Origin of the sequence: Corallincola holothuriorum, from assembly GCF_003336225.1 — a bacterium.
In the GTDB taxonomy this organism is placed as follows: Bacteria; Pseudomonadota; Gammaproteobacteria; order Enterobacterales; family Neiellaceae; genus Corallincola; species Corallincola holothuriorum.
In genome coordinates, this window is the sequence record NZ_QPID01000010.1 from 57,672 (window position 1) to 115,342 (window position 57,671).

52 protein-coding genes (2 of these 52 cut by a window edge) are annotated in these 57,671 nt (G+C 50.0%); 30 read left to right on the top strand and 22 right to left on the bottom strand.

All coding sequences use genetic code 11. The features are described from left to right. The 6 genes from atpA to DU002_RS15325 all read left to right on the top strand — a co-directional run. A protein-coding gene (atpA, locus tag DU002_RS15300) for a F0F1 ATP synthase subunit alpha (protein ID WP_114339280.1) crosses the window boundary here: on the top strand, positions 1–396 show its 3' end. Its footprint begins 1,146 nt before the window's first position; 396 of the gene's 1,542 nt are visible here — the last part of the coding sequence; the start codon falls outside the window, past its left edge; it ends in the stop codon at positions 394–396. Between the two features lie 41 nt (positions 397–437). Continuing rightward, positions 438–1,301, top strand: coding sequence for a F0F1 ATP synthase subunit gamma (gene atpG / locus DU002_RS15305; protein ID WP_114339281.1), 864 nt, complete (start codon positions 438–440; stop codon positions 1,299–1,301). Between the two features lie 31 nt (positions 1,302–1,332). Continuing rightward, a complete protein-coding gene (atpD, locus tag DU002_RS15310) occupies positions 1,333–2,721 on the top strand; it encodes a F0F1 ATP synthase subunit beta (RefSeq protein WP_114339282.1) in 1,389 nt (462 codons plus the stop codon). A gap of 32 nt (positions 2,722–2,753) precedes the next feature. After that, positions 2,754–3,176, top strand: a complete 423-nt coding sequence (locus DU002_RS15315) for a F0F1 ATP synthase subunit epsilon (protein WP_114339283.1) — start codon at positions 2,754–2,756, stop codon at positions 3,174–3,176. Between the two features lie 236 nt (positions 3,177–3,412). Next, positions 3,413–4,783: a bifunctional UDP-N-acetylglucosamine diphosphorylase/glucosamine-1-phosphate N-acetyltransferase GlmU gene (glmU, locus tag DU002_RS15320; RefSeq protein WP_114339284.1), complete on the top strand. Its 1,371-nt coding sequence runs from the start codon at positions 3,413–3,415 to the stop codon at positions 4,781–4,783. A gap of 477 nt (positions 4,784–5,260) precedes the next feature. Beyond that, a complete protein-coding gene (locus tag DU002_RS15325; protein ID WP_114339285.1) occupies positions 5,261–7,177 on the top strand; it encodes a hypothetical protein in 1,917 nt (638 codons plus the stop codon). Positions 7,178–7,269: 92 nt separating this feature from the next. Here DU002_RS15325 and DU002_RS15330 read toward each other — a convergent pair whose 3' ends face one another. Continuing rightward, positions 7,270–8,151, bottom strand: coding sequence for a transporter substrate-binding domain-containing protein (locus DU002_RS15330; RefSeq protein ID WP_114339286.1), 882 nt, complete (start codon positions 8,149–8,151; stop codon positions 7,270–7,272). A 256-nt stretch (positions 8,152–8,407) separates the two neighbouring features. On the opposite strand from DU002_RS15330, the gene DU002_RS15335 reads away from it, so the two are divergent. The 3 genes from DU002_RS15335 (at position 8,408) to DU002_RS15345 (ending at position 9,945) form a co-directional block, all read left to right on the top strand. Then, positions 8,408–9,109: a pseudouridine synthase gene (locus DU002_RS15335; protein WP_114339287.1), complete on the top strand. Its 702-nt coding sequence runs from the start codon at positions 8,408–8,410 to the stop codon at positions 9,107–9,109. Positions 9,110–9,173: 64 nt separating this feature from the next. Then, entirely contained in the window at positions 9,174–9,422 is a 249-nt protein-coding gene (locus tag DU002_RS15340; protein ID WP_114339288.1) for a DUF2960 family protein, read from the top strand. Positions 9,423–9,567: 145 nt separating this feature from the next. After that, positions 9,568–9,945, top strand: a complete 378-nt coding sequence (locus DU002_RS15345) for a hypothetical protein (RefSeq protein ID WP_114339289.1) — start codon at positions 9,568–9,570, stop codon at positions 9,943–9,945. 86 nt (positions 9,946–10,031) lie between these two features. Here DU002_RS15345 and DU002_RS15350 read toward each other — a convergent pair whose 3' ends face one another. The 5 genes from DU002_RS15350 to DU002_RS19590 form a co-directional block, all read right to left on the bottom strand. After that, complete coding sequence (locus tag DU002_RS15350; protein ID WP_114339290.1) at positions 10,032–10,544, bottom strand: MarR family winged helix-turn-helix transcriptional regulator; 513 nt, start codon at positions 10,542–10,544, stop codon at positions 10,032–10,034. A 184-nt stretch (positions 10,545–10,728) separates the two neighbouring features. After that, the gene (locus tag DU002_RS15355; RefSeq protein WP_114339291.1) at positions 10,729–11,976 is read right to left on the bottom strand and encodes a glutamate-5-semialdehyde dehydrogenase; all 1,248 of its coding nucleotides are present in this window, start codon (positions 11,974–11,976) and stop codon (positions 10,729–10,731) included. Further along, positions 11,973–13,079: a glutamate 5-kinase gene (gene proB / locus DU002_RS15360; protein WP_114339292.1), complete on the bottom strand. Its 1,107-nt coding sequence runs from the start codon at positions 13,077–13,079 to the stop codon at positions 11,973–11,975. The genes DU002_RS15355 and proB overlap by 4 nt, the downstream gene beginning before the upstream one ends. Before the next feature lie 30 nt (positions 13,080–13,109). Next, a complete protein-coding gene (gene putP, locus DU002_RS15365) occupies positions 13,110–14,606 on the bottom strand; it encodes a sodium/proline symporter PutP (protein ID WP_114339293.1) in 1,497 nt (498 codons plus the stop codon). 544 nt (positions 14,607–15,150) lie between these two features. Then, entirely contained in the window at positions 15,151–16,236 is a 1,086-nt protein-coding gene (locus DU002_RS19590; RefSeq protein WP_114339395.1) for a bifunctional transcriptional activator/DNA repair enzyme AdaA, read from the bottom strand. A gap of 137 nt (positions 16,237–16,373) precedes the next feature. Between DU002_RS19590 and DU002_RS15375 the strand changes: the two genes are divergently transcribed. From DU002_RS15375 to DU002_RS15385, 3 genes are all read left to right on the top strand, one after another. Then, the gene (locus DU002_RS15375) at positions 16,374–17,141 is read left to right on the top strand and encodes a PepSY domain-containing protein (protein WP_114339294.1); all 768 of its coding nucleotides are present in this window, start codon (positions 16,374–16,376) and stop codon (positions 17,139–17,141) included. Positions 17,142–17,269: 128 nt separating this feature from the next. Next, a complete protein-coding gene (locus DU002_RS15380; protein WP_158538080.1) occupies positions 17,270–18,424 on the top strand; it encodes a GGDEF domain-containing protein in 1,155 nt (384 codons plus the stop codon). A 1-nt stretch (position 18,425) separates the two neighbouring features. Beyond that, positions 18,426–18,695 carry a YihD family protein gene (locus DU002_RS15385; RefSeq protein ID WP_114339296.1) on the top strand — a complete coding sequence of 90 codons (270 nt, stop codon included), beginning with the start codon at positions 18,426–18,428 and terminating at the stop codon, positions 18,693–18,695. On the opposite strand, the gene DU002_RS15390 is transcribed toward DU002_RS15385, so the two are convergent. The 3 genes from DU002_RS15390 to ilvC all read right to left on the bottom strand — a co-directional run bounded on the left by DU002_RS15390 (position 18,685) and on the right by ilvC (position 23,327). Then, positions 18,685–20,694 carry a sensor domain-containing diguanylate cyclase gene (locus DU002_RS15390; RefSeq protein WP_114339297.1) on the bottom strand — a complete coding sequence of 670 codons (2,010 nt, stop codon included), beginning with the start codon at positions 20,692–20,694 and terminating at the stop codon, positions 18,685–18,687. The genes DU002_RS15385 and DU002_RS15390 overlap by 11 nt on opposite strands. Before the next feature lie 110 nt (positions 20,695–20,804). Continuing rightward, complete coding sequence (locus DU002_RS15395) at positions 20,805–21,701, bottom strand: LysR family transcriptional regulator (RefSeq protein WP_114339298.1); 897 nt, start codon at positions 21,699–21,701, stop codon at positions 20,805–20,807. A 135-nt stretch (positions 21,702–21,836) separates the two neighbouring features. Further along, on the bottom strand, positions 21,837–23,327 hold the full coding sequence (gene ilvC, locus DU002_RS15400; protein WP_114339299.1) for a ketol-acid reductoisomerase: 1,491 nt from the start codon (positions 23,325–23,327) through the stop codon (positions 21,837–21,839). Between the two features lie 127 nt (positions 23,328–23,454). On the opposite strand from ilvC, the gene ilvY reads away from it, so the two are divergent. The 5 genes from ilvY (at position 23,455) to DU002_RS15425 (ending at position 28,617) form a co-directional block, all read left to right on the top strand. Then, positions 23,455–24,333, top strand: coding sequence for an HTH-type transcriptional activator IlvY (gene ilvY, locus DU002_RS15405; RefSeq protein ID WP_114339300.1), 879 nt, complete (start codon positions 23,455–23,457; stop codon positions 24,331–24,333). Positions 24,334–24,605: 272 nt separating this feature from the next. Then, positions 24,606–25,808 (top strand): porin family protein, encoded by a 1,203-nt coding sequence (locus DU002_RS15410; RefSeq protein ID WP_114339301.1) that lies wholly within the window; start codon positions 24,606–24,608, stop codon positions 25,806–25,808. 76 nt (positions 25,809–25,884) lie between these two features. Continuing rightward, positions 25,885–26,451 (top strand): FMN-binding protein, encoded by a 567-nt coding sequence (locus DU002_RS15415; protein WP_114339302.1) that lies wholly within the window; start codon positions 25,885–25,887, stop codon positions 26,449–26,451. Further along, on the top strand, positions 26,444–27,178 hold the full coding sequence (locus tag DU002_RS15420) for a PepSY-associated TM helix domain-containing protein (RefSeq protein ID WP_114339303.1): 735 nt from the start codon (positions 26,444–26,446) through the stop codon (positions 27,176–27,178). The genes DU002_RS15415 and DU002_RS15420 overlap by 8 nt, the downstream gene beginning before the upstream one ends. Before the next feature lie 161 nt (positions 27,179–27,339). Then, a complete protein-coding gene (locus DU002_RS15425; RefSeq protein ID WP_147271879.1) occupies positions 27,340–28,617 on the top strand; it encodes an NTP/NDP exchange transporter in 1,278 nt (425 codons plus the stop codon). Here the strand turns inward: DU002_RS15425 and DU002_RS15430 are convergent. Both DU002_RS15430 and DU002_RS15435 read right to left on the bottom strand, forming a co-directional pair. Next, a complete protein-coding gene (locus tag DU002_RS15430) occupies positions 28,571–30,421 on the bottom strand; it encodes a metallophosphoesterase (RefSeq protein WP_114339305.1) in 1,851 nt (616 codons plus the stop codon). The two genes, DU002_RS15425 and DU002_RS15430, sit on opposite strands and share 47 nt — an antisense overlap. Before the next feature lie 44 nt (positions 30,422–30,465). Beyond that, positions 30,466–30,816, bottom strand: coding sequence for a hypothetical protein (locus tag DU002_RS15435; RefSeq protein WP_114339306.1), 351 nt, complete (start codon positions 30,814–30,816; stop codon positions 30,466–30,468). Between the two features lie 135 nt (positions 30,817–30,951). On the opposite strand from DU002_RS15435, the gene ccoG reads away from it, so the two are divergent. From ccoG to DU002_RS15450, 3 genes are all read left to right on the top strand, one after another. Then, entirely contained in the window at positions 30,952–32,373 is a 1,422-nt protein-coding gene (gene ccoG / locus DU002_RS15440; RefSeq protein WP_114339307.1) for a cytochrome c oxidase accessory protein CcoG, read from the top strand. A 39-nt stretch (positions 32,374–32,412) separates the two neighbouring features. After that, complete coding sequence (locus DU002_RS15445; RefSeq protein WP_114339308.1) at positions 32,413–33,405, top strand: serine/threonine protein kinase; 993 nt, start codon at positions 32,413–32,415, stop codon at positions 33,403–33,405. A 62-nt stretch (positions 33,406–33,467) separates the two neighbouring features. Continuing rightward, positions 33,468–34,070, top strand: coding sequence for a thiol:disulfide interchange protein DsbA/DsbL (locus DU002_RS15450; RefSeq protein WP_114339309.1), 603 nt, complete (start codon positions 33,468–33,470; stop codon positions 34,068–34,070). Between the two features lie 120 nt (positions 34,071–34,190). On the opposite strand, the gene DU002_RS15455 is transcribed toward DU002_RS15450, so the two are convergent. Continuing rightward, positions 34,191–34,835: a hypothetical protein gene (locus DU002_RS15455; RefSeq protein WP_147271880.1), complete on the bottom strand. Its 645-nt coding sequence runs from the start codon at positions 34,833–34,835 to the stop codon at positions 34,191–34,193. 396 nt (positions 34,836–35,231) lie between these two features. On the opposite strand from DU002_RS15455, the gene DU002_RS15460 reads away from it, so the two are divergent. Together DU002_RS15460 and DU002_RS19300 are read left to right on the top strand one after the other, a co-directional pair. Beyond that, the gene (locus tag DU002_RS15460; RefSeq protein WP_114339311.1) at positions 35,232–35,714 is read left to right on the top strand and encodes a DUF523 domain-containing protein; all 483 of its coding nucleotides are present in this window, start codon (positions 35,232–35,234) and stop codon (positions 35,712–35,714) included. Between the two features lie 524 nt (positions 35,715–36,238). Then, the gene (locus tag DU002_RS19300) at positions 36,239–36,583 is read left to right on the top strand and encodes a hypothetical protein (RefSeq protein ID WP_147271881.1); all 345 of its coding nucleotides are present in this window, start codon (positions 36,239–36,241) and stop codon (positions 36,581–36,583) included. On the opposite strand, the gene DU002_RS15470 is transcribed toward DU002_RS19300, so the two are convergent. The 3 genes from DU002_RS15470 to speA form a co-directional block, all read right to left on the bottom strand. After that, on the bottom strand, positions 36,511–37,440 hold the full coding sequence (locus DU002_RS15470; RefSeq protein WP_114339313.1) for an acyltransferase: 930 nt from the start codon (positions 37,438–37,440) through the stop codon (positions 36,511–36,513). The genes DU002_RS19300 and DU002_RS15470 overlap by 73 nt on opposite strands. Before the next feature lie 63 nt (positions 37,441–37,503). Further along, a complete protein-coding gene (locus tag DU002_RS15475) occupies positions 37,504–38,397 on the bottom strand; it encodes an acyltransferase (RefSeq protein WP_114339314.1) in 894 nt (297 codons plus the stop codon). Positions 38,398–38,399: 2 nt separating this feature from the next. Then, positions 38,400–40,280, bottom strand: a complete 1,881-nt coding sequence (gene speA, locus DU002_RS15480) for a biosynthetic arginine decarboxylase (RefSeq protein ID WP_114339315.1) — start codon at positions 40,278–40,280, stop codon at positions 38,400–38,402. A gap of 544 nt (positions 40,281–40,824) precedes the next feature. On the opposite strand from speA, the gene DU002_RS15485 reads away from it, so the two are divergent. Then, on the top strand, positions 40,825–41,145 hold the full coding sequence (locus DU002_RS15485; RefSeq protein WP_114339316.1) for a CBU_0592 family membrane protein: 321 nt from the start codon (positions 40,825–40,827) through the stop codon (positions 41,143–41,145). Between the two features lie 38 nt (positions 41,146–41,183). Here DU002_RS15485 and DU002_RS15490 read toward each other — a convergent pair whose 3' ends face one another. Further along, positions 41,184–42,707, bottom strand: coding sequence for a YifB family Mg chelatase-like AAA ATPase (locus DU002_RS15490; protein ID WP_114339317.1), 1,524 nt, complete (start codon positions 42,705–42,707; stop codon positions 41,184–41,186). 41 nt (positions 42,708–42,748) lie between these two features. Beyond that, on the bottom strand, positions 42,749–43,669 hold the full coding sequence (locus tag DU002_RS15495) for a phosphate/phosphite/phosphonate ABC transporter substrate-binding protein (protein WP_114339318.1): 921 nt from the start codon (positions 43,667–43,669) through the stop codon (positions 42,749–42,751). A gap of 285 nt (positions 43,670–43,954) precedes the next feature. Here DU002_RS15495 and ilvG point away from each other — a divergent pair, with 285 nt between their 5' ends. The 7 genes from ilvG (at position 43,955) to DU002_RS15530 (ending at position 51,809) form a co-directional block, all read left to right on the top strand. Continuing rightward, positions 43,955–45,601 (top strand): acetolactate synthase 2 catalytic subunit, encoded by a 1,647-nt coding sequence (gene ilvG / locus DU002_RS15500; protein ID WP_114339319.1) that lies wholly within the window; start codon positions 43,955–43,957, stop codon positions 45,599–45,601. Continuing rightward, positions 45,598–45,855 carry an acetolactate synthase 2 small subunit gene (ilvM, locus tag DU002_RS15505; RefSeq protein ID WP_233496514.1) on the top strand — a complete coding sequence of 86 codons (258 nt, stop codon included), beginning with the start codon at positions 45,598–45,600 and terminating at the stop codon, positions 45,853–45,855. The genes ilvG and ilvM overlap by 4 nt, the downstream gene beginning before the upstream one ends. Positions 45,856–45,866: 11 nt before the next feature. Beyond that, entirely contained in the window at positions 45,867–46,790 is a 924-nt protein-coding gene (locus tag DU002_RS15510) for a branched-chain amino acid transaminase (RefSeq protein ID WP_114339320.1), read from the top strand. Between the two features lie 86 nt (positions 46,791–46,876). Beyond that, on the top strand, positions 46,877–48,724 hold the full coding sequence (gene ilvD / locus DU002_RS15515) for a dihydroxy-acid dehydratase (RefSeq protein ID WP_114339321.1): 1,848 nt from the start codon (positions 46,877–46,879) through the stop codon (positions 48,722–48,724). A 13-nt stretch (positions 48,725–48,737) separates the two neighbouring features. Next, positions 48,738–50,294: a threonine ammonia-lyase, biosynthetic gene (gene ilvA, locus DU002_RS15520; RefSeq protein WP_114339322.1), complete on the top strand. Its 1,557-nt coding sequence runs from the start codon at positions 48,738–48,740 to the stop codon at positions 50,292–50,294. Positions 50,295–50,359: 65 nt separating this feature from the next. Further along, positions 50,360–51,139, top strand: coding sequence for a hypothetical protein (locus DU002_RS15525; RefSeq protein ID WP_114339323.1), 780 nt, complete (start codon positions 50,360–50,362; stop codon positions 51,137–51,139). A 94-nt stretch (positions 51,140–51,233) separates the two neighbouring features. Then, positions 51,234–51,809: a TMEM165/GDT1 family protein gene (locus tag DU002_RS15530; protein WP_114339324.1), complete on the top strand. Its 576-nt coding sequence runs from the start codon at positions 51,234–51,236 to the stop codon at positions 51,807–51,809. A 58-nt stretch (positions 51,810–51,867) separates the two neighbouring features. On the opposite strand, the gene DU002_RS15535 is transcribed toward DU002_RS15530, so the two are convergent. The 5 genes from DU002_RS15535 to DU002_RS15555 form a co-directional block, all read right to left on the bottom strand. Further along, entirely contained in the window at positions 51,868–52,611 is a 744-nt protein-coding gene (locus tag DU002_RS15535) for a MipA/OmpV family protein (protein WP_158538081.1), read from the bottom strand. 232 nt (positions 52,612–52,843) lie between these two features. Next, the gene (locus DU002_RS15540) at positions 52,844–53,593 is read right to left on the bottom strand and encodes a MipA/OmpV family protein (RefSeq protein WP_114339326.1); all 750 of its coding nucleotides are present in this window, start codon (positions 53,591–53,593) and stop codon (positions 52,844–52,846) included. A 125-nt stretch (positions 53,594–53,718) separates the two neighbouring features. Next, positions 53,719–53,985, bottom strand: coding sequence for a ubiquinone biosynthesis accessory factor UbiK (gene ubiK / locus DU002_RS15545; protein ID WP_114339327.1), 267 nt, complete (start codon positions 53,983–53,985; stop codon positions 53,719–53,721). 119 nt (positions 53,986–54,104) lie between these two features. Continuing rightward, on the bottom strand, positions 54,105–57,182 hold the full coding sequence (locus tag DU002_RS15550) for a multidrug efflux RND transporter permease subunit (protein WP_114339328.1): 3,078 nt from the start codon (positions 57,180–57,182) through the stop codon (positions 54,105–54,107). A 20-nt stretch (positions 57,183–57,202) separates the two neighbouring features. Then, a protein-coding gene (locus tag DU002_RS15555) for an efflux RND transporter periplasmic adaptor subunit (RefSeq protein WP_114339398.1) crosses the window boundary here: on the bottom strand, positions 57,203–57,671 show its 3' portion. 620 nt of this gene lie beyond the right edge of the window; only the last 469 of its 1,089 coding nucleotides appear in the window; its start codon lies beyond the right edge, outside the window — the gene reads right to left on this strand; the stop codon is at positions 57,203–57,205.

The window sequence follows — 57,671 nt, forward strand, 5'->3', positions numbered from 1 at the left end:
ACCAAAGTGATTAAGAAACTAGGTGGTTCCGTTCGTACGGCTCTGGCACAGTTTCGCGAAGTTCAGGCATTTGCTCAATTTGCATCGGATCTAGATGATGCGACATTGCAGCAGCTTGAGCACGGTCAGCGAGTGACAGAGTTAATGAAACAGAAACAATATGCGCCGTACTCTACTGCGCTGATGGCTGTTTCGTTGTATGCCGCTGAGAATGGTTACCTCAAGGATATATCACTCGACAAAATCGGTGACTTTGAAGCGGCGTTGCACTCTTACGCGACTAGCGAGCACAGCAAGTTGATAGACACCATCAACGAAACCGGCGCATACAGCGATGATGTTGCCAGTGGTTTGAAGACGGTTCTTGATGGCTTCGTGGCTGGTCAAAGCTGGTAATACAGGTTTTTCTGTATTTCACTTTATACGAGGAGTGAGAGATGGCCGGTGCTAAAGAGATTCGAGGTAAAATTGCGAGTGTAAAAAGCACTCAGAAGATCACGAGTGCGATGGAAAAGGTAGCTGCTTCGAAGATGCGTAAGACGCAAGCTCGAATGGAAGCTTCCCGCCCTTATGCTGAAAGCATGCGCAACGTGATTGGGCATATTGCCCTTGGCAGCTTGGAGTATCGCCATTCTTATATGAATGAGCGGGAGACCAAGCGAGTTGGCTATTTGATCATTTCCACTGATCGTGGTTTGTGTGGTGGTTTGAACTTTAATTTGTTCAAAGAAGTTTCACAAAACATGAAAGAGTGGCAAGACAAAAATGTTGAAGTGGATCTGGCCTTAGTGGGCAGCAAAGCGGCAGCGTTCTTTGGTCGCCATGGTTGTAAGGTACTCGCTCAGACCTCGGGGCTGGGGGATGAACCAACGGTAAAAGAGCTGATTGGTACAGTCCGTGTCATGCTTGATGCCTACAACGAAGGCAAGATCGATCGTCTGTACTTGGTGTACAACCATTACATGAACACCATGTCGCAGAAGCCCAACATTAGTCAATTGCTGCCTTTGCCTAAATCGGATGATGAAGAGCTGATGAAGCACAAGTGGGACTATATCTATGAGCCAGATGCCAAAGTTCTGCTCGACAGACTTTTGGTTCGTTACATAGAGTCTCAAGTGTATCAAGGTGCGATTGAAAACCTCGCCTGCGAACAAGCAGCTCGAATGGTTGCGATGAAAGCCGCAACCGATAATGCGGGTAGTCTGATTGACGATCTACAATTGGTGTATAACAAAGCCCGTCAGGCGGCGATTACCCAAGAGTTGAGTGAGATCGTCGGCGGTGCAGCTGCTGTTTAGGTAGAGAAACGCAAGATTTAGAGGACAGATAATGAGCATAGGAAATATCGTCCGGGTGATCGGCGCCGTGGTAGATGCGGAATTTGCACAGGATGCAGTACCGCAGGTATACGACGCACTGGTTGTCACCGAGGAAGGTCAGAACAAAGACCTAGTGCTGGAAGTTCAGCAGCAGCTAGGCGGCGGTATCGTGCGTACCATCGCCATGGGTGCCTCAGAAGGTTTGAAACGCGGCCTTAAAGTTGAGAATACCAATGAGCCGATTAAGGTTCCTGTGGGAACTCAAACGCTTGGCCGCATTATGAACGTATTGGGCCAGCCTATTGATGAAGCAGGCCCCATCGGCGAAGAAGAGCGGTACGCGATTCACCGCCCTGCGCCAAGTTACGAAGAACAGTCAAGCTCTAATGACCTATTAGAAACAGGCATCAAGGTAATCGACTTGATTGCACCGTTTGCTAAGGGCGGTAAAGTTGGGTTGTTTGGTGGTGCTGGTGTTGGTAAGACCGTAAATATGATGGAGCTGATCAATAACATCGCAAAAGCACACAGTGGTTTATCTGTGTTTGCGGGTGTTGGTGAGCGAACTCGTGAAGGTAACGATTTTTATCACGAAATGAACGATTCCAACGTACTTGATAAAGTTGCGATGGTTTACGGTCAGATGAATGAGCCTCCTGGAAACCGTTTGCGTGTTGCGCTAACTGGTTTGACTATGGCTGAAAAATTCCGTGATCAAGGTAAAGATGTACTGCTGTTTATCGATAATATTTATCGTTACACATTGGCCGGTACAGAAGTATCAGCGTTGCTGGGTCGGATGCCTTCTGCGGTAGGTTATCAACCGACTTTGGCTGAAGAGATGGGTGTGTTGCAGGAACGTATTACATCAACCAAAACAGGATCGATTACCTCGGTTCAGGCGGTTTATGTACCTGCGGATGATTTGACCGACCCCTCTCCTGCAACTACGTTTGCGCACTTGGATGCGACTATCGTATTGAGTCGTGATATTGCTGCCCAGGGTATCTACCCGGCCATTGATCCATTGGACTCTTCATCACGTCAGTTAGATCCGTTGATTGTTGGCCAAGAGCACTACGAAGTTGCTCGTGGCGTGCAGACAACTTTGCAGCGTTATAAAGAGCTCAAGGATATCATCGCGATTTTGGGTATGGACGAGTTGTCAGAAGATGACAAAATGACCGTTTCCCGCGCGCGTAAAATCCAGCGCTTCTTATCGCAGCCGTTCCATGTTGCTGAAGTGTTCAACGGTGTACCAGGTAAACTGTGTTCACTGAAAGACACCATTCGCTCATTTAAAGCGATTCTTGCGGGTGAGTATGATCACTTACCTGAGCAAGCGTTTTATATGGTCGGTACCATAGAAGAAGCTGTTGAGAAAGCGGCTGATCTGTAATCATCCTCGTATAACAGAGTTAGGAGGATTTTATGGCTATGACGACACAGTTAGACGTTGTAAGTGCTGAAGCTGAAATTTTTAGCGGCCGCGTTGAGTTCTTGCAAGTCACTGGTTGGGAAGGTGAGTTAGGGATCCTTCCTGGTCATGCTCCACTATTAACCCGGTTAAAGCCGGGTATGGTGAAGCTGCGCAAGCAACACGGTGAGGAAGAGGTGTTTTACCTCTCTGGCGGCGTTTTAGAAGTGCAGCCAGGAACGGTAACCGTATTGGCTGATACGGTTATCCGCGCCGACGAAATTGATGAAGTTTCCGCTAACGAAGCGAAGCGCCGCGCAGAGGAGCATATTGCTAATCCGGGTGCAGACTTCGACTATGCGCAAGCAGCAAGAGAATTGGCGAAGTCGATTGCTCAACTTAAAGTGGCTCAATATAGCCGCAATAAGATAGGCTAGAGTTCTTTGTTGATTCAATAAAGCGACCCATTTGGGTCGCTTTTTTTATGTCTGTTAGAGAGCAACTAGACGTTTTGAGTAAAACAAATTCTCGGGTAGAGCTATTTGTGGACGGTTAGCGTGTACAACCATCTCGGTTAATACTGGGATACGAACTGGAAAAGGCGACCTTAGGGTCGCCTTTTTTGTATACTTAATTCAATTTATTACTGAACTCGTCACTCTATGAGGACCTTATGTCACTGACTGTCGTCATTCTCGCCGCTGGTAAAGGAACGCGGATGCGTTCCAAACTTCCTAAAGTGCTGCATCCGGTTGCTCACAAGCCGATGGTTCAGCATGTGATTGATGCCGCTGCAGGTGTCGGTGCCGAAAAAACCTGTTTGGTCTACGGACACGGTGCTGAACAGATTACGACAGCGCTGAAGGACCCTGATTTGGTATGGGTTGAGCAAGCTGAACAACTAGGTACCGGCCATGCGGTTGCGCAGGCTATCCCTCACCTTGCTGACAAAGATAAAGTCTTGGTGCTCTACGGTGATGTGCCGCTGATCTTGAGTTCAACATTGCAGCAACTGTTATCTGTACAGCCTGACGGTGGTATCGGTTTACTGACAGTTAATCTGGATGACCCCAGTGGTTATGGTCGTATCCTGCGAGATAACGACGGCGGCGATGTCTGTGGCATCGTTGAACAGAAAGATGCTAACCCTGAACAGCTCGCCGTACGGGAAGTGAATACAGGCATTCTGGTCGCCAATGGTGAGGATCTTACCCGCTGGCTGAACAACCTGTCGAATGACAATGCTCAGGGGGAATACTACCTCACTGATATTATTGCCATGGCCTATGGCGAAGGTCGTAAGATTGCAACGGCGAACCCAGCTACTGCTATCGAAGTGGAAGGGGCAAATAACCGCCTGCAACTCGCCACTTTGGAGCGGGCGTATCAACAGCGAGCGGCAGAGCGGTTGATGACAGAGGGTGTGACACTGCGCGATCCGGCCCGCTTTGATCTACGCGGTGAACTGACTGCTGGTGAAGATTGCGTTATTGATATCAATGTCATTATTGAAGGCAAGGTCAGTCTTGGTAAAGGTGTGCAGATCGGTGCTAACTGCAGCTTGATTGATTGCGAAATTGGTGATCATAGTGTTGTGAAAGCTAACTCTATTGTTGAGTCCTCTTCGGTGGGAGAAGCTTGTTCCATCGGACCTTTTGGTCGCTTGCGTCCAGGTTGTGAAATGGCTAATGACAGCCATATCGGTAATTTTGTCGAGATGAAAAAAGTGCGATTAGGTGAAGGTTCAAAGGCCAACCACCTAACTTATCTTGGCGACAGTGAGATTGGCAGCGGCGTGAATATAGGTGCGGGTACTATTACCTGTAATTACGATGGCGCGAACAAGTTTAAGACCATCATTGGCGATAACGCCTTTATTGGCTCCGATAGTCAACTTGTAGCACCAGTCACTGTTGGTAAAGATGCGACAGTCGGTGCAGGTAGTACCATAACCAAAGATGTACCTGATGCGGCGCTGGCGATATCACGCAGTAAACAAGCACATATACCAGCTTGGCAACGGCCGGTTAAAATCAAAAAATAGTAGTATCAATCGCGTATTAAAGGGCAGCCATCGGTTGCCCTTCTTTGTCCAGGGTGAACCGTCGTAAAGTGTCCTGCAATTCAATATTTCCCCTGCCCGTGGTAGTTGGTGCGCCCTGCATTACAATTGTAAAACTGTTCTAATTATGGGTGTTTGTTCGCCAAAACCCTTATGGATAGCGTGACTCAATCAAGTGAACGGAGCGCTCTGTCACGCTAACGCAGACAATAGTAAACAGATTAGTTGTGGTGTGCTCTTATTGGGTAATTTGCTTACGAAAAACAGTGTTGCTTGCTTTGGCTCGCAACAAAAGAAAAAACCACACAAAAATTAAGATAATCATTTGCACCGTCTTCTTTATGTAAATATATTCGACACTACTTACATACATTAAAAAACGCTGAAATTTTAACCGGTTAGACCGCCCTTGTGGGCGGTCTATTTACTCGTTTTTTAGCCGTTTGAGGAGTTGTCGTAGTGGCCTATGATTTTGGCAGTCTTAAATTAGGGATAAAAAACCCGTTTAAACAGGAAGGGATTATCAGCACCCTCGCTGGTATCGCGATCGTTGGTATTGGCCTTGGACCGCTGTTAAGTGTGGCGAGTGTGATCCAAGAAGATCGCACCCGTGCTTGGTTGTATGCTGGGCTCGGTTTGTTCCTGTTAGTGCTAGGCTTGCGTCGCGCCGGTCGTGGCTTGTTTCAGCTATTTCGTTTCTTCGTAGGGCGCTCGGTGCCAACCTCTTTGGCGTATAACTGTAATCCCAGTGAGCAAGATAACGCCAAAGCAGAACACCGATTTACCGCTTATGATGCTAAACAGCTCGAATCGATGTTGATGGGGCGTAAAAACACCACATTCACTGAGCCGCAAGGTTGGTTATCGCGGCTTCTACATAGCTTGATCCCCAGTCTGATCACCACGCCCTATCCGTTGCGTAATTTGGCGCAGGAGTTGTTTGGCGTACTGAGTGTCACCTTTACCGCCATTATTGCTTTTGCTGTGGCGTCTTTTGTATGTGCCACTGGATTAGCTGGTCCCGTTGGCGATCTGATCATGCCGCTGATGTCGGTTTTGCTGCTGGTTTATATGACGTTTGTATGGCGCGCGACCGGTTCGCGTTTGCAAAGCAACCAGATGGGGCGTTTGCAGGCAAAGGGGGCTGGTGGTCTGGCGCGTCTGCTTGGCTTCTCTATTTTATTGCCGATCATTATTGGTTACGGCTATCAGCAATTGAACCTTGATTCCGAGCAGGCCGTGCAAGTTAGCCAGCTGTTTGAATTAGTGACGTTCAATGCTTGGCCGAATCTAAGCTATTTGGGGTTGATGGTAATTGTGGTGTTAGCTGCCACTGTGGTGCTGTTTATTGAGCGATTGAAGTTGTCTAATCCGACCACCGAAGTCAGTGAATACCGTGATAACTTGCAGGAGTCTATCCACCCGAATGAGATTTTTATAAACACTGAATCCATTGTGTTAGCTAACCGTCGGTACAACGAGATCCCTAATCGTACCTACCGAGCATTTGATCCGGCGCTGAATGATCAAAGTGAAGGTAAAGGCTCCTTTGGTGGTGAACTACTAATTGAAACCCAGCCTGCTTATCGCGAGCTGGAGCATTCTCCCTTATTTAAGTTGTGCCGGAGTGCCGCCACTTTGGTAGCACAGATATTGTTGGTGGTGGGGGTGGCGACGTTTGCCTCTGTCATCATGAATGGTTATGACGTCTATCTGCTGGCCAATTCAGTGTTCTTTAATCAGTTGGTGCCTGCACTGCAAGGTGTCCGGGATGAAACCTTAGCACTAGAAATTGCAGCGCCGATCCTGACGCCGGTAGCCGATCAGATATCTGGTTTGATCACCTTGCTGTTTATCAGTCTGGCATCTACCGCTGCTGGACACATTCTGTCCCGTGGTGCCAACCTGTTCTGGGCTGAGATGCATTGGGACAGCTTGTTGATGTGGATGAAAATGGAAGGCACATACACTGAATCAAAAGTGTCTACCGGTATGTCTATTCACGACTCTACACGTTCTGAAAATGTGGTCGTACGTAGTTCAATAACACCGTGGATCATTAGTTCAAGGGTGCGTACTACTTGCTTTGCCACCAGCGGCAACTACAACCTTGAACTGCCTCGTTATATTCTCGAAATGCAGAAAAATGATGGGGAGCTGGCGGGGATAGTCGATGAAATTAAGTCGTTCTTACGTGGCCGTGAGAGTATTGCATCGATTACCAACGAGAATGATCTGGCCAACGCCAAGAATATTTATGATGTGAATCAGGCGAGCCGTACTCCGCTCGGCGCTCCGCAACAAAATGGCCAACTTAACATCGAAGAACAGGCTGCGCATCAACAGCGTCAGGAAGCGATAGAGCAAACTGATTAGCCGACAAACGGCAGTGTGTTAATTAGTAAAAGGCCTCGAGAGAGGCCTTTTTCGTTGGTGACGAGCAGGAAATTAATGCCGTCTGGGGATACTTATTTCGCAGCAGGTTTAAGTGCTGGTGGGTTCGGTAGTTGCTGCATCCATGCTGAGCTCTTCAGCCATTTTGCTTGCATCAGTGTCAACATGCCGCTCTTTTCAATGGTATTGAAAAAATTGGTTATCAGATTGGCGAACTGTGGGTCATTTTTGTTGATAGCAATCCCTAGTGGTTCTAGATTGAACGGTGGCTCTAAGGTCATCAGGTTGTCTTCTGGGAACATCAGTTGCGCCATCACACAAACTGGCATATCCGCTACCATGCCATCCGCCTCACCGTTGCGCAGCTTCTCCACCCCTTCCAGGTAATGATCAACTTCTATCAGCGTCGATTTTTTCAGTTTATTACCAACGAAGTCAGCACTGGTAGAGCCTTTCAGTGCTACTACGCGATATTTTGCTTCGTTAATGTCATGGGGCTTGGCTAATTTTTCCAGCGTCGCTTTGGTGGTCAGAAGTGACTTACCGGATAGCAGGTAAGGGCCAACAAAATTGAAATTCTTGCTTCTTTCGAGAGTCACCGCCATACCTGAGATCACCATATCTACTTCGCCTTTTTCCAGGGCGGGTAGCAGTTCTGCAAATGGCTTGCGCACGATGGTTAATTTTACGCCCATCCCTTGGGCCAGGGTGCGAGCCAGATCTACATCCAGCCCCATGGCGACACCGTCTTTACTGATCACGTTAAATGGTGGTTGCTCTGCGGTCATACCGACGCGGATGATCTGATCCGCAATAATGCGGTCAATTGCTGATGCTGCTACTGATGTGGTGGTTTGTGCAGGGGCGCTTGTGTCGGCGGTGGTGCTGGCGCAGCTGACAATGAATGCCAGAACAATACCGATAGGTAAGATACGTTTAACGAGTTTACTCATCATGGTGTGGCTTCCTTTGCAAAGATTAGTACTGATGGTTTTAGTTGTAGCTTTGTTATCAACCTCTAAGTGTAGGAGATGATTGGAAAAAAGTGTCAGAATAAGAGTTTTATCTGTGTTACCGCCGTTGCAGTAGTCTTCGCCTAATAACGCGAGGCTTGCGGCGGCTGGGGTTTCTTTCGTGTTAGGTTTGGTATCTGTGCCAGATCGGCGATAATGGCTCTATCACTCCATTGTTGTGTCCAGATAGCCGTTTACTATGCGCCTAGATAAATACCTAAGTACTTATGCTGATTTAACCCGGTCACAGGCGAAACGCGCCCTCCATGCTGGCGAGGTGACCTGTAACGGTGAGCCTATTCGTAACCCCGGTTTTAAAGTGTCTGCGGATGATCATATCTCATTGGATGGCATGCCTCTTGATCCTGCGGGTGAGCGTTATCTTATGTTGCATAAAGCCGAGCAGACCGTGTGTTCCCATGTCGATGATGGTCATATGTCGATTTTTTCCCTGATGGAGATCACCCGTCCGGATAAGCTGCATGTGGCTGGGCGTCTGGACGCTGATACCACAGGTTTGGTTTTGATCACCGATGATGGCCAGTGGTCCCATGCCATCACCTCCCCTAAACGAGCGTGTCAAAAACGTTATCGCGTGTGGCTGGCTGAAGCGCTGACCGAGCAAGCTTGTCTGCAGCTGCAACAAGGGGTGATGCTGCACGGTGAAGAGCATCCAACCAGGCCCGCAGTGGTTGAGAAAGTGGCAGAAAGTGAATGTTTGCTGACCATCAGCGAAGGTAAATACCATCAGGTGAAACGCATGATGGCGGCCGTGGGTAACAAAGTGGTGGCGCTGCATCGCGAGCAGATTGGGGCGATTGAATTGGATGAGGAGTTGGAACCGGGTGAGTGGCGTTATCTGACTCCTGAAGAGGTTGCCTCGGTCGAGAAACGTTCGTGAATAAGACGAGCCTAATTATCTGTTTGACAGAACGCCCCTATTTCGGCTCGATGGAGATACGCTGATGGCACGACAGGTTAAATACAAGTTCAAGAAGCAGAGTAAGGTGATCCCGTTTGCTTTTGATAAGTTTAACGACCCCCATGAAGCGGTAGCCGCTGCGGAAGGGATCGATATCAGCGCTTTTCTGGCAATGGAGCAGCAGGTTGCAGCAACCACCAAGGAGAAATCAGCGATCAAAGATTTCCGGATAAAGAGCTTTGCCAAGTGGGGCATCACTGATGTTGGTTTTGTGCGTGATGAGGAAAGCTAACAGTTCACAATTGAATTAAGAACAGATGGAAAACAGTAACCAATACTTTGGTTACTGTTTAAGTCTTTCAGATCTAAGCATCCCGCTTTGTTCACGCCGGATTGAACTAGTCTTAGAGGTAACTCAGCTAATCAGAGAGTGAGTTATGCCCATAGGCTCTGTATATGCCGCCGCGAGTTATCCGGTGTCGAATGTGACTGCCTCAACAACATCGGCCACACTCAACACAAATCAACCGCAGCCACCTCAGAATGACTTGCAACAACGGCAACAGATCCAACAGGCATCGGACATAGCAGCCGACCAACGCGTATCGGGAGATCCCGAAACATCCTCTGCGCTGATACAGTCGCAGGACACACAGGCGTCCGGCCTTGCTACAACCGACAACTCAAACTCTGGTGAAGCGGAGTCGATTGATGAAGCAGACTCTTATGACGTTTCCGACAGTCGACGAGCGGCAGGCGCCGCCCTGAATGAAGCGAATGTGGCGGCTCAGCCACGGATTGATGTCTTTGTCTGACTTTGTTATTTCAACCATTTAACGCCAAAGAAAGGTCACCTCGGTGGCCTTTCCTCTTTCTATGGGGGCTTTAGCGGGTTGTGAGGCTATAGTGTGGTTTTGTCCGTCAAATGAGCTAACGTCGGTGCTGGGCGGTCGATGTCACCAATATCTAACACTGGCGCTGCATCGATATCTTCGGCATCCATCATGGTGGCTAAGCGCTGTAATGATGACAGGATCATGCTTTGCTCCCAGCTTTCCAGCTGTTTGAACTGACGAACAAAGCTCTCTTGCAGTGGTGCCGGTGCTGAAGCTATTTTTTCGTGCCCTTTTTCACTCAGGCTGACCATCACTTTGCGCCGATCATCCTCTGAGCGCTTTCGTGTTATCAGCTGTTTGGCCTCAAGTCGGTCCAGAATGCTGGTGATAGTGGCTTGACTTAAGTTTATCTCTTTGGCGATCTCGCGACTGATCATCGCCTGTTTGTTTTTCAGTGCTTGCAGCACCAGTAACTGTGGCGATGTTAAGCCTGAGGTCTTATTTAGGTATCTGGAGTGCAGATCAGTCGCACGCATCAGCCGTCGTAAAGAGGTCAGTACTTGTTCGTAGTTTTCCATGGTGTGACAGATACCCCAGTCATAATTGGCCGATTATATGCGCTGATCTTTTACTGCGATAGCTGCGATTAAGTGACATGACTTATTAAATCGATCTAATGCGTTTTCGTATGTATGAATGGCGCCAGCTATGTTGCTAACGCCATCTAACACAGGCTTCAAATAGAGTGAGCAGAGCGCCGACTTAGGTGCGGATCTGTCCGCTACCGTTGACCAGAAACTTCTCGGTGGTCAATGAATCAAGCCCCATCGGCCCATATGCATGAAGTTTGGTCGTGGCGATACCAATCTCTGCGCCTAATCCCAGTTCGCCGCCATCAGAGAATCGTGAACTGGCATTGACCATCACCACAGAAGCGTCAACTTGTTGCTGGAACGCTTTCGCAGCTTCTGGTGACTGGGTGCATATCACTTCAGTATGTTTACTGCCGAAACGGTCAATATGTTCGATAGCTTGATTAAGGTTATCGACGATCTTTATCGCGATTTCGAGACGGAGGTACTCTTCACCGAACTCATCATCTGCTAACACATTTGCTTGCTCAAAGTAGGCGGCGGCGCGCGCGCAGCTATTCACTGTGACACCCAATTCTTTCAGTGTGTTGGCAACCAAAGGGAGAAACTTCTCGGCAATAGACTCATCTACCAGCAAGCATTCCAGGGCGTTACAGACACCTGGACGTTGCACTTTACCGTTGAGGAGAAGCTCCAGTGCTTGTGCCGGCTCCGCTGATTCGTCAACGTAGAGGTGGCACACCCCTTTAAAGTGCTGGATCACGGGGACTTTACTGTGCTCTGTAACGAAATTAATTAGGCCTTCGCCGCCGCGCGGGATCACTACGTCGATAGTGTCACGCTGTTGGAGCAGTTCCAGCATGATCTGGCGATCGGTATCAGGAACCACAATAACTGCTTCTTTCGGCAAACCAAACTCCACAAGCACATCTCTCATGATGTTAGCGATGGCCAGGCTGGTTTGCAGTGCTTCTTTACCGCCACGCAGAATAATGGCGTTACCAGATTTCAAGCACAGCGCTGCGGCGTCAGCCGTGACGTTGGGTCGCGCTTCAAAAATCATACAGATCACGCCGAGTGGCACGCGTACTTTGTCGACACTGATGCCACTAGGTTGCTTGCCCAGGTGACGCTTTTGGCCAACGGGGTCGGGTAAGGCGGCTACTTGGCGTAGTCCATCGACCATTGCGTCGACACGTTCTGCTGACAGTGTCAGGCGGTCGATAAAGGCATCATCGTAGTCACCGTTTTGGGCATTGCCGACTTCGATGCCATTGGTAGTAATGATGGCATTTTGATGCTGGTGGATCGCGTCAGCCATCGCCAGAAGAATGCTGTTTTTCTGTTCTGTTGTTAGTAGTGCAATAGCTTTGGCGGCTTTGGCAGCTTGGGCTGCGAGAAGAGTAGCGATGCTCATTGGGTCTCCAGAATGGCAAAGTGATGATTGGAAATAATGGGAGTCTTATCGACCGTTAGCGCAAGCAGCGCGTCTCCAGATGATTCACGGGTGATTAAACTAAGAACACAGCTACTGTGCTGGGTGGTGGCTTTGGCGAGCTTAGTGCCATTCTTCGCCCGGATCAGAATGGTATCACCACTGGAAAAGTCGCCTACTACATCCAAAATATCGGTGTGTTTTAACTCTTTTCCGCCGGCTAGCAAGCGTGATTCAGTGCTGTCGCAGACAATGATTTCGCCCTGTGCCTGTGACGTGTGAGTCATCCAGTGACGTCCATCCTGCAGCGGTGTCTCATGGGGCAAAAAGACGGTGCCGGGGTTGCGTCCGTTCTGCAAATCATACATCGCTTGCTCAGAGGAGCCATTGACGATGTAAGTTCGAACACCACTGGCGGTGGCTTTCTCTGCCGCTTCCAGCTTGGTGCGCATGCCGCCGGTACCCACATCAGTGTTTGAATCTCCCGCCATCGCGAGCACGGTATCATCGATTTTTTCGACCTGCTCTATCTTCTCTGCATCAGCATGCAACTGCGGGTTTTTGTTGTACAGACCGTCAATATCCGAGCAAATAATCAGTGCGTCAGCAGACACGGCGGAAGCGATCATGGCCGCGAGATTATCATTGTCACCCACCTTGAAGGCGTCTGTGGTAACCGCGTCATTTTCGTTTACGACGGGCAAGATATCATTGTCCAGTAGCTCAAACGCTGTCTCTTTGATGCTGCGATAACGCTCTCTGTCTTGCAGATCGTTTTGGGTTAACAGCAGTTGGGCTGTTGGAAAATCAAACAGTCGTTGCCACGCAGCCATCATCGCCATTTGACCTGTCGCGGCCATGGCTTTTTTCAGTGCTGGGGCGGCATTTGCTGTGCTCTTGAATGATTCTGCACCCGCCGCGACAGAGCCGGAGGAGACCAGTACCACTTGACAGCCATTTAGCCGGCAATGGACGATAAACTTGGCAATCGATAGCAGATAACGTGAGCTGCACCCTTTGCGCGTTGGCGCGATAAGGGCACTTCCCACTTTAATGACGACTCGTTGCCATGGTAACTCTGACAAAATAGATCCTTATTCGTTTAAACGATATGGTTATCGAGCGAGTGCAAGTTCTTGTTGAACTTGATCGAAAGTAATAAGTACTTGCTCATTCGGTTGTGCGCTCAGTCGGCTGACGACGATGATTGAGAGTGTGGCGACAATGAACCCAGGCACGATTTCGTAAACCAGGCTACTCAATGTCGCACCGTCAGCAAGGAGCGGCACATGGCTCCATAGCAGTACAGTGACGGCGCCGGAAATAATGCCGGCAATAGCGCCGTGATAGGTCATCTTTGGCCAAAACAGGCTTAACAGCACTAAGGGGCCAAAGGCTGCGCCAAATCCTGCCCAGGCATTACTGACCAGGTTAAGGATGGAGTTTGTGCTGTCCATAGCAAGCAGTGTCGCCACTATTGCAACGATAGCGACACAAGCGCGCCCCATCAGTACAGCTTGCTTTTGGCTCATCTCCTTTTTTGTCAGCGCGACAAAAATATCCTCGGTGAGTGAGCTTGAGGACACCAACAGCTGCGATGAGATCGTACTCATGATCGCGGCAAGAATGGCCGCCATCAAAAATCCACTGATGTAGGGGTGGAACAAGATTTCGGAGAAAACAATGAATATGGTTTCGGGATCATCTAGCTGCAAGTTGAACTTACTGACATAGGCGACACCGATAAGCCCTGTGGCCACGGCGCCCACGATGGTCACTAGCATCCAGCTCATCCCTATATTGCGAGCCGTTGATATCTCAGTCACGGAGCGGATCGCCATAAAGCGGACGATAATGTGGGGTTGTCCAAAGTAGCCAAGGCCCCAAGCAAGACTTGATATCACTCCCAATACGGTGACTTGCGTCAGCATGCTGCTGAAATCAGGGATGGTATTCGCTGTCTCGCTTAATACCTCTGCGCCGCTATTGAAATACTGGTAAGCAACGACAGGCACCAACACCAGAGCGATAAACATGATACAGCCCTGAACAAAGTCAGTCAGGCTGACAGCAAGAAAGCCACCCAGCAGTGTGTAGGCCACAACAACGCCCACGGTGATGATAATGCCTAGAGAGTAATCCAAGCCTAAGGTTGCCTGAAACAGTTTGCCTCCTGCGACCAAGCCCGACGAAGTGTAGAGAGTAAAAAACAGAATAATGACGATACCGCTGGTGATCTGCAGGGCGCTGTGTTTGCGGCCAAAACGCTCACCAAAAAATTGCGGCAGCGTCAGCGCATCGTTAGCAGCTTGGGTGTATACCCGTAATCGTGGTGCTACTAATTGGTAGTTAGCCCAAGCACCGAGTAACAGGCCGAACGCGATCCATAGGGTTTCATAACCCATGACAAACATGGCTCCGGGTAAGCCCATTAACATCCAACCGCTCATATCGGAAGCGCCGGCAGAGAGCGCTGTGACCTGTGGGCTGACCTTACGTCCACCCAACATGTATTCAGACAGATCGCTGGTGGACTTACGATAGGCAAACAAACCTATCAACAGCATGGCGATGAAATACACGGCCAAAGCGATGGCTTTCTCGAAAGACATTAAGAAACCTTATTTATTAGAGTTCGAACCAATTTCTGTGTGGCGAGAGAGGGCGGCGGGAATAATGCAGACACCAATAATTAGCCAAAAACAAACATTTTCAAGCGTTTGTTGGCCTATCTTGTTTATGTAAGCCTTGATTGATAAGACTTTGCGACTGCTCATTTAATACCTTTTAGTGATTAGTTTAGTAAATGTATGTGTACTAATCATTGTCAAGGTTAAACAATGAGCGAAGTCGTTTCAACTGTTTAATTTCTTATGAAAAACAGAATTTGTTCATAAGTAATTGAAAAGTAAAATTTAAGAAGGTTTGTGCGGTTGCTTTTTAAAACAGGTTTTATTAAATGCTAGCTGCATTGTGGCCGTTTGACAGTCCAAAACAGCGTCATAATGAATAAGTTCAGCGCACTTTTCCCTCTTGATTAAGAAAAAAGTGCTTTGTATTCGATTGAATCTCTGTGATCTGTTCGGCGCTATTTATATCTGCACGCTAAAATTTTCGCTGTGGTGCTTTTGTTGAGTAGCAGCGGGGGGCAATGGCTTAGGCCATTTCCGCCAGTAACACACCTTCTAAATTCAATAAAAAACGCTTGCGTGGTAATCCGCCTCCATACCCTGTTAGTGCGCCATTGGCACCGATCACTCGGTGACAAGGTACCAAAATAGCCAGCATGTTATCGCCGTTGGCCTTCGCTACTGCGCGGGTGGCTGTCGGTTGACCTATTGCCTGTGCCTGTTCGCTGTAGCTTCGTGTCGTACCACTGGGAATGGTCACCAATTGCTGCCACACGCGTTGTTGAAAAGGTGTCCCGTTCATCACCAATGGCAGATCAAACTGTTTGCGCTGGCCACTGAAATACTCATCCAGTTGCTGCTTTAACAGGCCAAATAGTGGGTGATCACCGGGGGCAAATACGCCGTTCATTCGTTTGGTTAAGCGTTTTAGTTGGGTGGCCAGCATCCAGCGGTCTACGAACTCCAACAGACAGATCCCCTGCTCTGTTGCGCCTGCCAGTAACGGCCCTATGACCGAAGGGATCCTAGTTAGCGTGATCAGGGTTTTGTCACCGGTTTTTGTCGGTGGTAGGTCAAACTGCTTTTTAAACGCCTGCTGAAATCCGCTGAGCGACTCATAACCCAAAGAGAATGCTGTATCGATTACTGATTGGGTAGCAGTGTTATCGTAGCTGAGTTGGCCCAAGGCTTGCCCCATTTTGGTGGCACGTTGGTAGGCCTGAAAGCTCATCTTGTGGTGTTTTTGAAACCAGCGCCGCACTCGCTCTGGCGATATCCCCATCTGCTTTAGATCGAAATCTTTGAAGCGGATATCGGGCTGTTGGTGAAGTCGTTCCAACAGTGGTTTTAACCATTCCGGTGGACTGTCTGCAGGGGCTAATGGTCGGCAAATTTTGCACGGGCGAAAACCACTGTTGGCAGCCAGAGCTGCATCGGCAAAGAAAGCGATATTCTCCCGCTTGGGTGTTTTGGCTCGACAACCAGGGCGACAAAATATCCCTGTGGTTTTAACACCAATAAGAAACTGACCCTCATAGCGTGTATCACGATCACAGATCGCCTGATACATCTCATCTTCAGACAGTGTGAGTTCATTTAACGGCTGGTTCATGGTGAGATGCTCGTTCGGGCTGCGGTTTGATACAGGCACTGTAGCCGATCCTATGTTTAGCCAACACCGAAAAATCGACAACTAATTTGGCACGCCACTTATCTGTAAAATAGGCTTGGATTTAGCGGCTGGTTGGGATGCGTATTCGATCGATGGTGATGCTAAAAACGGAGGCACATAAGGTGCGGGCGAAAACCAAATCTTTGATTCGGAAAATCCATAAATGGCTTGGTTTAGTATTGGGTTTGCAGTTATTGCTGTGGATTTTAGGTGGCTTGTATATGAGCGCCATGCCTATCGATACTGTGCGGGGACGAGATCTTGCCCGTTCATCGGCGGCAATCGCGGTGCCTGACACACTGTTCCATGTGGAACAATTACTAGAAAATCATTCACTTCTATTAGGTGATCTTAAATTTCTGCAACTGCGCCCCTGGCTTGACCGGTGGGTATATGAGTGGGCAGATCAGAACGGCGTTAAACTATTTGATGCATCTACTGGTGGGCTATTGTCGCCGCTTAGTGATGGGTTGGTTCGTGATGTCGCTAATCAAGACTATACGGGCGCAGGCCGGATTGTCAGCGCCAACCTTCTTACTGAACTGCCTTGGGAAGTGGCAAGCAGAGGTCAGCCGCTATGGCAGGTTAAGTTTGATGATAGTCGTGGGACGCACCTTTATATCGATCCGGATAGTGGTAAGGTGGTTGCCCGTCGTAATACCCAGTGGCGCATTTTTGATATTTTGTGGCGGGCACACATCATGGACTATACGGAGGGAGAAGATTTTAATAATCCGCTGCTCATCGTGTTTGCTGCTACGGCATTGATTTTTACCTGCTCGGGCCTTTGCCTACTGTGCCTCTCTATCAAGTGGCGCCGCCGTCGAATGCACTCCGCACTGTAATGCGAATTAATATCTAACTCGCTTCACGAATGTTCACCTAATAACAAAAACCCGTAGGGCGAACAGCTACACTATGTTGGATATGAACATTCTGACTAAGCGCTAAGCTTGTCTCCACGGAGTTGATGATGGCAGACAACCAGCAGCGTGTTGCACTTGAAAAAGTGCGTCAGCTGTATCTGTATTATCGCTATTCGATGCCTGTGAACGTGGCTATCGCCCTGACTTGGGGAGCGGTACTGTATGGCTACGTGCCGGATCAGCAACTACTGGCTTGGAACTCATTGGTTATAGGTGTGGTAGCCGCGCGTATGCTGCATAGTCGGCGCCGTACCTTACAGGGGTTCACCTTGCCTGCTCGCCGACTCGAATGGGAGTTTTCAATCGGCTCAGCTTTGATGGGTTCTCTTTGGGGGGCTGCATCGTGGCAGTTTCTACCTGCGTTACCCGGTTTTTACCAAGCCTTTTTAGTGATCACCGCTTATGGCTTGGTTAGTGGTGGCTTCGTTTCTATGATCACCTCGCGCCTCTCTTTCAACCTGTTTGCTTGGCCGACGATTCTGCCACCATTAGCTGTGCTGGCTGGTGGTAATTTGGAGATGCAACTGCCCGCCTTTGGATTGGTGCTGTTTGCGGGCTTCTTTATCTTTTCCACCTACCCGCGGATGGCGCGCCATGTTGAGATGGGCATTCGTAGCAATATCAAAAATGAATTGTTGGTGGAGGACCTCCGTTGTGCCAATGAGAAGATCACAGCGATGTCTTTACAGGATGCATTAACCGGCATCAGTAACCGCAGAGCCTTAGATCAGCATTTGGATGAGCACTGGCGTCTTGCGGCACGGCATAAAGATCATATTGGTTTGATCATGATAGATGTCGACAAATTCAAAGACTATAACGATGAATTAGGACATCTTGCCGGAGATGAATGTTTGCAAATAGTGGCGCAAGCCATTGCTAGCTTTAGTCGTCGTCCGGCTGATATGGCTGCACGTTATGGTGGCGAGGAGTTTGTTTTGCTACTGCCCGATACTGAGCAAAGTGGTGCTGAGTTGTTGGCTGAAGAGGTTCGCGCGCATATCGAACAACTTGCCTTGTCTCACCCCACGGTCGCTGGTGGCGTAGTGACGGTCAGCTGTGGTGTTGCCGTGACCGAGGTGTCATCAGATATTTCTTACGATGTTTTAATTAAAGCCGCTGATAATGCACTGTACAGCGCAAAGAATAAGGGCCGAAATAGGGTAGAATTAGCACCAGAATTGATAAAATCTGGAGAGTGAGATGAACGATCACCGCATTTCTGAGCTGCTAGAGTTGCTAGAACCTTATTGGAAAAAACAGGGGCAACTGAATCTGACCGAACTATTGGCGCAGATTGCCGCTGCCGCCGGGCACACCTCGGGTCTGGAAACCCTGACTGATGACGTTGTCTTTTATCATCTGAAGATGGCTCTGTCAGATAAAGACGCGATGATCCCTGGGATTGCCAAGGATTGTGAAGATGACTTTAAAACCGCCATCCTCAAAGCCCGTGGTGTGATTAAAGAGTGACAGTAGCAGCCCCACTAATGAGGTTGAGGTTAGTCGTATTATCAACCCGCTGACTGTCATCAGACATCACCCTGTTTCGACCTAGTGCTTTAGCCTGATACAGGGCGATATCTGCCCGTCGATAAAGCTCTGTCTCTGGCATGTTGGCTTGATAAGCCACAACGCCGATACTCATGGTCACTTTCGGGACTATGTTGGTGTGCTCAATCTCGTTGCGTAACCGCTCGGCGACAGAAATTGCCGCCGAGATCTCGGTGTGTGGCATCAGCACGGCAAACTCCTCACCCCCCAAGCGGGCAAAGAAATCTGTTTCACGTAGCAATGGATGGATATGGGAAACAACCGTCTTGAGTACTTCATCGCCCACATCATGGCCATGGGTATCATTAACGGCTTTGAAATGGTCGAGATCGAGGATGGCCAAGCAAAACTGATTGTTGGCGTAGCGATCCGCTATTCGGCTTAATCGGTTTAACTCTTCATCAAATCGGCGACGGTTATAAGCACCTGTTAACGCATCGGTGTTAGATAGTTTAACCAGTTGGCTTTCTAATCTTTTTTGTTTGGTGATGTCGATAAAATTAGCCACATAGTAGTCGACGTTTTGTTGACCCTTTCCGCTATGGATCGCGCTGGCTTCAAGCCAGATATTCAGTGTTCTGCCATCTGCGCAGATACAACGCATCTCCCCTTGCCAGCGCCCATGGTTGGCAATAATGCTCTTTACGGACCCTTGGAATTCTTCAAATGATTGGTTTATAGCTTCAAACATCTCCGGCACTTTCTTAACGATGTCACCGCTTTGATAGCCGGTGAGTTGTTCAAATGCTCGGTTAACGCCTACCAAACGGTTATTCTGATCGGTGATGATGACGGAAGACATGCTACTGATGGCCGATAACATCAGCTTTTGGGTTTTGAATCGGGTCAGCCAGCGCTGTAACCACAGTGAAGCCACAATACTGATGGACAAGATCAGCGCGAGGCGAAGTAGCCATGAGCTATTGGCTGTGCTGATTGCTTCATGGGTAGCCAATTGAATGTCGTTGTCTCGGATATGCGTCAGAATAAGCAGGCGTTGGGTGGAGTGAGGCATTAAGCGTTGGCGCAAGTTGAAGTTCACCCAGCGATAGGTCAGGTAACCCTTGTCTAGGCGAAGCACACCTTCACTATCTGCTTGCATCTTCTGCCATGTGTTGTTGTCGCTCAGCGCTAAGCTAAATTTTTGTCGTGAAGGGAGGACGTGACCGTAAGCATGTGCCGGATCTTCACTGCGGATATAGTGGCCATCATTGGTCATCACTTCGATGGATAACTGATTAACCCTCTCCTGTTCATCAATTAAACTCATTACCTCTGACATATCCAGATTGAACAGCACATAGCCTAAACGTTGACCATCAATGGTTAATGGGGTAATCACCCTACCCGCCTGTTTCAGGGGACGTACAATCTGACCAAATTCTGATTCTACATCGAAGGCGATCACCGCCACTTCACTAGGTTTGAGGTTTTTTGCTTCCAGCATATAGGGACGGTTGCCTTTATATTGAAGCTTGTTGGCAACGGCGGCCTCGCCAGATTCTGCGTTGTAGTTGATCCGGATCTTTTCCATTCCTTGGGGGTCGATGAAACGTATCTGTGTATACAGGCCAGAGTTTTGTGACAACAAAATCCATTGTTGCTCTACGATTTGGCGCATCTCCGCTGAGTGAGTTTGGGCATAGTGCTTTAGTGGTGAGTTCTCAGCGAGTAAGCGGATGCTGTCTTCAATATGTTGGAACTTCTGCTGCAGGATCTTTTCCAGCAACAATTGTCCCTTGAGCGCTGCTTGTTTGGCGACGGTTGTGCGTTCAGATATCAAGCTCTGTTTATGCCAATGGTAGTTATAGTAAGACGCCACCGACAGAATGATTAAAAAGCCCAGCAGCAGAGGCCAAAGATAGGGCGTGAGCTTTTTACACTGTGTGGTCAACAGCAGGTCGTGGTTATTTTTCATGGTAGCTCAAGTGCTTTATTGGCTTAGCAAGGAGCGGCGATTTTACGCGCAGCGAGTTGCTTGAAAAATAGCCGTTTAGGTATACTGCTATTCAGTAATTGAATACCTTGCTATCGGTATGAAGAAAAGAAGCTCATCAGAGCATCAATAAACACCCGCTCTTTTGGTGGTTGATACTGCCTGCCACGATAGATGACATAAATGGTTTGCACGGTGCTGAAGTCGTGCTGGAATACTTTCACCAATTTGCCCGAAGTGACTTCGGCTTTGACTTGGGGCTCAGCTAACCAAATCACACCACGGCCATTGAGCGCAGCAAGTACGGCCAGGTTGCCTGTATCAACGGTAATGGCGCCTGTGACGTCTAGTGGGAAGCTCTTATCATCTTCGATGTAAAACCATGACTCGGGCTTACCGGGGGCAAATAGAATGCGTATACAAGGGACACCAATAAGTTCTCTTGGATGGTTAAACGGCCCATATTTCTCGATAAACGCGGGTGTCGCATAATAGTCTCTGGCAACGTTACAAAACGGGCGCGCCACCAGTTGTTCGTCTTTGGGAAGTGAGAGATGTAATCGCAGGTCCACGTTAAGGGGGGCATCCCCCTCTCTTAGCGTAATGGTGTTTATACCCAATGATATGTCTGGATAGTCAGCGGCGAACTGATGCTCAAACTCGCCCAAAAACATCATTGCTATACCAGGGAGTGTTTCTATCTCAAGGTGACCACTGGGGCGGCTGCGGCTGCCTTCTGCAAACTGTGCGGCATCTTTGTGTGCGGATTGGATCCGTTTTGCATGATCGAGAAAAGCGCGGCCAAACTCGGTGAGCTGAATATGACGCGCCTTACGGTCGAACAAACGTAGTCCTAACTCATCCTCTAGTTGCTTTATTTGCCGACTGACGGTGGGCTGTGGCACATGATGTTTATCTGATACAGCTGTGAAGCTGCCAAGTTCGGCAACGGCGAGAAAAAACTCTATTTGCTCAATTCTAAATGACATGACTAAGGGGGCAACGGGTTGTTATCCACAGCTTAGTCTAGGGGACATGATTATTCACTAATTGAATTTTAGATAAAAGAAAGCTCGGGGATCACCCGAGCTTTTAAAAAGGCTTTTGGCCCATCTCCAGGGTGGTTACTTAGATGAAGCATCCACAATTTGTTGCATGTCGGTCATATAACCGCGTAGCTCCTGACCGATCCACTCCACTGGGTGGTTTTGGATTGCGTCATTCACTTCATTTAAGCGAACGTTATCAACGCTGGTGGAGGTCAGAGAAAGTCCTTTACCGATCACGTCAGTACCGATGTTAGGCATGAACTTCTCGCGCAGCAGTGGTACCGCCACATGAGAGAACAGGTAACAACCGTATTCAGCCGTGTCTGAGATCACTACATTCATTTCGTAAAGACGCTTACGAGCAATGGTATTAGCGATCAGTGGTGTTTCGTGCAGTGACTCGTAGTAAGCCGACTCTTCGATGATGCCAGCAGCGGTCATTGCTTCAAAGGCCAGTTCAACACCGGCTTTCACCATGGCAACTAACATGATGCCGTGGTCGAAGTATTCTTGTTCGTCGATAGCTACATCGCTAACCGGTGCATTTTCAAAACCAGTTTCACCGGTTTCTGCACGCCATTTCAGCAAGTTGGCATCGTCGTTGGCCCAATCTTCCATCATGGTGCGAGAGAATTCGCCAGTGATGATGTCATCCATATGCTTTTCAAACAGTGGGCGCATCAACTCTTTCAACTCTTCAGCCATGTCGAAAGCTTTCAGTTTGGCTGGGTTGCTCAGGCGATCCATCATCAGGGTGATGCCACCGATCTTCAGTGCTTCAGTCACGGTTTCCCAACCGTACTGGATCAACTTGGCGGCGTAGCCAGCGTCGATACCGTCAGCCAGCATTTTCTCGTAACCGAGGATGGCACCGGTTTGCAGCATGCCGCAAAGAATGGTCTGTTCACCCATCAGGTCAGATTTAACTTCAGCGACGAAAGAAGACTCAAGTACACCTGCGCGGTCACCGCCAGTCGCTGATGCCCATGCCTTGGCAATGGCTTCGCCTTCACCGTTAGGGTCATTCTCTGGGTGAACGGCCATCAGGGTTGGTACACCGAAGCCACGCTTATACTCTTCACGTACTTCTGAACCCGGGCACTTAGGTGCAACCATCACAACGGTGAGGTCTTTACGTACTTCCATACCCTCTTCAACGATGTTGAAGCCGTGGCTGTAACCCAGTGTGGCACCCGCTTTCATCAACGGCATTACAGTATTAACAACGTTGCTGTGCTGCTTGTCAGGAGTCAGGTTACATACCAGATCCGCTGTTGGGATAAGCTCTTCGTAGGTACCGACGGTGAAACCATTTTCTGACGCGTTTTTCCATGATTGACGTTTTTCTGCAATCGCAGCGCCACGCAGTGCGTAGCTAACGTCCAAACCGGAATCGCGCATGTTCAAACCCTGGTTTAGGCCCTGTGCACCACAGCCGACGATGACGATTTTTTTGCCTTTCAGGTATTCGCAACCATCGGCGAATTCTGAGCGGTCCATAAAGCGACATTTGCCCAATTGAGCAAGCTGCTGACGCAGGTTAAGGGTATTGAAGTAGTTAGCCATTGCTTGGATCCTGTTCTTTCTTTGGGTCACGGATACGTGACCAATTTTGACGCAGTCATAGTAGGCCAAGCTTTCTATTTCTTAAACTGATATATTTGCAATAGTGTATTTCACAAAATGAAACGTTATGGATATTCGCTCGCTGCGCCTGTTTAGCCATTTGGCGCGGTCACTGCATTTTGGCCGCACCAGTGAAAGTTTGCATGTCAGTGCCCCTACCCTAAGCCGCGTCATACAAAGGTTGGAAGAGGAGGTGGGTGAGCCACTGTTGATGCGAGATAACCGCACAGTGGCGCTGACACCGGCCGGAGAAAGTTACCTGCGTTTTGCTGAACGCGTGTTGGATGATTGGCAGCAGTTGTCACAAGAGTTGAGTGTCGATAGCTCCGCGTTGACCGGACGTATCAGTTTGTATTGTACCGTCACGGCGGCATACAGCTATCTGCGGCAGTTATTGGTGCCGTTTCGTCAGCGTTATCCGCAGATTGATATCGATCTGCAGACGGGGGATGCTGCCTTCGCGGTGGAAAAGGTGCGCGAGGGGGAAGCGGATCTGGCGATCACCGGTATTCCCGATAAACTGCCCACCCACGTGATTGTGCATATGCTGGCCGATGCGCCACTGGTACTGATAGCGCCCACCCTGAGTTGTCCGGTGCGTACCGCCGTTCTGCAGGATCCAATTGACTGGGCGCAGTTGCCAATTATTTTGGCTGAGCGCGGCTTAAGCCGAGAGCGGCTATTAGGCTGGCTGAAGCGCAAACAGGTAAAACCCAATATTCATTCAGAAGTGTCTGGCCATGAAGCGATTGTGTCTATGGTGGCGCTGGGCTTTGGCGTGGGTGTGGTGCCAGCCCCTGTGTTAGCCCATAGCCCGCTGCGGGAAGAGGTGGTGGAGTTGCCTGTTACCCCAACTTTTGAACCATTCCGGGTCGGCCTTTGTGCTGATGACCGACGCCTGAAAGATCCTCGTTTAGCTGCTTTCTGGCGGCTAGCGGTGGGATAACAGTGTCATGTAGAAGCTCTCTGCATGGCTCTGTTATATGACGCATACCCTTTAAAGTACTTTTTCAGTACGTTGCCTAATCAGCGAAACCTCTTTCATCTACCTGAATAAAAGCCACTTTTTTAACCCGTTTGCTGTCGCTATAACTCAAGTTGTTTTTGTAGATCTTGATCTGAATCATATTGCGAGTGATAACAATTCCTATTTACATTTGTTTCTGAATAGCGATAATACCCCTATAAATATTGCAAATTTGTTATAGGGATCTTGTTATGAAGTTACGCGCACTCTCTTTAGCTGTCGCGCTGGCGGCTTCTGGCCAGACGTTTGCTACTGAAACAGACACCAAAGCGCAGTTAGATGCGCTTAGCAAACAGCTGGAAGCACTGCAGGCTAAAATTAAGCAGCTGGAAACTGCCAACGAAGAGCAGGAAGAAGCGATTGAGGCGACTGCCGAAGCGGTTGAAAAGACCAGCGGCCTGGCTGAGATTGTGAATAAGGTTCATATCGGCGGCTATGGTGAGCTGCACTATAACAACCTGGACGGGAGTGGCGGCGCATCAGACAAAGATGAAATTGATTTTCACCGCTTTGTACTGATGTTTGGTTATGACTTTACTGACAACATCCGTTTCTTCTCTGAATTGGAGCTGGAACACGCGCTGTCTGGTGACGACAAGCCTGGGGAAGTGGAGCTGGAGCAGGCCTACATTGATTTTGATATCAACGACTCCGTAACCGCCCGTGGTGGTTTGTTCCTGCTGCCTATCGGTATTCTCAATGAAACTCACGAGCCAGCGACTTTCTATGGGGTTGAGCGTAACCCGGTAGAGAAAAACATTATTCCTACCACGTGGTGGGAATCAGGCGGTGGTATCTATGGTGAAGTCGCTGAGGGTGTTCGCTATGATCTGTATATGCACTCGGGTCTGAAAACATCTGCGGATAAGAGCTACAACATCCGGAGCGGCCGCCAAAAAAGCGCCAATGCAGATGCCGATGATTTCGCGTATACCGCAGCGATACGTTACACCGCTATTCCTGGTCTGGAGTTAGGTGGATCATTCCAGTATCAGGGCGATATGACCCAGAGTGAAGACCCTGAAGCAGGCAGTGCCTTTATGTTAGAAGGCCATGCGGCTTATCAGAAAGGTCAATTTGGCTTGCGTGCATTAGCTGCTTATTGGGATTTGGATGGTGATGGCCCGGCAGATATGGGTGCTGATGAGCAGTTTGGTTTCTTTGTTGAGCCAAGCTGGCGTTTCAACGAAGAGTTCGGAATCTTCGCTCGCTACAACTTCTGGGACAACCAGGCTGGTGAGAGCAGCATTGAAAGTGAGAAGAAGCAGTACGATCTGGGTGTGAACTACTGGCCTCACGCACAAGTAGTGCTGAAAGCCGACTACCAGATCCAAGACAATGAAAATGGTAAAGAACAGGATGGTTTCAACCTGGGTATTGGCTACCATTTCTAATTTAACGCGATAAGCGTTTATAGTTAGGCGACCCGTTCATTGAACGTGTCGCCTTTTGTCGTTTTATCAGGTGGTTATGAGAAGACTTAAATTACTTATCATTGGTCTGTTTTTTTCGGCGATCGCCCTTCCTGCTCAGGCAAAGGAGGAGATCTATAAAACGGCAGATCAGTTTCTGGCGGAAGCCTTTGATGGTGATGTACCCAAGACTAAAGTACTTTGGTTAAAGCGCGATGTTAAAGCGCTAAGTAAAGAGATATTGGACCATGCCTATCCTGCTTTGAGGGTCCGCTACTGGATGCGTGATGACCAGTCAGTATGGATATTGGAAGAGATAGGCAAAGAACGCCCTATCACTATGGGGATGGTGGTGAAAGGCGATGAGATCAGATACAGCGAAATTCTGGCTTATCGAGAAAGCCGAGGTTGGGAAGTTCGTTACCCGCAGTTTATGGCGCAATACGCTGGGGCGACGTTAACTGAAGAGAAAAAGCTCGACCGTCACATTGATGGCATTACCGGAGCGACACTCTCGGTCCAAGCGGTTACTCGTATTGCTCGGTTGGCCTTAGTTTTCCACCGTCACGTTATGCCGAATACAACATTAGCTGAATCCAAAGTCAGCGGGGATAGTAATGGCTAGGGTGTTAAGGGCGCTGCACTGGTGGCACCGCAAGCTTGGGTTGGCTGCGGCATTGTTTATCTTTTTGCTTAGCTTGACCGGTATCGCACTGAATCATACTGATGGCCTTAAACTGAGTCAGCATAACTTGGATTGGCCATGGCTACTGCGCTGGTATGGTATTGAATCGCCGCAGCCGCAAGCTTATCCCGTGGCGGGCGACTGGCTTATTGTCCAAGGGCAGCAACTTTACCTTAATGAACAACCATTGATCGCCGTGGATGGTGACGTGGTTGGTGCGCTTGTCTGGCAGACGATGCTGCTGGTAGCTACCGACAAGCAGTTGTTGCTGCTTACCGAAGAGGGCGAGTTGGCGGAAAAGGTTAGCGCCGAGTTAGGTTGGCCTCAAGGTGTGACGGCAATGGGGCTGGATGAACAGCTGGTGCCGACTATTCGAATAGAGCAGCAGCTTGCGCAAGCGGATGAAGATTTGCTTGCGTGGCATCCGGTGACGCAGGCAGAGGTGAACTGGAGCTCGCCTGCAGCGATCCCCGAGGATTTAGCGCAGGCGTTACCCGCGCACGGGGCCGTTGATTTAGAGCGTGTATTGCTAGATCTGCACAGCGGACGCATCGTCGGCGTCTCAGGTCCTTGGTTGATGGATATGGCTGCGGTAGCGATGATGTTGTTAGCTGCATCAGGTATATGGATGTGGGCAATGCGCAGGCGGGGTAATCGGCGGCGCTGAGTCGTTGCGATGCTGACGGCAAATAGAAGATATTGCTTAGCTTGATTATTTGCCGGTCTGTTTAATTACGCTTTGCTTAGTTAAAAGCGGACTACACTTGCTGATAGTACCTCGCCAATCGACTTAATCTATTGATGTTTAAAGCGACTTTAGCAATTTGGTTGAGCCGTAGCGTTAATCTGATCACCCAGGTTGCTCCAGGTGAGTTGCGTCCAGCCCTGTGGTTGACACTGAAAGCCTTCCTTCTGCTGTTTGCTTACTATCAATTAAAACCGCTGCGCGAGGCGTTGATCCTGAGTGAGCATGACGCCACCATCCGTAGTTACGCGACGGCGATCCAAGCGTTAGTGCTGTTTCTATTGATGCCGCTTTATGCCTATCTGGTGCGTCACTTGGGGACCCAGCGAATGTTCTCCGGTGTGCTAGTTGTCGCGGTGATCTCTCTTGCTCTGTTTTGGCTAGGTCATGGACTGCAATTGCCTGTAGCAGCACCTTTCTATATCTGGTTGGGGATATTTAATGTATTCATCATTGCCCAATTCTGGGCTGAATGTGCGGCCTATTACCAACCAGAGGCAGGTAAACGGCTGTTTCCGCTGATTGCAGCGGGTGCCACTGTGGGGGGACTGCTTGGTGCTGTCTCTGCCCACTGGGTGTTTATTGTTAGTGGTGTTGGCGGCGCGTTTGCTGTTGCCATTTCGGGGTATGTTGCCGTTTGGCAAACGCCGCGCCCCATCTCTTGCAAAGTGGCGCAAGCAAGCGCTGACAGATCTGTTGATGCTAAACAGCATTGGTTTCGAGGCTTAAATCACCTGCTGCTAAATCCCTATCTCATGCTGATCGCGCTGTTTGTGTTGCTGCTAAATACCGGCAATAGCTTGGGTGAATATATTTTGGCGCGTTGGGTTGAGCTGCAGTATAGCGGTGCGGATCAGATAGGCGCTTTTTATGGCGGGTTCTACAGTTGGGTGAATTTCGCCACCGTGCTCTGCCAGCTGTTTTTGGTGTCGAGAATGATTCGTTGGTTGGGCGTTTCTTCCGCACTCTTGCTGGTGCCTTGCTTGATGCTTGGCGGCTATTTAACACTATTTTTCTTGCCGCTATTCTGGCTTACTTATCTCTATAAAGTGGCTGAAAACAGCCTGGATTACTCGTTGCAAAATACCCTACGTCACACGCTTTTTCTGCCTCTTTCAGGGGTGCAGCTGTATGAGGGCAAGGCGGTGATAGATACGATTTTTTGGCGTTTGGGGGATCTCATCCAGTTGGTCATCGTGTTGCTCGGTAGCCACTGGCTGCTGTTGGATCTATCAGGTTACCTGCTGATCAATGTTGGCCTGGCGTTAGTTTGGATCTGGATCTGTCTGCGGTTGCAGCGGCATATCGCTCTGCTTAGCGCTGATCTTTCCAGGCGCGGAGCAGCAGATCCCGGCGCTTAGTGATGGCTCTTAGCTGATCACTGTCCAACCACCGGCCTAACACTTGTTGTAGTTTTTTTCGTGACAACAGCTGCAGTTGCTGCCTAACCAGTGGCGAATAGATCAACTTAGCCTGCGCAAGATATTCTGGTGCGCGAGGTAACGTCCTGAATGCCCGCGAATGGTCTATCCACCAGAGCTTCCAGTTGGATCTTTGATACAGCATGTTGGCACGGGTACGGTCATCATTGTGGATTAGTATATCGAATAGGTTCATCAAGCTGTGTTGATAACTCAGAACGCAACTTTCCGCAGGATAAAGGCCCTCTTTTAGCCGTTTGCTCTCATTAAATGTGTTATTGACCCAAAGCTGCAGTGCGCCACTTTTACCCTTAATTGTGCGCTCCACCGTGGGAGGGATCTCGGTCAGTGCCATTGCGCGGGCAAGCTGATAGGCGGCGATATCAAAACGGAAGCTGTCACTGAGTTGATGATGTTGGTTGCGCCGCCGTGGCCGCACATCTTCGGTTTTGAAAATGGCGTGAAAGGTTTCACCGTTGGCGCTCAGCGTCACTTTTTGTGGTTGGGTGACGCCTTCGCCAACGGCTTCCATCTCAGTGATCTCTGCGCTCGTCAGTAGCTGCTCCCAATCTTCATAACGGCGGCCTTTGTATCCGTCAGGGGCGCTCTCCGCTCGCCATGATTGCCATCTGCCATCAGTGAATACCTGCATCTGTGCGTCATCAGTGATTTTTAGCAGCGCTGGTTTGCCACGGTAGTAAGCGGTGTTCATGCCGGTATCGACATCGATCACTAAGCCGCCTAAATACGCGGTGATCTCCCGGCTGGGGGTCGGGGTATGTCCGACAATCAGTTGCTCAATATTCAGGTTGGCCAAGCGTTCTTTAAGCATAGGTTGCTCAAACAGCGGGTGGCATATCACATTGCCTCGATACCAGAGCGGGCCTTCGTTATTGAGCAGGGGGTTGTTGCCAGCCTTGTATACCAGCTGGGCTTGTTTTTGGATCTGCGCATCGCTGCTTTCGGTGGCTAGTAATTTGGCCTGCTCCAGCCGTTCAAACCAACTATAGCCGGTCAGGTCGTGCCCCTGCTCGAGTAGGTTCTGTTGAGCGGTGACAAATTGGCGAATGTTTGTCTGGGTCATTTCGTTTATGGCGCCGCTGGAGAGCCCTGCGATGACACTGGATAATCCACCGTGAACAAAACCTAAGCGACCAATGACCAACAGCGTGGGGCGTCTGATCAACCATTTGCCGTAGTCGCCATCCAGTGCCATGGCTGCACGGTGCCCCAAGTAGCCAGGTTGATAGTGTTGTTCAAATTTTTCCATCAAGGTGGCGGTAGATTCGATGTCCGGATGCAGTTGCGTGAACTGTTCGAATCGTTGGTTACGCAACTGACTGGTTTCCAGCTCGATATAGCTGGCAAATTCTCCTGGCGTGACATAGTTGAGTTCACCCATCAGGTTCATCTGCTCATGGTTGCCCATCAACACATAGACGCGGCCGCCAGCATCGCGGGCTTCCTTCTCTAGCCGTCGCAGCAGATCCATTACCCAGCGGGAATCGTCACCGCGATCAAGCAGATCGCCAACACTGACCAGATAGCTGGTACCACCGATCCAACGTTCATCTTCATCAATGAGTTTGGCGCCCTGGAGCAAGGTGGAGAGCTCTTGGTAGGCGCCATGGACATCACCCAGCACGTAAAGCGTGCCGGGCATGGGGTAACGGTGTTTTTCGCTAAAAGCCCCCTGCGAAAAAAGCAGTAGGGCTAAGCAGAATAGGTGTTGCCAGCGTTGCATAGGCGGTCATTTTTGTCGGCTATTACAACTCATTGTAGTCAAAACTAATTTATACCAAGTTTGTCGCGCGCGTAGTCACACATTTTTGCTTGGCGCTCCTCATCCAACTTGGGATGAGCTTGTGGATTTTCGGGGTTACAGAACTGGTAGAGGTACTCCTCTTTGGCTTTGACTGAGGCGTCTAATTTGCGACGGAAGTTCGCCAACGTGGTATCCACTTTCATCCCATCCGCCATCTGCTGTTTTAGTTTGTCGGGGTGGTAGTCGCCAAGCAGCTCGTTGAGTTTTTCCAGCAGCGGTTGTGGTCCTTCGGTGATCGCTTCTCTGACATACTCTGAACGCGAGGCAACCATGGCGATCACCACCAGTAACATGGTCAGTAAAATTTTTTTCACGGTTTATCAGCTCCTTGTGATGCTGCTTCTGTTAGCTAACTGTTTCGGGTTGTAAACTGTTTACTGCTACAATGCAACGCCGCCTAATCAACGACGGCTGTCGAGAGCGCCTTTTGTAAAGCAGTGAGGACAGTGATGAGCGATAAAATCGAGGTGCGTGAAATCAAGCCTTCCCGGCCCCGCCCTGCCGCTAAAACCAAGATGGGTGACCAACCCGTTCATCCTAACAACACCATTTACGTACGGGCGATGAAAGGCGTTTTTCAACGCTTGCGTCGCTACGGTGGCTGGTTCTTGATGGCGCTGTTTATGCTCACCCCCTGGATCCCTTACCAAGGGCGTCAGGCGATCTTGCTCGATATCGAAGCGCAGCAGTTCAATTTCTTCTCGGTCACTCTGTTTCCACAGGACCTCATTCTATTGGCGTTCGTGTTTATGATCGCCGCTTTTGCCCTGTTCTTCTTTACCACTTTCTTAGGTCGTGTTTGGTGCGGCTATACCTGCCCACAAACGGTCTGGACCTTTATATACATTTGGTTCGAAGAAAAAATTGAAGGCGCCCGCAATAAACGGGTAAAACTTGACCGAACAGCTTGGAACTTTGAAAAACTCTGGCGTAAAACCTTCAAGCATTTCTGTTGGTTAGCCGTGGCCTTGGTGACCGGTATCACCATGGTGGCTTATTTTGTGCCAGCCCCCGATGTGGTGTTTGGTTTGGTTACCGGTGAGTTGAGCTTTGCCGCCACTTTCTCAGTGATCTTCTTTATGTTGGCCACCTATGCCAACGCCGGCTGGATGCGTACTATTGTTTGTACCCACATGTGCCCCTATGCCCGCTTTCAGTCCGCCATGTTTGATAAAGATACCTTTATCGTTGGTTATGACGTCGATCGTGGTGAAGCCCGCGGCCCCCGTAAACGTAAAGAAGATTACAAAGCGGTTGGGCTGGGCGATTGTGTTGATTGTAACCTCTGTGTCGAGGTCTGCCCCTCCGGCATCGATATCCGGAATGGCCTGCAGTATGAGTGCATCAACTGTGGTGCTTGTATCGATGCTTGCGACCAGACCATGGACAAAATGGGTTATGAAAAAGGCCTGATCAGCTACACCACCGAGCATCGTTTAGCTGGAGGCACCACAGAGTTAGTGCGGCCCAAGCTGATTGGTTACGGTTTAGCGTTGGTGGTGATGATGATTGCGTTTGTCGTGACCGCCAATCTGCGGGTTAATTTCGAAGTGGATGTGTTGCGCGATCGCAACCAGATGTTCCGCGAAACCAACGAGGGCTGGATCGAAAACACCTATACCCTGGTACTGGTGAACAAAACTCAGCAAGCCACGCAGTTCCACCTGAGTGTTGAAGGGCTGCCGCCCCATGAGTGGAGCGGCCCACAGCAGATAGAGGTGGCCGCTGGCGATGTCGCCGATGTGCCGATCAGCCTGGCGGTTGACCCCTATGAATTAACGAGCCCCATGACGCGGATAGAGTTTGTTGTGACTACCGATAGCAGTGATGATGCCCGGCGCGTCGACAGCCGCTTCTTTAGCCGACGATAGTCATGGCGATACCCCTTTAAATAAGGAAATGACCTCCCTGTGAGTCAATTTCACTTTGCTAAGCTCACGCCTGAGCTGATCCTCGATGCCCTGGAAAGTCAGGGCATTCGGGTCGACTCTGGCTTGCTGCCCTTGAACAGCTACGAAAATCGCGTTTATCAATTTCTTGATGAGGAGCGCCAGCGTTACGTTGTTAAGTTCTACCGCCCTGAACGCTGGAGCGATGATGCGATCCTGGAGGAGCATGCCTTTACCCAGCAGTTGCTTGATGCGGAAGTCCCCGTTGTTGCGCCGCTGACCTTTGCTGGCAAAACACTCCTCAAAGCGGAAGGCTATCGCTTCGTGGTGTTTCCCAGTGTCGGTGGTCGTCACCTGGAAGTGGATAACTTGGATCAGCTGGAGTGGGTGGGGCGTTTTGTTGGCCGCTTGCATATGGTGTCCAGTAAACAGGATTTTGTGCATCGCCCTACGTTGGATTTTGACAGTTTTGGTGCCCAGTCGGCTGAGTATCTGCAACAAGCTAATATGTTGCCCGATTCGCTGAAAACGCCTTTCTTTACCGTGCTTGAGCACCTGCTCACAGCCTTGCAGCGGCATCTGGCTGAAGCGGCAGCCTATACGCCGATCCGCCTGCATGGTGACTGCCATCCTGGCAACATCTTGTGGCGTGATGAGATTGGCCCGCAGTTTGTCGATCTGGATGATGCCCGTATGGGGCCAGCGGTGCAGGATATATGGATGCTGCTGTCAGGCGAACGCGCCGAACGTATTCTGCAGTTAGAGTTGATTCTGGAAGGCTATGAGCAGTTCTGTGAGTTTGATAACAAGCAGTTGGCATTGATCGAGCCGCTACGGGCATTGCGTCAGATCCACTACATGGCATGGCTGGCGCGTCGCTGGCAAGATCCTGCTTTTCCTCAGGCATTCCCCTGGTTTAACAGCGATAAATATTGGGAAGGACAGATCCTGGCGTGTAAAGAACAGTTATCTAGCCTGCAAGAACCACCTTTAAGCTTGCAGCCTTGGCAGTAAATCCCTAGCATCAGACATTCTGAACTGAATTAGCTGAGCTTACTTTCTAGGAACCTATACGAATGAAAAAGATCCTCTTATCTCTGTTGGTATTGCTGCTGCCGATCACGGCGTGTGCAGAGCGTTTTCAAGAGGGCAAGCACTACACTGTTGTTCGCAGTGTTGCCAGTGCCGAGCCAGAGATCACCGAATTTTTCTCCGTGCTTTGCGGTCATTGTTATAGCTTTGAGCCTATCGTGCATGAGCTCAGCAAGCAGCTTCCGCCAGGGGTGAAGTTTAAGCGTAACCACGTGGATTTTGTTGGTCGTGATATCGGCCCTTTGTACACCCGTGCTTATGCCACCATGTTAGTACTAAAAGTTGAAGACACCGTGTTACCCGCGATCTTCAATGAAGTGCATGGCAAGAAAAACTTCCTGCAGACCCCAGCGGCACTGCGTGATTTCTTTATTAAGAACGGCGTAGATGCCGGTCAGTATGATGGTGCCGTTAGCAGCTTTGCGGTTAATGGTCTGGTGAGCCAGATGCAGAAAGCCACCAAAGATTACAAGATCACCGGTGTGCCAAGCTTCTTCGTCAACGGCAAATACAAGGTTAACACCAGCTCTATCAAGTCAGCGGATGAGTTCGTACAGTTAGTGTTGTTTTTGTTAGAGAAAAAGTAAACCTGATAGCGTTTAGATGACGATTGATCCGGTTTAAGCAAAAAGGCGCCTGTAGGCGCCTTTTTTTGCGGGGTGATATATTGAATCTTGTTCTCACTTAGTAAATATTTTATGTTTCGTTTATGGTTTTTTTATCAGTAGCGGTTCCCAAATAGTGCTAGACACTTGCGACCCACTGGCTGCTTCAATCATCGAAAAAATAAGCTGTTCTGCAGACACACCTTGTTTATCTATGAGCGCCTGGAGTGCTAAATTGGCTGTGTTAAGCGTATCGATCATATCGAACTTCCATTGGTTGTTTTCTCGAATGAACTGATATTTATGGGAGGTTAGTTTTTCACCTATCTTCACGACCGCACTTGCTTGTTCTCCCTGAAGTTGAATATCCGTGATGGTTGTTTTTACAACTGTTTCATTACTAATCCAATCATGATTAGTGGCATATATAAAAGCATCTTTTCCAGTCATGGAGCGTAATTGTTCTAAAGGGATTTGGTGCTTAATAAGAAGCACCTGAAATTTATTGATAATCGATAAGTTCTTGAGGGTTCGTCTGTCAGCGTAAAGAGCCCAATCGACATACTTCTGATACTCATCAACAGTGCGTTGGCTGACATATTTCACCGCCCTTTTTCCTTGGCTACTTAGAATTGAGTGCTTGTATTCACTAAAGCAGGCCTTAACGGCATTGATATCCTCTGTGGAGCGGTCTTGGCATGCGAATAATGAAAATATTAGCAACAGACAGGTAAGTATTCTTCTCACTTCTTATTCCCTTAGAATTTATTCAATGATAGAGAGCTTTGTATAATATTGTTTATCGATTGTTTAAATGCTCATTTTATGACTATGAATATACGCTATTCTCTTGGTTCTAGGAAATAAAAGCAGCGGTGTATTATACCTGTGGATATTTAATTCAGTTTTGCTGGTAACAACAATAGATGGATGAATTGGGTTACCGTTTGCGAGTTAACATCATGGCTATTATTTGGATTCGACCATTGGCAGAAGTTATCAGTTTTTTATTTCTGGCGAGTTGTTCGGTCACCTCAAACACGTGTCTTTATTTGCACGGGCGGGGCTTAGTCTGCGCATTGTAATCATTGCCTATTGGCTCGGAATCTCCTAATAATAAATAGTCATCACTACAGAGTTATCATGGAAAAAATTCTCATCAGCGCCTGTTTACTAGGCGATCGCGTGCGTTATAACGGCGAGATCCAGCTATGTCAGCATCCGTTACTTAAACGTTGGCAGGCGGAAGGGCGATTAGTCAAAGTGTGTCCGGAAGTGGCGGGGGGGTTATCTGTGCCCCGCCCAGCGGCTGAGCAACAGCCGGGTGGCCGGGTGATCACGCAACAGGGTGTGGACGTGACGGCTGAGTTTGAAGCTGGCGCCACGCTGGCGGTTAAGTTGGCACAGCAGCAGGGGATTCGTTTGGCTTTGATGAAGGCACGGAGCCCCAGTTGTGGTAGCGGCCATGTGTATGATGGCGCGTTTCAAAGGCGTCTAATCGCGGGGGATGGTGTGACGGTGAGCCATTTGCGCCGTATCGGTGTACAACTGTTTGATGAAACCCAGTTAGACGCACTCGCGGCGGAGCTCCTGCGGTGTGAAAGTGGCAAAGACCCCTCACCCTAGCCCTTTCCCTTTGGAGAGGGGATCACAAGCGGAGCGGTTGTTGTTTTCTGTTTCGCTCCTTCTCCCCTAGCGGGAAAAGGCTGGGATGAGGGGGCGCTTTTGCGTCTTCATGGTTGTTTGATGAAACCCTGTTGGATGCGTTGTCGGCGGCGATCCTGGAGTATGGAAAGGGCAAAGACCCCTCACCCTAGCCCTCTCCCCTTGGAGAGGGGATCACAAGCGGAGCGGTTGTTCTTTGTTGTTTCGCTCCTTCTCCCCTAGCGGGAGAAGGCTGGGATGAGGGGGCGCTTTTGCGTCTTCATGGTTGTTTGATGAAACCCAGTTAGACGCACTCGCGGCGGAGCTCCTGCGGTGTGAAAGTGGCAAAGACCCTTCACCCTAGCCCTTTCCCCTTGGAGAGGGGATCACAAGCGGAGCGGTTGTTCTTTGTTGTTTCGCTCCTTTTCCCCTAGCGGGAGAAGGCTGGGATGAGGGGGCGCTTTAAACCCGCTACCCCAGTGGTACAGAATGTTAGGTAATCCAATATGACTCACAATGGTTTTGCAGGCGGTTTGTTGTTGCTTAGTGCTGCGCTGGCGCTGATCTCTGGCTGTGCTCAGCCTTTGCCAGACAATCTGACGCTTAAGCCTGATACCCAAGGCGAATGGGTATTTGAGCGGCCTTATAAAGCGCGTAATACGGGGCGTCGTTTGCAGTACAGTAAGCATATTATCTGCGTCACGCCCATTGGTTCATGCCCTATGCCGGGTAGCAGTCCAATAGATATCTTTTGTCAGTGTGCAGTGGAGCCCGAGGGTTACTTACAAGGCGTGACAGAATCTGTGATTGTCGCACCGGTATTTTCGCCCGCCAGCAGTTCAGATAACTGATCATCCTTTGCCTGCCACCAGCCATTGAGTTTTTGCTGAAACTGATGACGAAATGCGGCGTCATCAAAGTAGTCGCCAATCAGCTCATCGGTCACCGCAATTGCTTCAACCTTTAATACCACCCGCTTTAGCTCTCCTTTTAGTGCCGCTGGCATGGCTCGCTCTCTGTTGTCGGGATAACAGAGTGTGGTATTGAGGATGGCATCAAACTTCATCGCGTTTAGGGCAAAGGCGATCCCACCCGCTTTAGGCGCCAATAGATGTTGATAAGGTGCTTGCTGATGTTGCTGTTTCTCTGCGGTAAAACGTGTGCCCTCAACAAAATTGATCACTGTGGTGGGGCTATGACGAAAGTGGGCACAGGCAGCGCGCGTGGCATCAATATCTTTGCCTTTGAGGTGCGGATATTTGGCTAAAAACGCTTTGGAATAACGTTTCATAAAGGGCATATCTAATCCCCATGCCCCGATGCCGAGGAAAGGCACCCAAATTAGTTCCTGTTTTAAGAAGAATTTGCCGATTGGGATACGACCATGGAGCTGGGAGGTGAGAACCACGATATCCAGCCAACTCAGGTGGTTACTGATCAGTAGGTACCAGTGCTTGGTATCAAGCTCGGCTGGCAGCTCGATTTGCCATTCAATGCGATTGGTTAATGCTAGCGTACTGCGCATACACAGGGTCCAGGCTTGATAAAAGCCATGTAAGAATAGATTGATTAGCTTGCGCCAAGGGGAGATGGGTAACAGTTTTAGTAGGCCACCGAGAAAGATTAATCCGCCCCACAGCCCCAGCCATAGGCTGATAAAAAACAGATTGATAATGGCTAACAAAGGGCCCGGAAGAAAACTCAACATCGCGGATCAGCTACCTTGTGGTGTCGACGGAATGAACATCGAGGGAAGGGGTTGCTAAAAGCCTCATTGCGAGGCTTTCATCTCTGCAAGTTTGAGATCCTTCTCTTGCCACAGTTGGTTTACCCAGCCCTGAAAGCGTTGCTGGAACTGCTTGTCGTTCTGATAGTCGCCGATCAGGTGCTCATCAATCGGTAGTACGCGCACATCGACTTTGATCTCTGCTACTTTACCACAGACAAAATCCCAGAAGCTGGGGCGCTGTTGCGGATAAAGAATGGTCACATCCACCAGCTTGTGCAGTTGATTACCCATGGCATTTAACACAAAGGCGATACCACCCGCTCTGGGCAGCAGCAGATGCTGATAGGGGGATGCCTGTTTTTCATGTTTTTGCTCTGTGTAACGGGTGCCTTCAACAAAATTCATGATGCTGGTGGGTTTAAAGCGAAATTTGCGGCAAGCGTTGCGCGTTGCTTCGATATCTTTGCCTTTCAAGTGCGGGTGTTTCTTTAGGAAAGCACTGCTGTAACGGCGCATAAACGGGAACTCTAACGCCCACCAGGCGACGCCTAGAAATGGCACCCAAATGAGCTCTTTCTTGAGGAAGAATTTCAGAAACGGGATGCGATGATTGAAGATCCGTTGCAGTACCAGAATATCGACCCAGCTTTGGTGATTGGCCAGTACCAGATACCACTCTTTACGCACGACTCCCTCTAACCCCTGCACTGTAATGCGGGTGCCCGTGAGTAGCCGCTGGTTGACGTTGTTGATGCTGATCCAGGCAACGGCACAAGCATCTAACAGGTAGGTACAGAGTTTGCGCCACAGGGTGATTGGTACCAGCAGCTTGCAGAATGAAAGCAGCAAGATCGGCAACACCCAAAAAATGGTATTCACGATATAGAACAACAGGCCTAGGGGCCCTTTAATAAAACTAGGCAGAAAACTCAGCATGCTTAGTCCTCGAAATAGGTGTATCCGCTGACCCCTGCTTCCAGCTCGATCAGTAGCTTATTTACTTCTTTCCGGTTGCCTACTTTCGCCAGTTGGCGACGGTAGCTTTCAACCAGGCGACGTGGCTCAAAGTGAACATAATCTAACACTTGAGCAGCGGTATCGCCTTTCATTAACCTGCTGAGACTGTAGCCGTCGTCAGTCAGTTCAACGTGCACAGAATCGGTATCACCAAACAGGTTGTGTAGATCACCGAGGATCTCCTGATAGGCACCGACCATAAAGAAGCCCAGTAGCTGCTCTTCATCTTGTTTCGCCTTTGGCATTGGCAAGCTGGCTTCGATCCCTGCGCCATCGACATATTGCCGGATCTGACCATCGGAATCACAGGTAATGTCCTGAATAATGGCGCGATCTGTGAGCGGACGATCCATTCCTTGCAGTGGCATCACTGGAAACAGTTGCTGAATGCCCCAGATATCCGGTAGTGATTGAAACAGGGAAAAGTTACAAAACAGTTTGTCGGCCAGCTTTTCGTTGAGCTCGTCTAATACTTCACGGTGGGCACGGCTGCTGTGTTTCAAGTGCTTGCGTACTTCGTGACAGATAGCGAAGTAGATCTGTTCTGCCTGTGCCCATTGGCTGATGTTGAGCATGCCGTGGGAGAACTGGCTTGCCGCTTCACCGATGCAGTACATCGCCTCGTGGTAGGCTTCCAGAGCACTGTGGGCGTCGACACGCTGATGACACTGCCATAATTCATAGATCATGGAAGGCGCTTCGTCACCGACCTCTGGTAGGTTTTCACCCTTAGGTTGGCGCTCGTTGTCGATCACATTGGCTACCAAGACGGCGTGGTGGGCGGTCATTGAACGGCCCGACTCGCTGATGATATTGGGATGTGGCAGGCCGTGTTCGTAGCAGATCTCATCCAGCTCGTGGACAACACGGTTGGCATAATCAAATGGCGTATAGTTGACGCTGCAACCGTGACGGCTGCGGCTACCTTCATAATCCACCCCAAGACCACCACCAACATCAACCGTGTCGATGGGTACGCCAAGGTGGCGAAGCTCGGCATAGTAGCGGGCGCATTCATGGATCGCCTTCTGAATATCGCGAATGTTCGCTACCTGACTACCAATATGGAAATGCACCAAGCAGAGATATTGCTCTTTACCCATCGCTTTCAGGCGTTCAACAGCTTCCAGTACCTGATGAGCGGCCAAGCCAAACTTGCCCTTTTCACCACCGGTGTTCTGCCATTTGCCTTTACCGGTAGAGTTTAAGCGGATGCGGATGCCGATACGCGGTTCCACTTCAAGATCCGCGGCTTCTTCCAGCACCTTATTCAGCTCACTGAGTTTTTCTACCACGATGTTAACCGTGTGCCCCATCTTCTGGCCGATCAGCGCTAGGCGGATAAACTCGCGATCTTTGTAGCCGTTACAAACGATAGTGATCGGGGTATCTGAAACCCCTAAAATCGCCAGTAGCTCAGGTTTAGAGCCGGCTTCTAAGCCGACTTTGCCGCTGGTATGACTGAGTAGCTTTTCCACCACGCTGCGCTGTTGATTCACTTTGATTGGGTATACCGCGGTGTAGCCGCCAGGGTACTCACAATCTTGCTTGGCTTTTTCAAAGGCGCGGATCAGGGTATCAACGCGGTGATAAAGAATATCGGTAAACCGGATCAGGATCGGTAGTGATAAACCATGGGCGCGGATATCTTCCACCAGATCTGGTAGCGGGATAGAGTGCCCCGCGCTATTGGCGGTCGGATTGGCAGTCAGGTTCCCTTGTTCATCGACATCAAAATAACCTTCGCTCCAATGAGCGACATTGTAGGTGCGACGTGCGCGTTCGGTGGCCGAATTACTCAATGGCGTGATCTCTGAATAGGTTAAATAAACAACAATTTTAAGGGCGCCATTCTAATGCTAGATCCGCCACTCGCCTAGTTTTTTAGGCTGTGCTCAACGGGGCTTTGCTTGCCACAGGCTACCAGTGGATGAAGTTTAGCTGAATTTGGGCTGCTCCAGCCGATAGGGAGAGGCCTGAAGAGGGGCAAAACGGCAGCTTTGGGGCGCTGAATGACGGGCGCAAACAGAAAATAGGCGTGGCATTGGTAGCGGGAAGGGCGGTAGAAGTAAAATAGTTTGCCCTAATTATTCTGACGCTGCTTATGTCTATTTTGCTTGCCCCGTTTTGGGGCGTCACTCAAGCTGCTGTTTTTAGTGTTTATCTTTATTTTTTAAGGTACTTAAAAGCTGATAACTCCCTGGTTTTTACGTTGCATTACTTTTACTAATCGTAACAACAAAAAAGAATCATTTTTCTTGCCTGAAAGCTTGCTTTATAAAGCGCTCCTAAACCGGCTAACGCCAATTTTTTCTACATTTAGTCAGCGAGTTAAAAGAAGTAGTCATGGATCTGTTCAACTTTATTGGCGCACTTGGTGGAGTGCTCTATCTTGCCTCATATCTACTGCTTAATGCCGGTAAGGTAAGCGGTAATAGTTATGAATATATCGGTTTGAACCTGGCCGCCTCTACTTGTATGGCTATTTCGTTGTTTGTACATTGGAATGGACCCTCTTTTACCGCACAACTTTGTTGGATTGTGATCTCTGGTGTTGGGCTAGTGAACTGTTATCTTGAATCTAAGCACAAGGCAAAAGAGAGTGTTGAGCAGCTCGCTGCCGCGCCGCAGATACAACAAGAGATGCCAACCCAGTTGAATGCTTAAACATGGAGCGCGACCAAGTAGCGCGCCCAGCCTTGAGATCAAGCCGCCGCTAACCTCGCCAACAATCGATCAAATGCTCGAAAGCCTAATGCTTCGCTGAGATGGCCGCCGTGTATGTTCGGTGCCTGTTCCAGATCCGCAATGGTACGTGCCACGCGCAACACGCGATGGTAAGCGCGGGCGGAGAGCCCAAGTTTGTCGATAGCCATGCCCAAAAACCGGTTATCTTCACTGGTTAGGCGGCAGTGCTGATCCAGTTGTTTACCACCGAGTTGTGCATTGGCGCAGCCTTGGCGCGCTAATGCCTGCTGATGGGCGGTAGCCACTTTAGCGGCAATGGTGGCAGTGTCTATTTGTGGGGTGTCGATATCCGCCAGTTCTGCGGGTGATACCCGCGGTACGTCTACGGTGAGATCGAAACGGTCGATAAATGGGCCGGACAGCTTGCTCAGATAGCGCCTGACCTGATCGGGTGTCGAGCGACTTTGTACACCAGGTACACCCCAAGTGCCACATGGGCTGGGGTTCATGGCGCCGATCAATTGGAAACGTGCGGGAAATTCCGCTTGGCGAGCGGCTCGGGAGATAGTGACATGGCCTGTTTCCAGAGGCTCCCGCAGCATCTCTAGTACTTTGCGGTCATATTCTGTCAGTTCATCAAGGAATAACACGCCGCGGTGTGCCAGTGAGATCTCTCCAGGCTTCGGTTGGCTACCGCCACCCACCAGGGCGATGGCTGAACAGGAGTGATGCGGTGCGCGAAATGGGCGTTGCCGCCACTGTGCTGGCTTAAAGCCCTGACTACTGACCGAGTAGACGGCACTGGATTCGAGCGCTTGCTGTTGATCCATGGGGGGTAATATTCCGGGCAAGCGGCTGGCGAGCATACTTTTACCTGTACCAGGAGGACCAAATAGCAGCAGGTGGTGGTTCCCTGCGGCGGCGATCTCCAGTGCTCGCTTCGCCTGATGCTGGCCTTTTACATCTGCCATGTCAGGATAGTTTGGCGTGGCTGTCTCTGCGGGAGTACTATCCATCAGCTGCAAGCTTTGTTGTCCATTTAGTCCAGCACAGACCTGCAGCAGATGATCGGCAGCCAGCACCCGGCAGTTGTCTACCTTGGCCGCCTCTGCGGCATTGTGTATGGGTAAAATAAGTGCGCGCCCGGCTTGTTCGCTAGCAATAGCGAGCGGGATAGCGCCGGTAATTTTCCGCAGAGAACCATCGAGCGCCAGTTCACCGGCAAACTCATAGCGACTCAGTGCGTCGAGGGGGATCTGCCCTGACGCCGCAAGAATGCCGATGGCGATAGGAAGGTCGAAGCGACCGCCCTCTTTTGGCAGATCGGCCGGTGCCAGATTGACGGTGATCCGTTTGGCGGGAAACTCAAATCGTGCATTGAGCAGGGCGCTGCGAACCCGTTCGCGGGCTTCGCGTACTGATGCTTCCGGTAATCCAACAATGCTGAAAGCAGGCAAGCCTGCGGCTAAATGGACTTCGATATCTACTTGTGGGGCGATCACGCCAACAGAGGCGCGACTATGAACAATCGCTAAAGACATGGTGCGCAATTCCTTTTGCTGCAGTAAAACCTATATCAAATCTATTTCTCTAGTGCTGGTTGTATCTGGTTGAGCAACTCGGTTATCGCCTGATAATCCGCCGCAGCGACAAACCCTTTTATCCCTGCTGCAGTGGCAACCGGACTACTCGCCGATAAGCTTAGCAGAGCCATTTTAACTTGAGAGATCTGTTGCGCAGTTAAGCTATCGCTCACAACGACCCCCCAGTGTGGATATTTAGGGGTGGTATGAGGGCTATCGGCAGGATTGGCTGGCGGTAACACTCGAAACAGAGTGGGATCATACTCCTTCGCATCGGCAATCAGTCCACTGCGGACAAACCCGGCATCGACCTGCTTATTGGCAACGCGTTGCAGAATGGCGTATTGATTATTCAGGGTGGCAAACTGCACATAATTGGATAGTGGCTGCCAACCTAGTTTTACCAGTTCATAGGCCTGGAACAGGAACCCTCCTGCAGATGTCGATTGATTAACCACGCCGATCACCCGGCCTTGCAGTTGCGCCATGCTGTGCAGCGGACTATCGCGATGAACGATAATATCCCCGGCGAATGCATCGCCATAGGCTTGACTGTTTAACGTGGCGACCACCTGATAGTTGGGTTGGTACTTTAAGAGTTGGCTGGTGACGACCGGGTTACTCAGCAGTAGGTCGGTTTGCCCCGCCAATGCTAATAGTTCGGTGTGCTGCAACGGTACTAACGTCACTTCGGTTTGTAATGTGGTGGCGATAAAGTCAGCCAGGGGTTGCCAGCGCGCGCGGGCGACATCTGCACCACGGAAGTCCAATACCGCAAGGGTAAGTGCTGTTTTCGCTGGCTTGGCGTAGGCGTTTGCTGCAAGTAGTGTAAATAACAGCAGCAACAGGGATAACACACCGAAAAAATTGATGTTTTGCTGGGGCTTTCGATGAATAACAGGAACTGCTGCGCGATTCATTTGCTAAATCTAGCCCAAAAAAATTGTGATCTGTCAAAAGCTATGGTATTTATTTCGGTAATGTATCTGTAATCACAAATTTACGCAGAGCCAAGAATAGTGAACATGTTGTCTGTAAGCCTACTTATTATCGTACGTGTCGTGGTGGTGATTAGCCAACCGCGCGGGGCGTTATTTGGGTAGACAACACTGAATATCGAAACCCCCGCGCCGTAAGGCTCGGGGGTTTTTTTTTACCGCATTGACGTTGATGCGGGTGACCGAGATAAAAGACAGGAATTCGAGATGAATGGAGCGCAGTTAGTCATTAAGGCGCTGGTACAGCAAGGGGTATCTACCTGTTTTGGTTATCCTGGTGGCGCAATCATGCCGATCTATGACGCTTTTTATCAGAGCGAAATTAAGCACATCTTGGTGCGCAACGAACAGGGCGCTGCCCTGGCCGCGCTGGGTTATGCCCGTGCCAGTGGTGAGGTTGGTGTTTGTTTAGCCACCTCAGGCCCTGGCGCGACTAATTTGATCACCGGTTTGGCTGATGCTTATTTGGATTCTATTCCTGTGGTTGCGATAACGGGTCAGGTAGCTAGCCCGCTGATTGGCACGGATGCGTTTCAGGAAGTGGATGTTTTAGGTCTGTCTTTACCTATCACCAAACACAGTTTCTTGGTTGAAGATATCGCCGAATTGGGTGATGTTCTGCAGCAAGCTTTTGCATTGGCTAAAAGTGGCCGCCCTGGCCCTGTGCTGGTCGATATACCGAAAGATATTCAATTGGCTGCTGCTGAGTTGCCTCCCCTGTTAGTCTCTGATGATGCTTTGCCTGCTGCGACCGCGGATCAACTGGCATTGGCGCGGCAGCTGCTGAGTCAGGCAGAGCGACCGGTGCTATATGTTGGCGGCGGTGTGGGTATGGCGAAAGCCGTCCCTGAACTGCGTGCTTTCCTTGAACAGACGCAAATCCCCGCAGTGACCACGTTAAAAGGGATCGGTACCTTGCCGAAAGATCACCCTCGCTTCCTTGGCATGCTGGGCATGCACGGTAATCAGGCGGCGAATCTGGCGGTACAATCTAGTGATCTATTGATCGCCATTGGTGCACGTTTTGATGATCGGGTGACAGGCAAGCTGGATACCTTCGCTCCGGATGCCAAGGTGATCCACTTTGATATTGATGAAGTGGAGTTCGGCAAGCTGCGTCGCCCTCACGCACTATTACATGGCGATATGAAACCGGCATTGGCGGCTTTGGCAATGACATTATCTATTGATGAATGGCGTCGTCAGTGTGACCAACTGAAAACACAGTATGCATGGCGTTATGACGCGCCGGGCGAAGGGATCTACGCCCCAGCCTTATTGCGTCAGCTGTCCGACCAATTGCCTGATGATTCCGTGGTGAGCTGTGATGTTGGACAGCACCAGATGTGGGTCGCACAGCATATGCAGTTCGATTCGCCTCATGACCATCTGTCCAGTGGTGGTTTAGGCACCATGGGGTTTGGTATGCCGGCCGCGGTTGGTGCGCAGTTAGCTCGCCCTGATGCCACCGTGGTGAATGTGACCGGTGATGGCTCTATCATGATGAATATTCAGGAGTTAGGCACAATTAAGCGCTTTAACTTGCCAGTTAAAATCGTCCTTATCGACAACGAGCGGTTGGGCATGGTGCGTCAGTGGCAGGAGTTGTTTTTTGATAAGCGTTACAGCGAAACCAATCTGTCAGACAACCCTGACTTCTTAACACTGGCCAGTGCTTTTGATATCCCTGGCCAGTTAATTACCCAGCGGGAGCAAATCCCCGCGGCGTTAGATGCCATGTTGTCTGCAACGGGTCCGTACCTGTTACATGTGGCTATTGATGCCGAAGAAAATGTATGGCCCCTGGTGCCACCAGGCGCGGCAAATCAACAGATGATGGAGAAACAGTCATGATGCATACCATGCATATCGAGGCTAAGGATCGCCCAGCGACATTAGAGCGGTTACTGAGGGTGACACGCCACCGCGGTTTTGCGGTGCGGGAAATGCAGATGAATGCCTCAGCTGAACGGGATAGTGTTACTATTAGCGTCACTGTGGCTAGCGACCGTCCCATCAGTCTGTTGCAAGGCCAACTTAGTAAATTAGTGGATGTTGCGTCGGTGAACATAGAAGCCCAGTCGCAACCCCTTTCGATCACCGCATAAGGAAGTTTTTGATGGCTGCTCAAGCTGAATTTATTTGGTTTAACGGCGAACTCATGCCCTGGGCTGACGCTAAAGTACACGTATTGAGTCACGCAATTCACTACGGCTCCTCTGTGTTTGAAGGTGTGCGCGCCTATAACACGCCGAAGGGCCCTGCAATTTTCCGTCATCAAGAGCACACCCAGCGCTTGTTTGACTCGGCCAAGATCTATCGCATGAAAGTCGACGTGACTGCACAACAGATCATGGATGCGACCAAAGAAGTGATCCGTGCCAATAAGCTGAATAATGCGTATATCCGTCCGGTGATCTTCTATGGTGATATCGGCTTGGGTTTACGGGTTAAAGATGATGCCAAAACTGATGTGTCGATTGCCGCGTTTGAGTGGGGCACTTATCTGGGCGACGATGCGCTGGAACAGGGCGTTGATGTCGGCATCTCCAGCTGGAACCGTTTAGCAGCCAATACCATGCCAACCGGCGCGAAAGCTGGCGGTAACTACCTTTCCAGCCAGTTAATTGGCCAGGAAGCTAAGCGTCACGGTTATCAGGAAGGTATCGCACTGGATATCAATGGTTATATCAGTGAAGGTGCTGGTGAAAACCTGTTTATCGTTAAAGATGGCAAGTTGCTGACCCCACCGACTACGGCCGCGATCTTGCCGGGTATCACCCGTGCGACAATCATGCATCTGGCACAGCAGCGCGGTATCGAAGTGGTTGAGCAATCACTGCCCCGTGAAGCGCTTTACCTTGCTGACGAGATCTTCCTCACGGGTACTGCGGCAGAAGTGACGCCAGTGCGCAGTGTCGATGGTATCCAGGTCGGTTGTGGCAGTCGTGGCGCAGTGACCACCACCTTGCAGAAAGATTACTTTGACCTGGTGAAAGGGGTCAGCGAAGACAAAAATGGTTGGTTGGATTACGTCGAGTAATCTACCGAATGAACTAGCTCTGAGCCGCATTTACTGCGGCTCAGTTGTCTAGTAGACAGACAATTTTCAGTACAGAGAGTTTAGTTATGCCACGTAAATTGCGTTCAGCGACCACGACTCAGGGTCGTAATATGGCCGGTGCCCGCGCCCTTTGGCGTGCCACGGGTATGAAAGATGGTGATTTCGATAAGCCGATTATCGCCGTTGTTAACTCCTTTACCCAGTTTGTTCCCGGTCATGTGCACCTGAAAGATATGGGGCAATTGGTCGCAGGCGCAATTGAAGAAGCCGGTGGTGTGGCAAAAGAGTTTAATACCATCGCCGTCGATGACGGTATCGCCATGGGCCATGGCGGTATGCTGTATAGCCTACCTTCCCGTGAGCTGATTGCTGACTCGGTGGAGTATATGGTGAATGCACACTGCGCTGATGCCATGGTTTGTATCTCTAACTGCGACAAGATCACCCCAGGTATGTTGATGGCGTCACTGCGCCTGAATATCCCAGTGATCTTTGTTTCCGGTGGGCCGATGGAAGCGGGTAAAACCAAGCTGTCTGACCAGATCATCAAACTAGATCTGGTTGATGCCATGGTGCAAGCGGCAGATCCAACTATCTCTGATGAACAAACCGAACAGGTTGAGCGCAGTGCCTGTCCAACGTGTGGCTCTTGCTCTGGCATGTTTACTGCCAACTCTATGAACTGTTTGACGGAAGCCTTGGGTCTATCTCAGCCCGGCAACGGTTCTTTGCTGGCGACTCACGCTGATCGCGAGCAGTTGTTCCTCAATGCGGGTAAGCGCATTGTTGACCTGTGTGAGCGCTATTATCAGCAGGATGATGATAGTGCCCTGCCACGTAATATTGCGACCTATGAAGCGTTTGAAAACGCCATGGCGCTAGATATCGCCATGGGCGGTTCGACCAATACTGTGTTGCACTTATTGGCTGCGGCACAGGAAGCGGAAGTTGATTTCACCATGGCGGATATGGATCGATTATCTCGTCGGGTACCTAATTTATGTAAGGTTGCGCCTGCGACCAGTAAATACCACATGGAAGATGTGCATCGTGCTGGCGGTGTGATCAGTATTTTGGGCGAACTGGCGCGTGCTGGCTTGCTGAATACCGATATCCCTACGGTATTGGGCCAAACCATGGGTGAAAACCTGGCCGAGTATGACATTACAGTAACCGACAGCGAAGCCGTGAAAACCATGTATCGCGCAGGTCCTGCAGGCATTCGTACCACCAAAGCGTTCAGTCAGGATTGTCGCTGGCCAACGCTGGATGATGACCGTGAAAACGGCTGTATCCGGAGTAAGGAACATGCTTACAGTCAAGACGGTGGTTTGGCCGTATTGTTCGGTAACTTGGCAGAAAAGGGCTGTATCGTAAAAACGGCTGGGGTTGAGGAAGAGAATCTCACTCACCGTGGCCCAGCCCGTATCTATGAAAGCCAGGACGACGCGGTGGCCGGTATTTTGGCCGGTGATGTTAAGGCTGGCGAAGTTGTGTTAATTCGCTACGAAGGTCCGAAAGGCGGCCCGGGTATGCAGGAGATGCTTTATCCCACCAGTTATCTGAAATCGATGGGCTTAGGCAAAAAGTGCGCTTTGATCACCGATGGTCGTTTCTCCGGTGGTACGTCCGGCTTGTCGATCGGTCATGCTTCGCCAGAAGCCGCCGCTGGGGGCAACATTGCACTGGTAGCGCAAGGGGACATCATCGATATCGATATTCCTAATCGTAAGGTACATCTGGAAGTGTCTGATGAAGAGCTGGGCAAGCGCCGTGCCGCGATGGAAGCGAAAGGCGAGGCTGCTTGGCGTCCGGAGAATCGTGAGCGTGCAGTGAGCTTTGCGCTGAAAGCTTATGCGGCCTTGGCAACGAGTGCCGACATGGGTGCTGTTCGTGATAAAAGTAAACTGTAAACTGGGATAGTCGATGAATAACCTGTTACCTCACCTGAGTGCTCGTCAGCCGAGTGCTGCCGAGTATCTGCGCCGGATATTGCTTGCCCCTGTTTATGATGTGGCGGTGAAGTCAGATCTGACACCGATGCGTAAATTGTCGGAACGTTTGGGCTGTGAAGTGCTGCTGAAACGTGAAGATCAGCAACCGGTGCACTCATTCAAGATCCGCGGTGCTTACAACAAGATCGCCGGTTTGAACGCGGATCAGCAGGCAAAAGGTGTGGTGGCAGCATCGGCAGGAAACCATGCGCAAGGGGTGGCTTTATCTGGGCAAAAGCTCGGTATTAAAGCCACCATTGTGATGCCCAACAACACACCGGACATCAAAATTGATTCGGTGCGGCGCTTGGGTGGCAACGTGGTGATCCACGGCAATAGCTTTGACGAAGCATCTGCAGAGTCCCGTCGTTTAGCCGAAACCGAAGGTTATACCTTGGCGGCACCCTTTGATGATCCTGATGTGATTGCGGGTCAGGGCACTATTGGTGTTGAGCTGTTGCAACAGGCGCGGGATATGGACTATGTGTTCCTCCCTGTGGGTGGTGGTGGCTTGGCGGCTGGCGTGGCTCTGTATTTGAAGAGCTTGAAGCCGTCTATTAAGGTGATCGGCGTTGAGGCCGAAGATTCCGCCTGCTTGCTGGCGGCGCTGGAAGCCGGAGAGCGAGTGAACTTGGATCAGGTTGGCTTGTTCGCTGATGGCGTTGCGGTGAAGCTTATCGGTGAAGAGACCTTCCGCGTATGTGCGGCGTTTATCGACGAAGTGATCACGGTTTCTACCGATGAGATCTGTGCGGCGATCAAAGATATTTTTGATGATACCCGTGCTGTTTCGGAGCCTGCGGGGGCGCTGGCGCTGGCGGGCTTGAAGAAGTTCCAGGCACGCTACAAGCTTCAGGGTAAAAAACTGACCACGGTGTTGTCAGGGGCCAATGTTAACTTTCATAGCTTGCGCTATGTGTCTGAGCGGACTGAGCTGGGTGAAGGACGGGAAGGCGTATTGGCTGTTACCATCCCTGAACAGAAAGGCAGCTTCCGCCGCTTCTGTGAACTGTTGGGTGGTCATGGTATTACTGAGTTTAACTACCGCTTTGCTGATCCTGCGAAAGCCCATATCTATGTTGGTGTGCGGTTGGCGGAAAAAGCTGACATGGCTAACCTGTTAGCCACTTTGGGTGACAGCGGTTATGAGGTGCATGACTTAACTGACAATGAGCTGGCGAAGCTGCATGTGCGTTATATGGTTGGCGGCCGCCCATCGCAGCCATTGATTGAGCGTTTATATGGCTTTGAATTCCCTGAATCCCAAGGCGCGCTGATGCGTTTCTTGAATCGCCTTGGTGAACGCTGGAATATCACGCTTTTCCATTATCGTAATCACGGCGCCGCTTATGGTCGAGTGCTAGCTGGTTTTAATGTTAGCGATCAAGAAAAAGCTGAATTTGAAGCCTCTTTGAATGACGTTGGCTACGAATGGCGTGACGAAACGTCCAATCCTGTCTATGATTACTTCTTAGCACATCGCGATTAATACTGATTTAAATAGATACATGGCTCGCCGGATCGCGAGCCACAAAAATAACATGGAGGTACACTATGCGCCCTATTACATCTGTCGCCTTATCCCTTTCTCTTGTGGCATCCAATGCTGCTGCTGATAACGTCCCAAAACCTTTCGTTGAAAAAATGATCGCCAAAAGCATGCAGGAACAGTGTGCTAGCTCGGCCTATCTGGCGTGTCGCGACATTTCTGCTGCTGAATGCCAGAAGCAGGGGGAGCTGTATCTGAAAACCTGTATTGCCCCGCTGCCCGACCAGATCCCAATGGGAAGTGCGGCGTTTGAGAAGGAGATGGAAGCCTGCGGTGTGAAGCTCGCGGACAAGCTGGGCATTGACTTAGATAAAGCAGAAGCCTGTGATGATGCGATGGAGATGGCTGAGGAAGAGTCTGTTTACCATGATGAGTTGACGCCGGAACAGCTTGAAGAGTTGATGCGTGCAGAGCAACTTAAGCAGCAGCAAGAGATGCAAGCGTTTGTTGATATGATGCGCGAGGCAACCGGCAGCGGCAATCGCCTTGAAGAGATCACTTTGCCGCTCTATGAACCCTATGAGTTGGGGATCCATATGGCGGATGGTGCCGCTTGGGAGGAGCTGAGGGGGTTACCCGCTGTAACATTCCGCGTCAACGCCAGCAAAGATGAAGTGTTGGCTTTCTATAAGCAGAAATTGCCAACTTTTAAAGTGGATCCTAATGATCCCTATCGTTTAGTGGAAAAGGTGCTACCTGGCGAAGAGACAATCGCTAAGTACATTAATGTTCCTCACGTGGCAATCTATGGCGATACTTTCGTTCAGCTCACCTACCGCCGCTAATATAGATGCGCCAGTCCCTTGTACTGGCGCAATCCCCTTCCCTGATGTTTTCCGTTAGAATGCTGCGCCTAAATATCTAGCCGGTAGCGTTTTGATGATCTCTATTCAAGCATTTAGCCTGAGCCTGACCTTGGTCTTTTTGGCGGAAATAGGCGATAAAAGCCAGCTAGTGTGTATGGCTCTGGCCGCACGCCATCGCGCCTGGCCTGTGCTGCTTGGCTCTGTGGCGGCGTTCTCGGTTTTGAACTTACTTGCGGTGCTCTTTGGTGCGGCGCTCGCTGAGTGGATCCCAGCGTCATGGCTGGCGGTTGGTGTGGCGCTGCTGTTTCTTTGGTTCGGGATCCAGTCGCTACGTAATGGTAGCGAAGAGGATGAGGAGTGTATTCAGCGTCCTACGCACCGCTTGATCCTGTCGACTTTTATGATGATTTTTGCCGCAGAGTTTGGCGATAAAACTCAACTGGCAGTGGCGGGATTGGCTGCGCAACAACCTCTGCTATCGGTCTGGCTGGGGGGCACCTTGGCTTTGGTTTTTACCTCTGCCTTGGGAGTGTTCGCGGGACGTCGTTGGCTGTCGAAGTTGCCCGTAAATTATTTGCATAAGGGCAGTGGGGTGCTGTTTTTGCTGATGGCAGCGCTCAGCGCCAGTAGCTTAGTTTGGTCTTTTTAACGAGCTGACCTGGCAGTAATAAATAGCCCCGAGTACGGGGCTTGACTGTTTTCAGGGCTTACCAGAACTTATAGCTGACGCCCATGAATACGCTGCTTTCTGCATCGTCGTCAACCAGTGGGCTATCTTCAAGCTCGCTATCTAACCATGAGTAGTTAGCGCCAGCAGACACGCTCCACTCTTCGGTAATACGGTAGGCCGCCGCCAGACCAACGCCATATTTCAGTGCCGAGCCTGTGTCATAAGCAGAGACACCGCTACGGGCAGATTCTTCTTCTGAAACGCCATAGTAGTAGTTGGCATAGTCTGAATCCATGTAGCTCAGGTGAATGTTAGGGATCAGCATTAATTCGGGTGTCACTGGATAAGGGTAGCCGTAGCCCAAGTCGGCTCGGATACCGTTGTGGTCATCACTGATATCTGTGCTGAGTTTGGCGCTGAATTGGCCATAGATACGATCTTGAAAGCGGTAAGAGACGCCAGCATCAATACTGCGATGGCGGGTATCTAACGTACGGAAACGATTGGTGTTCTTTGGATCCCACTCCTCTTTGCCTACCCCGATGGCGATACCGACGCGGTGTTGTTGATTTTCAAATAGTTTGTAACCGGCTCCATCTTTATCGACAAAGAAGTGCTCGTTTTCAAACTTCACCAGAGGAATAACGCGATTGTCGTCATCATAGTCAGCGTAAGCGCTGTTTTGCAGTACAAATCCGGCACCAATACTTAGGCTTTCTTTTGTGTCTGCGCAAGTCATAAAAGGCAGCAGAGAGGCTGCGAAAAGAGCTGTGTACTTCATAGGGTTCTCATTCATGTGACGTTTGGGGGGATTTACGCGGCACTATACGATAAAGATCAAAAAGTTAAATCTGATTAGACGTAAGCAAATGTTATTTATCTGAAAAGCGGCATTTAGAATAGTTTGAGAAGTATATTTTGTATGCAAATGGGGTGGCGGAATGTCGTTGCCGTGGGAAAAAAAATAGGGATGAGTGTCCACTCACCCCTATTATTCATATCACTTGAATGCTTTAGAATTTATAAGCAACGCCAAGGAGGCCACTGGTTTCATTATCGTCGTCTAGCAGAGGGCTCTCTTCCAGATCATCATCTAACGAGGTATAGGTGACGCCAGCATAGAGTTTCCAATGCTCCATTACTTCATAACCAGCCATGACACCAACAGAGAAGTTGGTAGCGCTGCCAGTATCGTAGGCCGAAACTGCGGCGCTGGTGGCGGCATCTCTATTGCTGATGCCGTAATAATAGTTGGCGTAATCCTCGTCCATATACTTAACGCGAACTGAAGGCACGATAAACAGCTTGTCATTGATCATCCAAGGGTAAGCGTAACTCAGTGTCGCGCCGTTACCTTCGTGCTCATCACTGATATCAGTAAAGTATTGTGCTTTAACCACACCCCACTTAGCTTTGAAGCGGTAACTTGCGCCTAAGTGGTATGCTTGGTCTTTATCTTCAAAACCATCGAATTCCGCTTGGTCATTGTCTGAACCGTCCCACTCTTCTTCACTTGCGCTCAGGAAAATACCGATACGGTGAGGGCCTTTGTCCAGAGCCTTAAACCCAATTTCGCCGCCGCCAGCATAAAACCATTCAGTATCGAATTTGATGATAGGGATTGCGCGTGCGCTGTCGTCATAATTCCGGTAGGCCGTGCTGCGCATCTGTACGCCGGCACCAATTTCTGTGTCACCGGCGGCCATCGCTGTTGCTGGTAGAGAGCTAGCTAATGCCAAGACCAACAGATGTTTCATGTTCATAAGTGCGTCCTTGTTATCTGCATTGGATAAACATTTTTTTACTAATAGCTTAGTTTAGTTGAAATTTTATCAACAAGAATGAATTATTTGGCTTTCTTGTTGTCACGTTGAACGTGGCGTCCGTGTCACTCGTTGTTGTTTTCTTCACTGGCTTGATTGCTTTCAAGCTGAGACAGGCGCTGCTCGAGAGCGGTCAGTTTTTCCCGTGTGCGCAACAGTACCTGCGTTTGTACATCGAACTCTTCCCGCGTTACCAGATCCAGCTTAGCGAGTTGTGCCTGCAACACCTGTTTGGTTTTGGCTTCAAACTCATCAGCAATATTTTTGACGCCGGGCGGTAGTGCATTGCTGATCTGTTTGGCTATCTCTTCGAGTTTGCTGGGGTTTATCATCTTGATACCTTTACTCTATTTTGCATTGCGGATTATCAATGCTGCTATTTTTCCATTGTAGCTAGCTGGTGAGCATGAAACTAGTCAGGGAGTAAAAAGCGCTCTCCCTGACATGCTGTTTATGTGTATGCTCTTTGATCTTTTAACAGGGTCGCGACATCCGGCAGAGGTTTATGGCGTTCCGCCAGATAGCTATAGATCACCGGCAGCACAAAGAGGGTGAAAATAGTGCCGATCCCCAAACCTGCGCAGATAACCAGACCGATACTGAAGCGGCTGACGGCACCAGCACCTTCTGCCATCAATAGTGGGATTAAGCCGGCGATCATCGATACTGTGGTCATTAGGATAGCCCGCAGGCGGACATGGGCTGCTTCAATGACTGCTTCCACACGATCCAGTCCCTTTTCCAGTTGCACCTCTTTCGCCACTTCACAGATGAGAATACCGTGCTTACTGATTAAGCCGATGAGGGTGACTAGCCCTACCTGAGCGTAGATGTTCATGGTGGAGAGCCCCCATGCCATGCTGATCAATGCACCACTTATTGCGAGTGGTACCGAGACCAGGATCACCAGCGGATCTCGTACACTCTCAAATTGGCTGGCTAACACCAGAAAAATGACCGCCAGAGCCAATAGGAAGGTGGCGAACAGCGCTGACCCTTCGGTGACGTACTGACGAGCTTCTCCAAGGTAATCATATTGATAGCCTTGTGGTAATAGCCGAGTGGCAAGCTCTTCAAATACGGCGATAGCATTGCCCATGCTTACTCCCGGTGCGGCAACAGCGCCAATCGTCGCCGAATTTAGTTGGTTGAAGTGGGGCAGTGCTCTGGGCTGTCCCTCAATGGATATACTCACTAAATTCGACAGCGGTACCGGATCACCGTTGACCGAGCGGACATAAAAGTTATTAAGGGATTCAGGATTTAACCGCCATTTACGCTCAACTTGGGGGATCACTTCATAGCTGCGGCCATCGAGATCGATGCGATTGACGTAACCATCGCTGAACATAGCGCTGAGTGTGGTGCCGATATCTTGCATCGTGATGCCGTATGCCCCTGCTTTATCACGATCAATCTGCACCTTCATGGTGGCTGAGTCATAGTTCAGATCAAGATCCAGATAGACGAAGTTAGGGTTGCTACGCAGTTCTTCGAGAAAGCTGCTGGCCACGGCAAATAAGCTTTCAAAATTGTTAGGCGTGGTGATCACAAATTGAATTGGTAAGCCGCTGGACGCACCGGGCAGCTCCGGGAATGGGAAAGCGGTCATCGCCACTGCGGGAACGTCGGCGATCAATGGATTGGTTGCCTGGATCACTTCGGCTTGTTTTCTCTCCCGCTCGCTCCAGGTTTTGAGGTTAACGATGCCGAGTCCTTGGTTGGCGCTAGGTATACCTGCAAAGACCAGCGTGGAACGGACTTCTGGTAGGGTGTCTACCTTTTGTAACCCTTCGACCATCGCGTTTTCTATGAAGTCCAGGTTGGCGTTCGCAGGTGCTTTGCCAAACAGCATATAGCCGCCCTTATCTTCACTGGGCGCTAATTCACTGGGAATAAAACTGGCAAGAATAGGCAAGCTTGCAAAGGCGAACAGTGCAAATACAACCACCACAGGACGATGGTTCATCACACTACGCAGGGCTTTGTCGTAGCCACGGGTTAGCGCGCCTAAATAGCCTTCGACAAAGCGCTCGAAGCGCCCGGGCTTATCGTGGGGTTTGAGCATTTTTGAGCACATCATTGGCGACAGGGTCAGTGCTACAATCCCCGATACAAAGACTGCGCCAGCCAGCGTCAGGGCGAACTCCTTGAACAGTGAACCGGTGATCCCTCCCATTAATGCGATGGGGGCATACACGGCAGCCAGCGTCAGGGTCATTGATATCACAGGGCCAGCAATCTCTCGCGTACCAATAATCGCTGCCTGAAACGGTGTTTTCCCTAGCTTGACGTGACGATCTACGTTCTCCACCACGACGATGGCGTCATCCACCACTAATCCGATGGCGAGTACCATGGCAAGCAGCGTCATCAAATTCAGTGAAAAGCCAAACAACGACATCATCATCGCAACGCCGATGAGCGACAGCGGAATAGTAACAACGGGGATCAAGACTGCGCGAAATGAGCCCATAAACAGGGTGATAGCGATTAGTACAATCACACCTGCTTCGATAATGGTGGCGACCACCTCGTTAATTGACTCCTCAATAGCGATGGTGGAGTCATACAGCACATTCATTTTGATGGTGCTGGGGATGTTATTGGCAAACTCCGGCAGCATATCGCGGATCGCGGCAGTGACCTCTAACGGGTTGGCCGTCGGTGTGGGATCGACTGCGACCACAACGGCGCTTTTGCCATCGGCTACGGCGCGATACGTATCATGGCTCTTCTCCAGTGTGACGTTGGCAATATCATCAACGCGAATGAGTGAGCCGTCGCGGCTCGCTACTACCATGCGTTTTAGCTCATCCACGGTGCGGACCTGGGTATTGGCTTCGGAGTTATATAACACATAAACGCCGGTAGCTTGCCCGGGGGCTGACTGAATATTATTGGCTTGCAGTACCTGCATCACTTCAGTGGCTGTGAGATCGAAAGCCGCCATTCTTTGGGGATCCAACCAAACCCGCATGGCGTATTTCACGCCACCATAGAGATTCACTTTTGCGACACCATTGACGGTGAATAGCTGGGGTTGGATAACCCGCTCCAGATAATCGTTGATTTGACTTGAGTTGAGAGAATCACTGGTGAACGAGATATAGATCAGTGATGTGGTTGAGCCGGTGGACGAGGTGACCGTGGGATCTTCTGCTTCGCTGGGCAGCTGGGAGCGCACCGAGTTCACCTTGGCAAGAATATCCGCCAAGGCTCCGTTGGGATCCGTGTTTAGTTTCATCTGCACGCTGATACTACTGGACCCCATAAAGCTTTGGGAGGTCATAAAATCAACATTGTCGGCCTGGGCGATCGCTTGCTCTAATGGTTGGGTAATAAAGCCCTGGATCAGATCGGCATTGGCACCGTAGTAACTGGTATTGACCGAAATAACTGTATTGGTCATCTCCGGATATTCGCGGATCTGCATCCCTTTTAGTGCTTGCAGTCCCAGTAACACAATCAGCAGGCTAATAGAGATCGCCAATACCGGCCGACGGATAAATGTATCAGTGAATCGCATCTGATTATCCTCTTCCGGGCTTAAAGCGCCGGGATCTCCGCTGGGGTGTTTAGGGCATCACTCTCAACGACTTTGATCTGGCTGCCGTTAGACAGGCGGACCTGGCCTGAAGTGACAATGGTTTCGCCGGGATTCAAGCCGCTCACTCGCGCCACATCGCCACGGCGTTCCTCTACCTTGATGGTGCGCTGTGTTGCTATCAGTTGGCTATCGCCTTCGCGGGTTTCAGCAATAAAAATGGTTTCACCGTACAGGGTGAAGTTTACTGCGGTTTGCGGGATGACGAGTTGCTGTGGCAACGTGGGTAAGATCACATTAACACGCGCAAACATGCCGGAACGCAGTACGCCATTTTCATTGGGAACGTCAGCCTGCACCTGTACCACACCACTTTGGAAATTCACCGCCGGTTCAATGGTGGTGATCTTGCCGTGGAAACTGGTTTCCGGATACGCATCCACTTGTACTTCAATGGTTTGGTCGACAAAA

Coding starts and splice junctions, on each gene's coding strand:
- atpG (WP_114339281.1), top strand. CDS start 438: ATGGCCGGTGCTAAAGAGATTCGAGGTAAAATTGCGAGTGTAAAAAGC.
- atpD (WP_114339282.1), top strand. CDS start 1,333: ATGAGCATAGGAAATATCGTCCGGGTGATCGGCGCCGTGGTAGATGCG.
- DU002_RS15315 (WP_114339283.1), top strand. CDS start 2,754: ATGGCTATGACGACACAGTTAGACGTTGTAAGTGCTGAAGCTGAAATT.
- glmU (WP_114339284.1), top strand. CDS start 3,413: ATGTCACTGACTGTCGTCATTCTCGCCGCTGGTAAAGGAACGCGGATG.
- DU002_RS15330 (WP_114339286.1), bottom strand. CDS start 8,151: ATGATGAGTAAACTCGTTAAACGTATCTTACCTATCGGTATTGTTCTG.
- DU002_RS15335 (WP_114339287.1), top strand. CDS start 8,408: ATGCGCCTAGATAAATACCTAAGTACTTATGCTGATTTAACCCGGTCA.
- DU002_RS15340 (WP_114339288.1), top strand. CDS start 9,174: ATGGCACGACAGGTTAAATACAAGTTCAAGAAGCAGAGTAAGGTGATC.
- DU002_RS15345 (WP_114339289.1), top strand. CDS start 9,568: ATGCCCATAGGCTCTGTATATGCCGCCGCGAGTTATCCGGTGTCGAAT.
- DU002_RS15350 (WP_114339290.1), bottom strand. CDS start 10,544: ATGGAAAACTACGAACAAGTACTGACCTCTTTACGACGGCTGATGCGT.
- DU002_RS15355 (WP_114339291.1), bottom strand. CDS start 11,976: ATGAGCATCGCTACTCTTCTCGCAGCCCAAGCTGCCAAAGCCGCCAAA.
- putP (WP_114339293.1), bottom strand. CDS start 14,606: ATGTCTTTCGAGAAAGCCATCGCTTTGGCCGTGTATTTCATCGCCATG.
- DU002_RS19590 (WP_114339395.1), bottom strand. CDS start 16,236: ATGAACCAGCCGTTAAATGAACTCACACTGTCTGAAGATGAGATGTAT.
- DU002_RS15375 (WP_114339294.1), top strand. CDS start 16,374: ATGCGTATTCGATCGATGGTGATGCTAAAAACGGAGGCACATAAGGTG.
- DU002_RS15380 (WP_158538080.1), top strand. CDS start 17,270: ATGGCAGACAACCAGCAGCGTGTTGCACTTGAAAAAGTGCGTCAGCTG.
- DU002_RS15385 (WP_114339296.1), top strand. CDS start 18,426: ATGAACGATCACCGCATTTCTGAGCTGCTAGAGTTGCTAGAACCTTAT.
- DU002_RS15390 (WP_114339297.1), bottom strand. CDS start 20,694: ATGAAAAATAACCACGACCTGCTGTTGACCACACAGTGTAAAAAGCTC.
- DU002_RS15395 (WP_114339298.1), bottom strand. CDS start 21,701: ATGTCATTTAGAATTGAGCAAATAGAGTTTTTTCTCGCCGTTGCCGAA.
- ilvC (WP_114339299.1), bottom strand. CDS start 23,327: ATGGCTAACTACTTCAATACCCTTAACCTGCGTCAGCAGCTTGCTCAA.
- ilvY (WP_114339300.1), top strand. CDS start 23,455: ATGGATATTCGCTCGCTGCGCCTGTTTAGCCATTTGGCGCGGTCACTG.
- DU002_RS15410 (WP_114339301.1), top strand. CDS start 24,606: ATGAAGTTACGCGCACTCTCTTTAGCTGTCGCGCTGGCGGCTTCTGGC.
- DU002_RS15415 (WP_114339302.1), top strand. CDS start 25,885: ATGAGAAGACTTAAATTACTTATCATTGGTCTGTTTTTTTCGGCGATC.
- DU002_RS15420 (WP_114339303.1), top strand. CDS start 26,444: ATGGCTAGGGTGTTAAGGGCGCTGCACTGGTGGCACCGCAAGCTTGGG.
- DU002_RS15430 (WP_114339305.1), bottom strand. CDS start 30,421: ATGCAACGCTGGCAACACCTATTCTGCTTAGCCCTACTGCTTTTTTCG.
- ccoG (WP_114339307.1), top strand. CDS start 30,952: ATGAGCGATAAAATCGAGGTGCGTGAAATCAAGCCTTCCCGGCCCCGC.
- DU002_RS15450 (WP_114339309.1), top strand. CDS start 33,468: ATGAAAAAGATCCTCTTATCTCTGTTGGTATTGCTGCTGCCGATCACG.
- DU002_RS15460 (WP_114339311.1), top strand. CDS start 35,232: ATGGAAAAAATTCTCATCAGCGCCTGTTTACTAGGCGATCGCGTGCGT.
- DU002_RS19300 (WP_147271881.1), top strand. CDS start 36,239: ATGACTCACAATGGTTTTGCAGGCGGTTTGTTGTTGCTTAGTGCTGCG.
- DU002_RS15470 (WP_114339313.1), bottom strand. CDS start 37,440: ATGTTGAGTTTTCTTCCGGGCCCTTTGTTAGCCATTATCAATCTGTTT.
- DU002_RS15475 (WP_114339314.1), bottom strand. CDS start 38,397: ATGCTGAGTTTTCTGCCTAGTTTTATTAAAGGGCCCCTAGGCCTGTTG.
- DU002_RS15485 (WP_114339316.1), top strand. CDS start 40,825: ATGGATCTGTTCAACTTTATTGGCGCACTTGGTGGAGTGCTCTATCTT.
- DU002_RS15490 (WP_114339317.1), bottom strand. CDS start 42,707: ATGTCTTTAGCGATTGTTCATAGTCGCGCCTCTGTTGGCGTGATCGCC.
- DU002_RS15495 (WP_114339318.1), bottom strand. CDS start 43,669: ATGAATCGCGCAGCAGTTCCTGTTATTCATCGAAAGCCCCAGCAAAAC.
- ilvG (WP_114339319.1), top strand. CDS start 43,955: ATGAATGGAGCGCAGTTAGTCATTAAGGCGCTGGTACAGCAAGGGGTA.
- ilvM (WP_233496514.1), top strand. CDS start 45,598: ATGATGCATACCATGCATATCGAGGCTAAGGATCGCCCAGCGACATTA.
- DU002_RS15510 (WP_114339320.1), top strand. CDS start 45,867: ATGGCTGCTCAAGCTGAATTTATTTGGTTTAACGGCGAACTCATGCCC.
- ilvD (WP_114339321.1), top strand. CDS start 46,877: ATGCCACGTAAATTGCGTTCAGCGACCACGACTCAGGGTCGTAATATG.
- ilvA (WP_114339322.1), top strand. CDS start 48,738: ATGAATAACCTGTTACCTCACCTGAGTGCTCGTCAGCCGAGTGCTGCC.
- DU002_RS15525 (WP_114339323.1), top strand. CDS start 50,360: ATGCGCCCTATTACATCTGTCGCCTTATCCCTTTCTCTTGTGGCATCC.
- DU002_RS15530 (WP_114339324.1), top strand. CDS start 51,234: ATGATCTCTATTCAAGCATTTAGCCTGAGCCTGACCTTGGTCTTTTTG.
- DU002_RS15535 (WP_158538081.1), bottom strand. CDS start 52,611: ATGAAGTACACAGCTCTTTTCGCAGCCTCTCTGCTGCCTTTTATGACT.
- DU002_RS15540 (WP_114339326.1), bottom strand. CDS start 53,593: ATGAACATGAAACATCTGTTGGTCTTGGCATTAGCTAGCTCTCTACCA.
- ubiK (WP_114339327.1), bottom strand. CDS start 53,985: ATGATAAACCCCAGCAAACTCGAAGAGATAGCCAAACAGATCAGCAAT.
- DU002_RS15550 (WP_114339328.1), bottom strand. CDS start 57,182: ATGCGATTCACTGATACATTTATCCGTCGGCCGGTATTGGCGATCTCT.